This is a genomic window from Paracoccus tibetensis (assembly GCF_900102505.1).
GTDB classification, from domain to species: Bacteria; Pseudomonadota; Alphaproteobacteria; order Rhodobacterales; family Rhodobacteraceae; genus Paracoccus; species Paracoccus tibetensis.
In genome coordinates, this window is record NZ_FMVT01000012.1 from 54046 (window position 1) to 107757 (window position 53712).

45 protein-coding genes and 1 pseudogene (1 of these 46 only partly in view) are annotated in these 53712 nt (G+C 68.0%); 24 read left to right on the top strand and 22 right to left on the bottom strand.

Going from position 1 to position 53712, the window contains the following annotated elements; all coding sequences use genetic code 11:
* The 8 genes from tolB to folD form a co-directional block, all read left to right on the top strand.
* Positions 1 to 461: the final stretch of a Tol-Pal system beta propeller repeat protein TolB gene (tolB, locus tag BLP73_RS15625; RefSeq protein WP_090746785.1), read on the top strand. 871 nt of this gene lie to the left of the window's left edge; the window shows 461 of its 1332 coding nt (coding positions 872–1332); the start codon falls outside the window, past its left edge; its stop codon occupies positions 459 to 461.
* Positions 462 to 468: 7 nt separating this feature from the next.
* Positions 469 to 1002 (top strand): peptidoglycan-associated lipoprotein Pal, encoded by a 534-nt coding sequence (gene pal, locus BLP73_RS15630; RefSeq protein ID WP_090746788.1) that lies wholly within the window; start codon positions 469 to 471, stop codon positions 1000 to 1002.
* A complete protein-coding gene (locus tag BLP73_RS15635; protein ID WP_245686697.1) occupies positions 999 to 1925 on the top strand; it encodes a tetratricopeptide repeat protein in 927 nt (308 codons plus the stop codon). Before pal ends, BLP73_RS15635 begins: the two co-directional genes overlap by 4 nt.
* A gap of 10 nt (positions 1926 to 1935) precedes the next feature.
* On the top strand, positions 1936 to 3168 hold the full coding sequence (gene tilS / locus BLP73_RS15640; RefSeq protein WP_090746791.1) for a tRNA lysidine(34) synthetase TilS: 1233 nt from the start codon (positions 1936 to 1938) through the stop codon (positions 3166 to 3168).
* Between the two features lie 57 nt (positions 3169 to 3225).
* Positions 3226 to 5118 carry an ATP-dependent zinc metalloprotease FtsH gene (gene ftsH / locus BLP73_RS15645; RefSeq protein WP_090746794.1) on the top strand — a complete coding sequence of 631 codons (1893 nt, stop codon included), beginning with the start codon at positions 3226 to 3228 and terminating at the stop codon, positions 5116 to 5118.
* Positions 5119 to 5289: 171 nt separating this feature from the next.
* A complete protein-coding gene (locus BLP73_RS15650) occupies positions 5290 to 5736 on the top strand; it encodes a MarR family winged helix-turn-helix transcriptional regulator (protein WP_175453385.1) in 447 nt (148 codons plus the stop codon).
* A gap of 41 nt (positions 5737 to 5777) precedes the next feature.
* Positions 5778 to 6077 carry a chorismate mutase gene (locus BLP73_RS15655; protein ID WP_090746800.1) on the top strand — a complete coding sequence of 100 codons (300 nt, stop codon included), beginning with the start codon at positions 5778 to 5780 and terminating at the stop codon, positions 6075 to 6077.
* Entirely contained in the window at positions 6074 to 6949 is an 876-nt protein-coding gene (folD, locus tag BLP73_RS15660) for a bifunctional methylenetetrahydrofolate dehydrogenase/methenyltetrahydrofolate cyclohydrolase FolD (protein ID WP_090746803.1), read from the top strand. Before BLP73_RS15655 ends, folD begins: the two co-directional genes overlap by 4 nt.
* An 81-nt stretch (positions 6950 to 7030) precedes the next feature.
* Here folD and ruvB read toward each other — a convergent pair whose 3' ends face one another.
* The 5 genes from ruvB to dnaE all read right to left on the bottom strand — a co-directional run bounded on the left by ruvB (position 7031) and on the right by dnaE (position 13758).
* A complete protein-coding gene (gene ruvB, locus BLP73_RS15665; RefSeq protein ID WP_090746806.1) occupies positions 7031 to 8062 on the bottom strand; it encodes a Holliday junction branch migration DNA helicase RuvB in 1032 nt (343 codons plus the stop codon).
* A complete protein-coding gene (gene htpX, locus BLP73_RS15670; protein ID WP_090746809.1) occupies positions 8059 to 8970 on the bottom strand; it encodes a zinc metalloprotease HtpX in 912 nt (303 codons plus the stop codon). The genes ruvB and htpX overlap by 4 nt, the downstream gene beginning before the upstream one ends.
* Before the next feature lie 15 nt (positions 8971 to 8985).
* Positions 8986 to 9690: a Holliday junction branch migration protein RuvA gene (gene ruvA / locus BLP73_RS15675; protein WP_090746812.1), complete on the bottom strand. Its 705-nt coding sequence runs from the start codon at positions 9688 to 9690 to the stop codon at positions 8986 to 8988.
* The gene (ruvC, locus tag BLP73_RS15680) at positions 9687 to 10196 is read right to left on the bottom strand and encodes a crossover junction endodeoxyribonuclease RuvC (protein ID WP_090746815.1); all 510 of its coding nucleotides are present in this window, start codon (positions 10194 to 10196) and stop codon (positions 9687 to 9689) included. The genes ruvA and ruvC overlap by 4 nt, the downstream gene beginning before the upstream one ends.
* Before the next feature lie 91 nt (positions 10197 to 10287).
* Positions 10288 to 13758, bottom strand: coding sequence for a DNA polymerase III subunit alpha (dnaE, locus tag BLP73_RS15685; protein ID WP_090746819.1), 3471 nt, complete (start codon positions 13756 to 13758; stop codon positions 10288 to 10290).
* Positions 13759 to 13874: 116 nt separating this feature from the next.
* On the opposite strand from dnaE, the gene BLP73_RS15690 reads away from it, so the two are divergent.
* The 5 genes from BLP73_RS15690 (at position 13875) to BLP73_RS15710 (ending at position 19679) form a co-directional block, all read left to right on the top strand.
* The gene (locus BLP73_RS15690) at positions 13875 to 15392 is read left to right on the top strand and encodes an ABC transporter ATP-binding protein (protein ID WP_090746822.1); all 1518 of its coding nucleotides are present in this window, start codon (positions 13875 to 13877) and stop codon (positions 15390 to 15392) included.
* Positions 15389 to 16465 carry an ABC transporter permease gene (locus BLP73_RS15695; RefSeq protein ID WP_090746824.1) on the top strand — a complete coding sequence of 359 codons (1077 nt, stop codon included), beginning with the start codon at positions 15389 to 15391 and terminating at the stop codon, positions 16463 to 16465. Before BLP73_RS15690 ends, BLP73_RS15695 begins: the two co-directional genes overlap by 4 nt.
* The gene (locus BLP73_RS15700; protein WP_090746826.1) at positions 16462 to 17352 is read left to right on the top strand and encodes an ABC transporter permease; all 891 of its coding nucleotides are present in this window, start codon (positions 16462 to 16464) and stop codon (positions 17350 to 17352) included. The genes BLP73_RS15695 and BLP73_RS15700 overlap by 4 nt, the downstream gene beginning before the upstream one ends.
* Before the next feature lie 27 nt (positions 17353 to 17379).
* Positions 17380 to 18456, top strand: coding sequence for a BMP family ABC transporter substrate-binding protein (locus BLP73_RS15705; protein ID WP_090746829.1), 1077 nt, complete (start codon positions 17380 to 17382; stop codon positions 18454 to 18456).
* 104 nt (positions 18457 to 18560) lie between these two features.
* Positions 18561 to 19679, top strand: coding sequence for a vWA domain-containing protein (locus BLP73_RS15710; RefSeq protein WP_175453386.1), 1119 nt, complete (start codon positions 18561 to 18563; stop codon positions 19677 to 19679).
* On the opposite strand, the gene purU is transcribed toward BLP73_RS15710, so the two are convergent.
* From purU to ccmI, 4 genes are all read right to left on the bottom strand, one after another.
* The gene (gene purU / locus BLP73_RS15715) at positions 19676 to 20560 is read right to left on the bottom strand and encodes a formyltetrahydrofolate deformylase (RefSeq protein ID WP_090746834.1); all 885 of its coding nucleotides are present in this window, start codon (positions 20558 to 20560) and stop codon (positions 19676 to 19678) included. The genes BLP73_RS15710 and purU overlap by 4 nt on opposite strands.
* Before the next feature lie 128 nt (positions 20561 to 20688).
* Entirely contained in the window at positions 20689 to 21855 is a 1167-nt protein-coding gene (locus tag BLP73_RS15720; protein ID WP_090746837.1) for a M20 aminoacylase family protein, read from the bottom strand.
* A 204-nt stretch (positions 21856 to 22059) separates the two neighbouring features.
* On the bottom strand, positions 22060 to 22530 hold the full coding sequence (gene ruvX, locus BLP73_RS15725) for a Holliday junction resolvase RuvX (protein ID WP_090746839.1): 471 nt from the start codon (positions 22528 to 22530) through the stop codon (positions 22060 to 22062).
* On the bottom strand, positions 22527 to 23759 hold the full coding sequence (gene ccmI, locus BLP73_RS15730; RefSeq protein WP_090746842.1) for a c-type cytochrome biogenesis protein CcmI: 1233 nt from the start codon (positions 23757 to 23759) through the stop codon (positions 22527 to 22529). Before ccmI ends, ruvX begins: the two co-directional genes overlap by 4 nt.
* A 157-nt stretch (positions 23760 to 23916) precedes the next feature.
* Between ccmI and BLP73_RS15735 the strand changes: the two genes are divergently transcribed.
* From BLP73_RS15735 to BLP73_RS15750, 4 genes are read left to right on the top strand one after another with little or no spacing between them, the layout of a single operon-like run.
* On the top strand, positions 23917 to 24198 hold the full coding sequence (locus BLP73_RS15735; RefSeq protein WP_245686698.1) for a hypothetical protein: 282 nt from the start codon (positions 23917 to 23919) through the stop codon (positions 24196 to 24198).
* Between the two features lie 10 nt (positions 24199 to 24208).
* A complete protein-coding gene (locus BLP73_RS15740; protein WP_090746848.1) occupies positions 24209 to 24778 on the top strand; it encodes a DUF1523 family protein in 570 nt (189 codons plus the stop codon).
* A complete protein-coding gene (deoC, locus tag BLP73_RS15745; protein WP_090746851.1) occupies positions 24778 to 25716 on the top strand; it encodes a deoxyribose-phosphate aldolase in 939 nt (312 codons plus the stop codon). Before BLP73_RS15740 ends, deoC begins: the two co-directional genes overlap by 1 nt.
* Positions 25717 to 25724: 8 nt before the next feature.
* Entirely contained in the window at positions 25725 to 28031 is a 2307-nt protein-coding gene (locus BLP73_RS15750) for an aldehyde dehydrogenase family protein (protein WP_090746853.1), read from the top strand.
* A 91-nt stretch (positions 28032 to 28122) separates the two neighbouring features.
* On the opposite strand, the gene BLP73_RS15755 is transcribed toward BLP73_RS15750, so the two are convergent.
* From BLP73_RS15755 to BLP73_RS15765, 3 genes are all read right to left on the bottom strand, one after another.
* Positions 28123 to 29088 (bottom strand): ABC transporter permease, encoded by a 966-nt coding sequence (locus tag BLP73_RS15755; protein ID WP_090746856.1) that lies wholly within the window; start codon positions 29086 to 29088, stop codon positions 28123 to 28125.
* A complete protein-coding gene (locus BLP73_RS15760; protein ID WP_090746859.1) occupies positions 29081 to 30088 on the bottom strand; it encodes an ABC transporter permease in 1008 nt (335 codons plus the stop codon). The genes BLP73_RS15755 and BLP73_RS15760 overlap by 8 nt, the downstream gene beginning before the upstream one ends.
* 114 nt (positions 30089 to 30202) lie before the next feature.
* Entirely contained in the window at positions 30203 to 31906 is a 1704-nt protein-coding gene (locus tag BLP73_RS15765; RefSeq protein ID WP_090746862.1) for a peptide ABC transporter substrate-binding protein, read from the bottom strand.
* A 221-nt stretch (positions 31907 to 32127) separates the two neighbouring features.
* On the opposite strand from BLP73_RS15765, the gene BLP73_RS15770 reads away from it, so the two are divergent.
* Positions 32128 to 33960: an ABC transporter ATP-binding protein gene (locus BLP73_RS15770; protein ID WP_090746865.1), complete on the top strand. Its 1833-nt coding sequence runs from the start codon at positions 32128 to 32130 to the stop codon at positions 33958 to 33960.
* Here BLP73_RS15770 and BLP73_RS15775 read toward each other — a convergent pair.
* The 3 genes from BLP73_RS15775 to BLP73_RS15785 form a co-directional block, all read right to left on the bottom strand.
* A complete protein-coding gene (locus tag BLP73_RS15775; RefSeq protein ID WP_090746868.1) occupies positions 33957 to 34295 on the bottom strand; it encodes a hypothetical protein in 339 nt (112 codons plus the stop codon). The genes BLP73_RS15770 and BLP73_RS15775 overlap by 4 nt on opposite strands.
* Entirely contained in the window at positions 34295 to 35218 is a 924-nt protein-coding gene (locus BLP73_RS15780; RefSeq protein ID WP_090746871.1) for a DnaJ C-terminal domain-containing protein, read from the bottom strand. The genes BLP73_RS15775 and BLP73_RS15780 overlap by 1 nt, the downstream gene beginning before the upstream one ends.
* A gap of 119 nt (positions 35219 to 35337) precedes the next feature.
* Positions 35338 to 36396 carry an aldo/keto reductase gene (locus BLP73_RS15785; RefSeq protein WP_090746874.1) on the bottom strand — a complete coding sequence of 353 codons (1059 nt, stop codon included), beginning with the start codon at positions 36394 to 36396 and terminating at the stop codon, positions 35338 to 35340.
* Between the two features lie 289 nt (positions 36397 to 36685).
* On the opposite strand from BLP73_RS15785, the gene BLP73_RS15790 reads away from it, so the two are divergent.
* Positions 36686 to 37390: an autoinducer binding domain-containing protein gene (locus BLP73_RS15790; protein WP_245686707.1), complete on the top strand. Its 705-nt coding sequence runs from the start codon at positions 36686 to 36688 to the stop codon at positions 37388 to 37390.
* Here BLP73_RS15790 and BLP73_RS15795 read toward each other — a convergent pair.
* On the bottom strand, positions 37344 to 38834 hold the full coding sequence (locus BLP73_RS15795; RefSeq protein WP_090746928.1) for a phospholipase D-like domain-containing protein: 1491 nt from the start codon (positions 38832 to 38834) through the stop codon (positions 37344 to 37346). The genes BLP73_RS15790 and BLP73_RS15795 overlap by 47 nt on opposite strands.
* A gap of 105 nt (positions 38835 to 38939) precedes the next feature.
* Complete coding sequence (locus BLP73_RS15800; RefSeq protein ID WP_217630702.1) at positions 38940 to 39515, bottom strand: DNA-3-methyladenine glycosylase; 576 nt, start codon at positions 39513 to 39515, stop codon at positions 38940 to 38942.
* A gap of 357 nt (positions 39516 to 39872) precedes the next feature.
* On the opposite strand from BLP73_RS15800, the gene BLP73_RS15810 reads away from it, so the two are divergent.
* A complete protein-coding gene (locus BLP73_RS15810) occupies positions 39873 to 41294 on the top strand; it encodes a tyrosine-type recombinase/integrase (RefSeq protein WP_090746880.1) in 1422 nt (473 codons plus the stop codon).
* 307 nt (positions 41295 to 41601) lie between these two features.
* Here the strand turns inward: BLP73_RS15810 and BLP73_RS15815 are convergent, their stop codons facing one another.
* Complete coding sequence (locus BLP73_RS15815) at positions 41602 to 42690, bottom strand: aldo/keto reductase (protein WP_090746883.1); 1089 nt, start codon at positions 42688 to 42690, stop codon at positions 41602 to 41604.
* 100 nt (positions 42691 to 42790) lie between these two features.
* Between BLP73_RS15815 and BLP73_RS15820 the strand changes: the two genes are divergently transcribed.
* Positions 42791 to 43678 (top strand): LysR family transcriptional regulator, encoded by an 888-nt coding sequence (locus BLP73_RS15820; protein ID WP_090746886.1) that lies wholly within the window; start codon positions 42791 to 42793, stop codon positions 43676 to 43678.
* Positions 43679 to 43735: 57 nt separating this feature from the next.
* Here BLP73_RS15820 and BLP73_RS15825 read toward each other — a convergent pair whose 3' ends face one another.
* The 3 genes from BLP73_RS15825 to BLP73_RS15835 are packed head-to-tail and all read right to left on the bottom strand — an operon-like array spanning position 43736 to position 48025.
* Entirely contained in the window at positions 43736 to 44488 is a 753-nt protein-coding gene (locus BLP73_RS15825) for an SDR family oxidoreductase (RefSeq protein WP_090746889.1), read from the bottom strand.
* Complete coding sequence (locus BLP73_RS15830; RefSeq protein ID WP_090746892.1) at positions 44418 to 46958, bottom strand: S8 family peptidase; 2541 nt, start codon at positions 46956 to 46958, stop codon at positions 44418 to 44420. The genes BLP73_RS15825 and BLP73_RS15830 overlap by 71 nt, the downstream gene beginning before the upstream one ends.
* Before the next feature lie 53 nt (positions 46959 to 47011).
* Complete coding sequence (locus BLP73_RS15835) at positions 47012 to 48025, bottom strand: AAA family ATPase (protein WP_245686701.1); 1014 nt, start codon at positions 48023 to 48025, stop codon at positions 47012 to 47014.
* Between the two features lie 337 nt (positions 48026 to 48362).
* On the opposite strand from BLP73_RS15835, the pseudogene BLP73_RS15840 reads away from it, so the two are divergent.
* Positions 48363 to 49862 (top strand): annotated as a pseudogene (locus tag BLP73_RS15840) (IS1182 family transposase).
* Between the two features lie 809 nt (positions 49863 to 50671).
* The gene (locus BLP73_RS15845; protein ID WP_245686702.1) at positions 50672 to 51148 is read left to right on the top strand and encodes a DUF6653 family protein; all 477 of its coding nucleotides are present in this window, start codon (positions 50672 to 50674) and stop codon (positions 51146 to 51148) included.
* 53 nt (positions 51149 to 51201) lie between these two features.
* Here BLP73_RS15845 and BLP73_RS15850 read toward each other — a convergent pair whose 3' ends face one another.
* On the bottom strand, positions 51202 to 52104 hold the full coding sequence (locus tag BLP73_RS15850) for a DMT family transporter (RefSeq protein ID WP_425415700.1): 903 nt from the start codon (positions 52102 to 52104) through the stop codon (positions 51202 to 51204).
* A gap of 596 nt (positions 52105 to 52700) precedes the next feature.
* On the opposite strand from BLP73_RS15850, the gene BLP73_RS15855 reads away from it, so the two are divergent.
* The gene (locus BLP73_RS15855) at positions 52701 to 53636 is read left to right on the top strand and encodes a hypothetical protein (RefSeq protein WP_245686704.1); all 936 of its coding nucleotides are present in this window, start codon (positions 52701 to 52703) and stop codon (positions 53634 to 53636) included.
* Positions 53637 to 53712: the final 76 nt, after the last annotated feature.

A 53712-nucleotide genomic window follows, 5' to 3' on the forward strand; every position in this document is an offset into this window, starting at 1 on the left:
GTCCGCTGACGAACGCCCCATCGATCGAGACCTCGCCAAGCTTCAGCCCCGATGGCAGCCGCATCGTCTTCGAAAGCGACCGTTCGGGCAGCCCGCAGCTCTACATCATGGGCCTCGACGGGGGCGAGCCGTCGCGGATCAGCTTCGGGGACGGGCGCTACGGCACGCCGGCCTGGTCGCCCAAGGGCGACATGATCGCCTTCACCAAGCGCATCGGCGAACGCTTCCATATCGGCGTCATGCGCACCGACGGCTCGGGCGAGCGGACCCTGACGGAGTCGTTTCTTGACGAGGGTCCGACCTGGGCGCCCAATGGCCGCGTGGTCATGTTCACCCGCGTGACCCCCGGCGGAACCGGCGCGCCCCGCCTGCATTCGGTAGACATCACGGGGCGCAACATGCGACCGCTGAACCTGGATTTCGCCGCCTCGGACCCGTCCTGGGGCCCGCTGCTGCCATGAGGATGACATGACCCACGCCCTGACCAAGCCCGCCCTTCTGGCCTGCCTGCTGGGCCTTGCCGCCTGCGCCCAGCCTGCCCCGCCGCCGCCGGTGATCGATCCCTATGCTCAGACCGGCGCCGGCGCCGTCTACCAGGGCAACCTGCCCGGCGGCGTGCTGGGGGCCGAGGCGACCGCGCAGTATTTCCGCGGGCAGGTCGGCGACACCGTCCTCTTCGCCGCCGAGCAGACCGCGCTGACGCCCGAGGCCCGCAGCATTCTGACCCGGCAGGCGCAGTGGCTGAACCAGCACGCGAACTTCACCGCCGTGGTGCAAGGCCATGCCGAGGAAACGGGCACGCGCGAATACAACCTCGCGCTCGGTGCCCGCAGGGCGAGCGCGGTGCAGGAATACCTGGTCGCGCAGGGCGTCGCCCCCGGCCGCATCCGCACCCTCAGCTTCGGCAAGGAGCGCCCGGCCGAGACCTGCTCGGACGAAAGCTGCTACGCCCGCAACCGCCGCGCCGTCACCGTCGTCAGCGACAGCGGGGCCGGCCTGTGATCCGCAGCGCGGCCCTCGCTTCGCTGCTGGCGCTCGGCCTTGCCGGCCTTCCCGCGCCGCTGACGGCGCAGGAGCCGGCCGGCACCACCGTCGCGGACATGCGCGCGCAGCTGGCCGAGGTCCGCACGCAATTGCAGCAGCTTCGGGCCGAGCTGGTCGCATCGGGTCCGGCGGGCTTTCAGGCCGTCGGCGGCGATGCGGCCATCGACCGGATGAACGCGATGGAAGCGCGGCTGATGCAGCTGACCGACCAGGCCGAGCGGCTGCAGAACCGCATCAGCCGCATCGCGACGGACAGCGAGCGGCGCCTGTCGGATCTCGAGTTCCGGCTCTGCGAGATGGACGAGAGCTGCGATCTGAGCGCGCTGACCGTCCCCGCCCGCAGCGCCGACTCCGCGCCCGAACTGGCGCCCTCGGCCCCGGCCGTCGCCATTGACCCGCGCCCGGGCACCGCCGCCACCGCCGCCGAGCAGACCGATTTCGACGCCGCGCGTCAGGCGCTGGACGCTGGCGACAACCTGCGCGCGGCCGAGATGTTCGCCGCCGTGGCCGAGACCCATGCTGGCGGGCCGCTGACGGCCGAGGCGCTGTTCCTGCGCGGCACCGCGCTCGACCGGGCCGGCCAGCCGCGCCAGGCGGCCGCGGCCTGGCTCGAGGGCTTCTCGGCCGACCCTGACGGCCCCCGCGCCGGCGAGAGCCTTCTGGGCATCGCGGGCGTCATCGAGTCCCAGGGCGACGCCACTGCCGCCTGCCTCTATCTGTCCGAGATCGCCGCGCGCTTTCCCGGCACGCCCCCTGCCGCCGAGGCCGAGCAGCGCGTGATGCGCCTCGGCTGCGGGGTGAACGATCTCGGCGCGCTCGACCCGCTTCTGGACCCGAACCTCGACCCCGAGGCCGCGGCGGACCTGGCCGAGCACGATTGAGACCGCCGCGATGACCAGCCCCTCCGATCCCGTCGGCCGCATCCGCGCCGCGCTGGACCGGCTTGCGGGCGACATGCCCGCGCTCGGCCTTGCGGTCTCGGGCGGCGGGGATTCGGTGGCGCTGATGCAGGTGGCCGCGGAATGGGCGCAGGGCCGGCGCATCATGATCGCCACGGTGGATCACGGCCTGCGCGCAGGCAGCGCGGCCGAGGCGCAGCAGGTCGCGCGGCAGGCGCGGATGCTTGGGCTGCCGCACGCGATCCTGCTGTGGCGCCGGGACACCGAGGCCGGCAACCTGATGGCGCAGGCGCGGGACGCGCGGCTGCGGCTGCTGTCGGGCTGGGCCGTCCGCAACGAGCTTCCGGCCGTCGCGCTCGGCCATACCTCGGACGACATGGCCGAGACGCTGCTGATGCGCCTTGGCCGCGGGGCCGGCATCGACGGGCTGGCCGGCATGGCCCCCTGGCGCGACGCCTTCGGGATGCGCTGGCTGCGCCCCATGCTGGGGGTGGACCGGGCCGCGCTGCGCGCCTGGCTGACCGAGCGCGGCATCGACTGGATCGACGATCCCTCGAACGAGAACACCGACTTCGAGCGCGTACGCACCCGTCAGGCGATGGCCGCGCTCGGCCTCGATGCCGCGGCGCTGGCGGCCTCGGCCCGCCACTTGGCCGAGGCGCGCGACGCGCTGTCGGCCTATGCCCTGCACATCGCCCGCGATGCCGAGGCCGACCGCGGCAGCCTGGTGATCGACCGCTCGGCCCTGCGCGAGGCCCCGCCCGAGATCCGCCGCCGCCTTCTGGTCGCGGCCTGCCGGTGGGTCACCGGCGCCGACTACCCGCCGCGCCGCGCGACGCTGGTCCATGCGCTGGAGGCGGTGATGACCGGCGGGCGGGTGACGCTGGACGGAACGATGATCACCCATGACGGCGGCCGGCTGCGGATCGCGCGCGAGGCCGCCGCGGCGCAGCGCAGCCCGGCGACGACCGGCGTCATCTGGGACCGCCGCTGGCGAATCGAGGGGCTGCCCCACGCGACGCACATCGCGGCGGCCGGCCCCGAGGCGCTGTCGCGGCTGCGCTGGCGCGACAGCGGCCTCAGCCGCGACGAGGCCGCGGCAAGTCCTGGGATCTGGGGCGGAACCCGCCTTCTGGCCGCCCCGGTGCTGGAAGAGGCCCCCGGCCTGCGTGCCGAGCCGCTGCGCGACGCGGCAGATTTCCGCAGGCTCGTGAAGGCGCATTGAACCTTTGCCGAATATCCCTATTTTCAAGCCATATCTCACCCGCTGGAGGAGCCTCTTTTGGGCAACGCACGAAATCTCGCCTTCTGGGTCGTCCTGTTTCTGATGATCCTGGCGTTGTTCAACCTGTTCAGCGACGGCAGCGGGACGATGAACAGCCGCCAGATCAGTTACTCGGAGTTCCTGCAGCGTGTTCAGAACGACCAGGTCACGGCGGTCACCATCGACGGCGAGGATGTCGTGATCACCGGCACGGACGGGCAGCAATATGCCACCGTGCGTCCCCTGGGCGAAGACATCGCCGACCGGCTGGTCCAGCGCGGTGTCGACGTGCGCGTGGTCAAGCAGCAGAGCAGCGGCTTCGTGTCGATGCTGGGCGTCTGGCTGCCCTTCATCCTGCTGATCGGCGTCTGGATCTTCTTCATGAACCGGATGCAGGGCGGCGGCAAGGGCGGCGCGATGGGCTTTGGCAAGTCGCGCGCCAAGCTCCTGACCGAGAAATCGGGCCGCGTCACCTTCGACGATGTGGCCGGCATCGACGAGGCCAAGGAAGAGCTGGAAGAAATTGTCGAGTTTCTCCGCAACCCGCAGAAGTTCAGCCGCCTCGGCGGCAAGATCCCGAAAGGCGCGCTGCTGGTCGGCCCTCCGGGCACCGGCAAGACCCTTCTCGCCCGCGCCATCGCCGGCGAGGCAGGCGTGCCGTTCTTCACCATTTCGGGCTCGGACTTCGTCGAGATGTTCGTCGGCGTCGGCGCCAGCCGCGTCCGCGACATGTTCGAGCAAGCGAAGAAATCCGCCCCCTGCATCCTCTTCATCGACGAGATCGACGCGGTGGGCCGCGCCCGCGGCGTCGGCATCGGCGGCGGCAATGACGAGCGCGAGCAGACGCTGAACCAGCTGCTGGTCGAGATGGACGGGTTCGAGGCGAACGAAGGCATCATCATCGTCGCCGCGACCAACCGCAAGGACGTGCTGGACCCCGCCCTGCTGCGTCCCGGCCGCTTCGACCGCCAGATCCACGTCCCGAACCCCGACATCAAGGGCCGCGAGAAGATCCTGTCCGTCCATGCCCGCAAGGTGCCGGTCGGCCCCGATGTGGACCTGCGGATCATCGCCCGCGGCACGCCGGGCTTCTCGGGCGCGGACCTGATGAACCTCGTGAACGAGGCCGCGCTGATGGCCGCCCGCATCGGCCGGCGCTTCGTCAGCATGGAAGATTTCGAGAATGCCAAGGACAAGGTCATGCTGGGCGTCGAGCGCCGCAGCCTGGTCCTGACGCCCGAGCAGAAGGAAAAGACCGCCTATCACGAGGCCGGCCACGCCGTCGTGGGCCTGTCGCTGCCGAAATGCGACCCGGTCTACAAGGCCACGATCATCCCGCGCGGCGGCGCGCTCGGCATGGTGGTCAGCCTGCCCGAGATGGACCGTCTGAACTTCCACAAGGACGAGGCCAAGCAGAAGATCACGATGACCATGGCCGGCAAGGCCGCCGAGATCATCAAGTATGGCGAAGAGGGCGTCTCGAACGGCCCGGCCGGCGACATCATGCAGGCCAGCGCCCTGGCGCGTGCGATGGTGATGCGCTGGGGCATGTCCGACAAGGTCGGCGCGGTGGACTATGCCGAGGCGCACGAAGGCTACAACGGCAGCACCGGCGGCTTCTCGGTCTCGGCCGCGACCAAGGAACTGATCGAACAGGAAGTCCGCGAGCTGATCGAGGACGGCTATCAGGAAGCGCGCCGCATCCTGATCGAGAAGGAGGTCGAGTTCGAACGCCTCGCCAAGGGCCTTCTGGAATACGAGACCCTGACGGGCGAGGAGATCGGCAAGATCATCCGCGGCGATTCGCTGGACGGCGGCGACGACGACACACCGGCCAGCGTCATCCCCTCGGTCATCGCGATCCCGAAGGCCGGCAAGCCCGCACCGGGCGGCGATCCCGCCCCGGCCTGAGCAGCCCCTCAAAGCCTTCAAGAAGCCCCGGCCTACGCCGGGGCTTCTTCGTTTTCCGGCATCTCGCGGCGGGCGGCGCCTTGTCGCCACACCTTCCGCTGCCGGATTGGCCTGCGCCAATCTCTTTCACCAAGGGTTGCAAGGCTTTCGCGCGCTCACTAGATGCGGGACATGGACAGCCGCCAGAACATGTTCGACAAGATGCTGTGCTTCGACATCTACGCGGCCAATCTGGCATTTGGGCGCCTCTACAAGCCGATGCTCGACCAGCTGAGCCTCACCTATCCGCAGCTTCTGGTCCTCCTCTGCCTCTGGGCCGAGGATGGCCGCAGCGTCGGCGGTCTCGGCCTCGCCCTCAGCCTCGACAGCAGCACCTTGACGCCAATGCTGAAGCGGCTCGAGACGCAGGGCCTCCTGGTCCGCAAGCGCGACCATGAGGACGAGCGGCGGGTGATCGTCTCGCTCACGGACAAGGGGCGGGCGCTGCAGGCCCCGGCGGCCGACGTCCTGCACTGCACCGCGCGCAGCGTCGGCTTTGACGAGGACGAGCGCGCACTCCTGCACGAGATGCTGCTGCGCCTGCGCCAGAACCTCATGGCGGCGACCGCGGCGGGCTAGGCCCTTGCGATCGGGCGCTTTCCCGTGCAATGGCTCGCGCCATGAAGCCGATCGACCAGATCCCCGACATGCCCGCGCTCCGCGTCGAGATCGACGCCCTGGACCGCCAGATCATCCTGCTGCTCGCCCGCCGCCGCGACCTCATCGCCAGGGCCGCGCAGATCAAGGCCGGCAACGGCTGGCCCGCCCGCATCGACGCCCGCGTCGAGGAAGTCATCGCGAACGCGCGCCGACATGCCGCCGCGGAAGGACTGGACCCGGAGCTGATCGGCGCGATCTGGCGCCAGCTGGTCGAGGCGGCCATCGCGCAGGAAGAACGTCACCTGAAGGAGCAGGAATGAGCGCCGAGATCATCGACGGCAAGGCCTCCGCGGCCCGCCTGCGCGCCCGCATCGCCGAGGACGTGCGGGCGCTTGCCGCACGGGGCATCACGCCGGGCCTTGCCGTGGTGCTGGTCGGCGAGGACCCGGCCAGCGAGGTCTATGTCCGCTCCAAGGGCCGGATGACGCGCGAGGTCGGCATGACCTCCTTCGAGCATCGCCTGCCCGCCGACACGCCCGAGGACGCGCTTCTGGCGCTCATCGCGCAGCTGAACGCGGACCCGGCCGTCAACGGCATCCTCGTCCAGCTGCCCCTGCCCCGCCACATGGACGAGGCCGCGGTCATCAACGCCATCGCGCCGGAGAAGGACGTGGACGGCTTCCACGTGATCAATGCCGGCCGCCTCGCCACCGGGCAGACGGCGATGGTCCCCTGCACCCCGCTCGGCTGCCTGATGCTGCTCAGGGACCGCCTCGGCCCGCTCGCCGGCAAGCGCGCGGTGGTCATCGGCCGCAGCAACATCGTCGGCAAGCCGATGGCGCAGCTTCTGCTGCGCGACAGCGCCACTGTCACCATCGCCCATTCCCGCACGGCGGACCTGCCCGCCCTCTGCCGCGAGGCCGAGATCCTGATCGCCGCCGTCGGCCGCCCCTTTTTCGTGCAGGGCGACTGGATCCGCCCCGGCGCGACGGTGATCGATGTCGGCATCAACCGCACGGAAGACGGCCTCGTCGGCGATGTCGATTTCGTCGCCGCGCGCCAGCGCGCCGGCGCCATCACCCCGGTCCCCGGAGGTGTCGGCCCGATGACCATCGCGTGCCTTCTGGCCAACACCCTCACGGCCGCGGCCAGAACCCACGGCCTGCCCGACCCCGAGGGCCTCACCCTCTAGCCCATCTTCTGTGTGCAAATATCCCGGGGGAGGCGCCGCAGGCGCCCGGGGGCAGCGCCCCCGTCCCGCGCCGCCGCAAGCTCAGCCCTCGAACAGCATGCCCTGCGAGGGTTGCACCGGCGCCTCCAGCCCCAGATGCCGCCAGGCCCGCTGCGCAAGCTGCCGCCCGCGCGGGGTCCGCGCGATCAGCCCCTGCTGCAAGAGGTAAGGCTCGATCACCTCCTCGATCGCATCGCGGCTCTCCGACAGCGCCGCCGCCAGCGTCTCGACCCCGACCGGCCCGCCGCCGTAATGCTCGGCCATCAGCGACAGATACCGCCGGTCCGCGCCGTCGAGCCCCAGATCGTCCACCCCGAGCCGCGTCAGCGCCATGTCGGCAAGCGCCCGCGTCAGCCGCCCGTCGCCCTCCACCAGCGCGAAATCCACCACCCGCCGCAAGAGCCGCCCCGCGATCCGCGGCGTGCCGCGCGAGCGGCGGGCGATCTCCCACGTCCCCTCCGGCTCGGCTGCGATCCCCATCAGCCGCGCGCCGCGCTGCACGATCAGGTCCAGCTCGGCGATCTCGTAGAACTGCAGCCGGGTCGGGATGCCGAAGCGGTCGCGCAGCGGCGTCGTCAGCAGCCCGAGCCGCGTCGTCGCCCCGACCAGGGTAAAGGGTTGCAGCTCGATCCTGACGGTGCGCGCGGCCGGCCCCTCGCCGATCACCAGGTCCAGCTCGAAATCCTCCATCGCCGGATAGAGCACCTCCTCCACCGCCGGGTTCATCCGGTGGATCTCGTCGATGAACAGCACGTCCCGCGCCTCGAGATTGGTCAGGATCGCCGCCAGGTCCCCGGCCCGCGCGATCACCGGCCCCGAGGTCATCCGGAAGTTCACGCCCAACTCGCGCGCCATGATCTGCGCCAGCGTGGTCTTGCCGAGGCCGGGCGGGCCGTAGAACAGCGTGTGGTCCATCGCTTTGCCGCGCATCTTCGCGCTTTCGATGAAGACCCGCAGGTTGGCCCGCGCCTCGGCCTGGCCGACGAATTCCGACAGGCCCTGAGGGCGCAGTGCGCGGTCCTCGGCCTCGTCCTCCATCTTGGCGCCGCGCAGCACCGGGTCGGGCTGGCTCATCCGCGGCCCCAGGGGGTGCGCGGCCCGCCGCTGCGGGGAATGCGGCTGGCTGCCGTGGGCTGGACCGGGGCCGCACGCCCCTCCAGCGCCATCAGGCGGGCGATCCGCTCCTCGGTCGGCGGATGGGTGGCGAAGAGCCGGTCGGCCCGCAGCGCATGGAGGGGGTTGATGATGAACATGGCCGCGGCCGCCGGGTTCTTCTCGGCGGGCACGTTGACGGTGCGCCCCGCAGCCGCGCTGATCCGCTGCAGCGCCGAGGCGAGCGCGCGCGGCTGCCCGCAGATCGCGGCGCCGGTCGCATCCGCCTCGTATTCCCGCGCCCGGCTGATCGCCATCTGCACCATCGCCGCCGCCATCGGCGCCAGGATCATGGCGACGATGGCGCCGATCCCGCCCCCGCGCCCGTCGCGGCCTCCGGTAAAGAGCATCATGTTCCCCATCATCGCGATGGCGCCCGCCATGGTCGCGGTGACGGTCATGGTCAGCGTGTCGCGATGCTTGATATGGGCCAGCTCATGGGCGATCACGCCCGCCATCTCTTCCCGGCTCAGCACCCGCGTCAGCCCCTGCGTCACCGCCACCGCGGCGTTCTCGGGATTGCGCCCGGTCGCGAAGGCGTTCGGCTGCTCGGTCGGCAGCAGATACAGCTTCGGCATCGGCAGATCCGCCCGCCGCGCCAGCTCGGCCGTCATGGCATAAAGATCGCCGCCCTGTGCCGGGCTTAACTCGACCGCGCCCTGCTGGCGCAGCACCATCTTGTCGCTGTTCCAATAGGCGAAGAAGTTCATGCCCCCCGCGATCACGAAGGCCATGATCATGCCGCCCGAGCCGCCCATCATCCAGCCAAGCCCCATGACCAGCGCCGTCAGCGCGGCCATCAGCATGAAGACCTTGACGTTCCCTTCCATCCGATCCGCCTCCGCTCAGTCCTTTGGCGCCAAAAGCCGCAGCGCCGCGCGGATCAACGCGGGCGTCGCCGCCCCCGGTTCCGCCGCCTGCGCCTCGGCCACGGCGCCCGCCGCCTCCGAGGCACCATAGCCCAGATTCCCGAGGGCCGACAGCGCATCGGCCATGGCCTGATGCGCCCCGGCCTGGGCCTGGCGGGCCGCGGCGCCCCGCGCCGGGGCCGCGGTGGCGGCGGGCTCGATGCCCGCCTCCTCCGCAACCTCGCCGCCCGCGGCAACGTCCCCCGCATCGACGGTCAGCGCCCCGCCGAGCGCCATGACCGAGGGCGCCTTGTCCTTCAGCTCCAGCACCACCCTTTGCGCGAGCTTCGGCCCGACCCCGTTCGCCTTCCTGACCGAGGACCAGTCGCCAAGCGCGATCGCCCGCCCCAGCCCCTCGGGGCCAAGCGTGCCGAGGATCGCCAGCGACACCTTCGCGCCCACGCCCTGCACCGAAGTCAGCAGCCGGTGCCACTCCTTCTCCAGCATGGTCGGAAAGCCGAAAAGCTGCAGCAGGTCCTCGCGGACCAGCAGCTCGGTGTAAAGCGCCGCCGCCTGCCCCACCGGAGGCAGCCCCGCCGCCGTCCGCTCGCTCACATGGACGATGTAGCCCACTCCGCGCACGTCGATGAGCACGTGATCGCGCGCCCGGTGCAGGATCACCCCGGCGATGCGCCCGATCATGCCGCACCCGATCGGCTTGGTGCGATCCGCAGCGTCCGCCCCTGAAGGTGCCGCGCATGGCAGATGGCGATGGCGAGGGCATCGGCCGCGTCCGGGCTGTCGAAGCGCACGCCCGGCAGCTGCACCCGCACCATGTGCTGCACCTGCTCCTTGGCCGCGTGCCCGACGCCCACCACCGTCTTCTTCACCGCGTTCGGCGCGTATTCGCCGACCGCGATCCCCGCCTCGGCCGGCGCCAGCAGCGCGATGCCGCGCGCCTGGCCCAGCTTCAGCGTGCCGGTGGCGTCCTTGTTGACGAAGGTCTGCTCGACCGCCGCCGCGTCAGGCGCATGGGCCGTGATGACCGCGCAGAGCCCCCGGAACAGCGTCGACAGCCGCGCGCCCAGATCGTCCGCGCCGTCCGAATGGATCACACCGTTCGCGATATGGCGCAGGCGCGGGCCGTCCATCTCGATCACGCCCCAGCCCATGTTCCTGAGGCCGGGATCGATGCCCAAGACCTTCATGCTGCCCCCTTTTTTTCGACGTCTAGCACGAAGCGGGAACATCTGGCTAGGTGGAGGGCGAAGATGGGTATTTGGGCAACGAAGAAGCCCGTCATTCCTCGATCACGTCCAGCACGCCCGGCACGGCGCGCAGGGCCTGGCGGGCGGGGGTCGTCAGGGGGGCGTCGTTGGCGACCTCGATCTCGATGATCTCGTCCTCGTGGCGCAGGCGCAGGCGGATCGGGCCGCGGGCGCGCGAGGGGGCGGAGATCTCGGCGGTGACGCGGGTCAGCACCTCGGCGAGGCGCGGGATCGTGTCGGCGCCCTGGATCTCGACCGCGAGGCAGCCGGCGCCGGCATCGGCGACGAAATCCTCGAGCAGCGCGACCGAGTTCGCCAGCATCTTCACCTGCTCGCCCGAGGGCTCGACCTTGACCTGCAGGACCACGTTCTGCCCCGGCTCCAGCTTGTCGCGGCAGGCGGTCAGCAGGTCCGAGAAGCAGGTGACCTCGTAAAGGCCGGTCGGATCGGACAGGCTGACGAAGGCATAGGCCGTGCCCTTGGCCGACTTCCGCTCCATCCGCGCGGCCACCGTGCCGGCGATCTGGGCGACCATCGGACCGCCTTCCGCGTCGCGGGTGATGTCGGCGAGCGTCTGCACCTTCTTGCGGCGCAGCGCCGTCTGGTAGTCGTCCAGCGGATGGCCCGAGAGGTAGAAGCCGATCGCCTTATGCTCCTCGCCCAGTTTTTCGGTCGGCAGCCAGACCTGCGCCAGCGGGGCGCGCGGCGGCGGCAGGTCCTCGCCTCCGCCGAAGAGCGAGGTCTGGGAGGAGGCCGCCTGTTCCTGCACCGCTGCCGACCAGGCGCAGAGGGCGTCGAGCGACTTCATCACCCGCGCGCGGTTGTCGTCCAGCACGTCGAAGGCGCCGGCGCGGGCGAGCATCTCCAGCGGGCGCTTGCCCACGCGCTTCATGTCGACGCGGCGGGCGAAGTCGTGGATGTCCTTGAACGGCCGGTCCCCCCGCGCGTCATGGATCAGCTTCATCGCCTCGATCCCCACGCCCTTCAGCGCGCCGAGCGCGTAGTGGATGCGCCCCTGCCCCACGGTGAAGGTCGGGGCCGAGCGGTTGACGCAGGGCGGCACGATCTCGATCCCCATCCGGTCGCATTCGCGTTTGTAGACCGCCAGCTTGTCGGTGAGGTGGATGTCGCAGTTCATCACCGCAGCCATGAACTCGACCGGGTGGTTGGCCTTGAGCCAGGCGGTCTGGTAGCTGACCACCGCATAGGCCGCCGCGTGCGACTTGTTGAAGCCGTAGTTCGCGAATTTCTCCAGCAGGTCGAAGACCTCGCCGGCCTTTTTCTCCGGCACGCCGTTCGCGACGCTGCCCTTCACGAATTTCGGCCGCTCCTTGGCCATCTCGGCCGCGATCTTCTTGCCCATCGCGCGGCGCAGAAGGTCGGCACCGCCGAGCGAGTAGCCCGCCATGACCTGCGCGATCTGCATCACCTGTTCCTGATAAACAATGATGCCCTGCGTTTCGGCCAGGATGTGGTCAATGCTGGGGTGGATCGATTCCAGCTCGCGCAGCCCGTTCTTGACCTCGCAATAGGTCGGGATGTTCTCCATCGGGCCGGGGCGGTAGAGTGCGACCAGCGCCACAATGTCCTCGATGCAGGTCGGGCGCATGCGGCGCAGCGCGTCCATCATGCCCGAGCTTTCGACCTGGAACACCGCCACCGTGCGGGCGCTGGCGAACAGATCGTAGCTGGCCTTGTCGTCCAGAGGGATGAGGTTGATCTCGTTCTCGGTCCCCGGCGTCGGCTGATACAGCTGGCGCCCGTCGGCGGCGACATGCAGCGGGCGGCCCTGCCCGTTGATGAGGTCCACCGCGTTCTGGATCACCGTCAGGGTCTTCAGGCCGAGGAAGTCGAACTTCACCAGCCCGGCCTGCTCGACCCATTTCATGTTGAACTGCGTCGCCGGCATGTCCGAGCCCGGATCGCGGTAGAGCGGCACCAGCTGGTCCAGCGGCCGGTCCCCGATCACCACTCCGGCGGCGTGGGTGGAGGCGTTGCGGTAGAGGCCTTCCAGTTGTTCGGCATAGTCCAGAAGGCGCTTCACGACCTCCTCCCGCGCGGCCTCGCGCAGGCGCGGCTCGTCGGCGCGGGCCTTGGCGATGCTGACGGGCTTCACGCCCTCCACCGGGATCATCTTGGACAGGCGGTCCACCTGCCCGAAGGGCAGTTGCAGGACACGGCCCACGTCGCGGACGGCGGCCTTGGAGAGGAGCGCGCCGAAGGTGATGATCTGGCCGACGCGGTCCTTGCCGTATTTCTCCTGCACGTAGCGGATCACCTCCTCGCGGCGGTCCATGCAGAAGTCGATGTCGAAGTCGGGCATGCTGACCCGCTCGGGGTTCAGGAACCGCTCGAAGAGCAGCGAATAGCGCAGCGGGTCGAGGTCGGTGATGGTCAGCGCATAGGCGACGAGCGAGCCCGCGCCCGAGCCGCGGCCGGGGCCGACGGGGATGCCTTGGCTCTTGGCCCAGTGGATGAAGTCGGCGACGATCAGGAAGTAGCCGGGAAAGCCCATCTGCTCGATGATGCCCAGCTCGAAGTCGAGGCGCTGGTGGTATTCCTCCACGCTCACGGCATGGGGGATGACGGCCAGCCGCGCCTCGAGGCCCTCGCGCGCCTGGCGGCGCAGCTCGGCCACCTCGTCATCGGCGAAGCGCGGCAGGATCGGGGCATGCTTGGCGACCGCGAAGGCGCAGCGGCGGGCGATCTCGACCGTGTTCTGCGTGGCTTCGGGCAGATCGGCAAACAGGACCGCCATCTCCTCGGCGGTCTTGAAGTAGTGCTGCGGGGTCAGGCGGCGGCGGGGCTGGGGCTGGTCGACATAGGCCTTCTCGGCGATGCAGATCAGGGCGTCATGCGCCTCGTACATCTGCGCCTTGGGGAAGTAGACGTCGTTCGTCGCGACCAGCGGCAGGTCCTTGGCGTAGGCCAGATCGATCAGCCCGCCCTCGGAGGCCGCCTCGGCCAGCATCAGCCGTCCGTCCTCGCCGAGGTGGCGCTGCAGCTCGATATAGAGCCGCGTCGGGAAGGCTGCGGCCAGCCGGTCCACCAAGGCTGCGGCTTTTTCGGTCTGCGCCGCGGCGACCAGCTGACCCACGGGGCCGGTCGCGCCGCCGGTGAGGCAGATCAGCCCCTCGGCATGGGCGCACAGCTCGTCCAGCGTCACATGCGGCAGCGCCCCGCCCTCGCGCAGGTAGAGGCAGGAGGACAGCTTCATCAGGTTCATCCACCCGGCCTTGTCCTGCACCAGAAGCACCACCGGCCCCGTCGCCTCGGCCGCCAGCGTCAGGGTGCAGCCGATGATGGGTTGCACGCCCTTGTCCTTGGCCTTCACGCTGAATTCGAGGGCGGCGAACATGTTGTTCGTGTCGGTCAGCGCCACCGCCGGCATGCCCGCATCGGCGGCAAGGCCCGGCAATTTGCCTACGGGAATGGCACCTTCCAGAAGCGAATGCTCGGAATGTGTGCGAAGGTGGATGAAACGGGGGGAATCTGCGGCCATGATGAAGTGACTATCGCAGCGCGGGCGAACAGCGCAATTGCCGAAGGGCCATGCGTGGCGATAAGCAGGTTTGACCGCGCAGTCAGGAACGGCCGGACAAGAATGACGAGGGACGAGTGACGGCAGACGTGTTCCGGGCGACAGGCATCGGAAAATCCTATCCCGGCGTGCGCGCCAATGACGATGTGTCCTTCTCCGTGGCGCCGGGCGAGATCCATGCCCTGCTGGGCGAGAACGGCGCGGGCAAGTCGACGCTGGTCAAGATGATCTACGGCCTCGTGCGGCCCGATCAGGGGCAGATGTTCCTGTCGGGCGCGCCCCATGCGCCCCATGACCCCCGCGCCGCGCGGGCGGCGGGCGTCGCGATGGTGTTCCAGCATTTCAGCCTCTTCGACGCGCTGACCGTGGCCGAGAACGTCGCCTTGGGGATGGAGAACCCGCCGCCCCGGCGCGAGCTGTCCGCCCGCATCGCGCAGGTCAGCCGCGACTTCGGCCTGCCGCTGAACCCCGCCCGCCGCGTCGTCACCCTGTCGGCGGGCGAGCGGCAGCGGGTCGAGATCATCCGCTGCCTGCTGCAGGACCCGCGCCTTCTGATCATGGACGAGCCGACGAGCGTCCTGACCCCGCAGGAGGCCGAGCTGCTCTTCGCGACCCTCCGCAAGCTGGCGGGACAGGGGACGGCGATCCTCTATATCAGCCACAAGCTGGACGAGATCCGCGGCCATTGCGACCGCGCCACCATCCTGCGCCACGGCCGCGTGGTGGACAGCTGCGACCCCCGCGCCCATTCGGCGCGCGAGTTGGCGGCGATGATGGTCGGCGGCACGATGCGCCAGATCGACCGCTCGGGCCGGCAGGCGGGCGAGGTTATGCTGGAGGTGGCGGGCCTCAGCCTGCCCGCCCCCACCCGCGAAGGCACCGCGCTGAAGGACGTGACCCTGACCCTGCGCGCGGGCGAGATCCTCGGGATCGGCGGGGTGGCGGGCAACGGGCAGGAAGAGCTTCTGGCAGCCCTCTCGGGAGAGGCGCGCAGCGCGCCGGGCCGCATCCTCCTCGAGGGGCGCGATCTGTCGGCCTCCGGCCCCGATGCGCGGCGCCGGGCGGGGCTGCTGGCCGCGCCCGAGGACCGGCTCGGCCATGCCGCCGTTCCGGATTTCAGCCTGACCGAGAACACGCTGCTGACCGCCGGGCCGCGCAAGGGCCTTGTGCGGCGCGGCATGATCGACCACCGCGGCGCCCGGCGCTTCGCCGAGGAGGTGATCGCAGCCTTCGACGTCCGCACGCCCGGCCCCGGCACCGCAGCCAAGGCGCTGTCGGGCGGGAACCTGCAGAAATTCGTCATCGGGCGCGAGGTGATGCAGGCCCCGCGCGTGTTGATCGTCAACCAGCCCACGTGGGGCGTCGATGCCGGGGCTGCGGCCGCCGTGCGCCAGTCGCTTCTGGACCTCGCCCGGCAGGGCGCCGGCGTCATCGTCATCTCGCAGGATCTGGACGAACTCTTGGAACTCTCCGACCGCTTCTCGGCCCTCAACGAAGGCCGCCTGTCCCCGCCCGTGCCGACCGAGGGGCTGACGCTGGACCGGATCGGCCTGATGCTGGGTGGCGCCCACGGAATGGAAGAGGCACGGATATGATCCAGCTCGTCCCCCGCAGCGGCAATGCGCCGCTCTGGCAGATCGCGACCCCGGTGCTGGCGGTGCTGGCGACGATGCTTGTCGGCGGGCTCATCTTCGGGCTGATGGGCTACGACCCGGTCGCGGCGATCCGCACGATCTTCTGGGACCCGCTGTTCGGACCTGCCTCGGGCTATTCGCGCCCGCAGCTTCTGGTGAAGGCGGCGCCGCTGATCCTGATCGCCTCGGGCCTCGCCATCGGCTTTCGCGCCGGCATCTGGAATATCGGGGCCGAGGGGCAATACATCATCGGCGCCATCACCGGCGCCGCCGTCGCGCTGGCCCTCTATCCGCTCGAGGCGTGGTGGCTGTTCCCGCTGATGGTCGCCGCCGGCATGGCCGGGGGATGGGCCTGGGGCATGATCCCGGCGCTGCTGCGGAACTGGTTCGGCGCCTCGGAAATCCTCGTCTCGCTGATGCTGGTCTATGTTGCGCAGCGCGTCGCGGCCTGGATGGCCTTCGGCCCGATGCGCAACCCGCAGGGCATGGGCTTTCCCGGCTCGCGGAACCTGCAGCAATACCCCTCGGCCGCCAACCCCGAGCTGATCGCCGGCACCGGCGCGCATTGGGGCGTGGTGGCGGCCGCCTTCGCGGTCCTGGCGACCTGGCTGCTGATGAGCCGCCACATCCGCGGCTTTCACATCCGCGCCGCGGGCACCGCGCCGCGCGCCGCGCGCTTCGCCGGCGTGAACCCCGCGACGCTGGTCGCCTTCTGCCTCGGCCTGTCCGGCGCATTGGCCGGGGCGGCCGGCCTCTTCGAGGTCGCGGGCCCGGCGGGCCAGATCACCGACCGGATCGGCGTCGGCTACGGCTTCACGGCCATCATCGTCGCCTTCCTCGGCCGGCTGCATCCGGTGGGCATCCTGCTGGCCGGCCTTCTGCTGGCGCTGACCTATATCGGCGGCGAGCTGGCGCAGCTGACCATGGGGCTCCCGGCCGCGACGGTGCAGGTCTTCCAAGGGATGCTGCTCTTCTTCCTCCTCGGCTTCGATTTGCTGACCCGCTTCCAGATCCGGCGGAGGATCACGGCATGATGATCGATCCGTTGTCCGTCTTCCTCGTCCTGCTGGGCGCGGCCACGCCGATCCTTTTTGCCGCCTTGGGCGAGCTGGTGGCCGAGCGGGCGGGCGTTCTGAACCTCGGCGTCGAGGGGATGATGATCACCGGCGCGCTGGCCGGTTTTGCCGCCGCCTATGCCAGCGGCAACCCCTTCCTTGGCTTTGCCACGGCCGCCGTGGCGGGGGCCGCGATCTCGCTGCTGTTCGCGGCGTTGACGCAGGTGTTCTTGTCGAACCAGGTCGCCTCGGGCCTCGCGCTGACGCTGTTCGGCCTCGGCCTCGCCGCGATGCTGGGCAAGCCCTTCGAGGGGGTGCGCGCGCCCGTGATGCCCGCCGGCCCCCTGCGGATCAACTGGATCGTCTGGCTGGGCCTCGTGATGGTCCCGGCGATCTGGTGGTTCCTGAACCGCACCCGGCGCGGGCTGATCCTGCGCGCGGTCGGCGAGAACCACGACGCCGCCCACGCGCTTGGCTACAACGTCCGCCTGACGCGGCTGGCGGCCATCGCCTTCGGCGGAGCCATGGCAGGAATCGGCGGGGCCTTCATCTCGATCGCGACGGTTCTGCAATGGACGGAAGGGATGACCGCCGGCGCCGGCTGGATCGCGCTGGCCATCGTGGTCTTCTCGAACTGGACCGCGCCGGGCGTACTGGCAGGGGCGTGGCTCTTCGGCGGCGTCACCGTCCTTCAGCTGCGCCTTCAGGCGGCGGGTGTCGCGGTGCCGGTGCAGCTGCTGTCGATGGCGCCCTACCTCGCCACCATCATCGTGCTGGTCGCCATGTCGGCCCGGCAGAAGTTCAGCCGCCGGGCGGGGGGCGCCGCCCCCGGCTCGCTCGGCACCAATTTCCACGCGCTGCGCTGACGCAGCCGATCAACAGAGAGGGACCACATGAACCGCAGACACCTGATGGCCAGCGCAGCCGCGCTGATGACGGCGCTCGCCGCCCCCGCCTACGCCCAGGACGAGCCGCTGAAGGTCGGCTTCATCTATGTCGGCCCGATCGGCGATGGCGGCTGGACCTATCAGCACGACCAGGGCCGTCTGGCGATCGAGGAGGAGTTCGGCGACCGCGTCGAGACGACCTATATCGAAAGCGTGCCCGAGGGCGCCGATGCCGAGCGTGCGCTGACCCAGCTGGCGCTGGCCGGCAACCAGCTGATCTTCGCGACCTCGTTCGGGTTCATGGACCCGGTCATCAACGTGGCGCAGCGCTTTCCCGACGTGAAGTTCGAGCATGCGACCGGCTACAAGACCGCCGAGAACGTCGCGACCTATGACGCGCGCTTCTACGAGGGTCGCGCCGTGATCGGCACCATCGCCGGCCACATGACGGAATCGAACCGCATCGGCTATATCGGCTCCTTCCCGATCCCCGAGGTGATCCAGGGCATCAACTCGTCCTTCATCCACGCCCGCAAGGTGAACCCGGATGTCGAGATGCGCATCGTGTGGGCCTATAGCTGGTTCGACCCGGCGAAAGAGGCCGAGGCCGCTAACGCCCTGCTGGCCGAGGGCGTCGACGTGATCCTCCAGCACACCGACTCGACCGCGCCGCTCGCGCAGGCCGAGGCGGCGGGGGCCATCGGCTTCGGCCAGGCCAGCGACATGGCGCAGTACAAGCCCAGCCCGCGTGTCGCCTCGATCATCGACGAATGGTCGCCCTATTACATCAAGCGCGTGCAGGCGATGCTGGACGGCACTTGGGAAAGCGGCTCCAGCTGGGCCGGGATCGGCGACGGCGAGGTGGTGATCGGCGAGATCACCGACGCCGTCCCCGCCGAGGTGAAGGCCGAGGCCGAGGCGCTGCGCGACGCCATCGGTTCGGGTGAGTACCACCCCTTCACCGGCCCGCTGAACAAGGCCGACGGCACCGTCTGGCTGGCCGAGGGCGAGGTCGCGACCGACGAGATGCTGCAGTCGATGGACTTCTTCGTCGAGGGCATCACCGCCCAGATCCCGCAGTAAGCACAACCGGGGCGGGCGGATTGCCGCCCGTCCCCACCCCGCCGGTGGCCATGCCGCGTCCCGCGCCCGATACTGCGGCCAACGCCCGCACCGGAGACCCGCCGATGAAGCCGTTCCTCCTGACCGCTGCCCTTCTGGCGGCCCTCCCCGCCCTTGCACAGACCGAGGTCGAGACGACCGAGGCGCTTCTGGACCGCTATCTGGCGGAAAAGGGAGGAGACATCTCCGCCTGTTTCGCCGAGATGCCGCAGATGCGTGGTATGGACGATCCCGAAGGTTTCCGCGCCGCCGAAGCTCCGGCCGAGGTGCCGCCGCGGCGGCTGGTCCTGGCCTTCGACGCGTCGGGATCGATGGCCGCGCGTCTTGGCGGCGGCACGCGGATGGAGGCGGCGCGGCAGGCGGTTGACGGGATGCTGGACGGGATGCCCGAGGATGTCGATCTGGGCCTCGTCGCCTTCGGCCATCAGGGCACCAATGACGACGCCGGACGGGCGGCCAGCTGCGCTGGCGTCGAGACGCTGATCGAGACCGGCAGCGCCGGCGACCTGCGCGCCCGCGTGGGAGAGCTGGAGCCGGCCGGCTGGACGCCGCTGGCCGACGCGCTGCGGCAGGCCGGAACGCAGCTTGCCGCGTCGGAGACGCCCGGCGAGCAGGTCGTCTACGTCGTCTCGGATGGCGAGGAGACCTGCGGCGGCGATCCTGTGGCCGAGGCCCGCGCCCTGCACGAGGGTGAGATCCGCGCCGTCATCCACATTCTCGGCTTCGACCTGCCGGCAGGCGAGCGCGCGCAGCTTCAGGCCGTGGCGGAGGCCGGCGGCGGCGTCTTCACCGAGATTCGCAGCGAGAGCGACCTCGCCCGCCGCATCGACGAGCTGCGCCGCCGGAACGCGAATGCCGGCCAGCTGCTGCGGGTGCAGAACCAGGCCGCGGGCACCAGCCTTCGCAACGCGAACCAAGCCGCGGGCGCGCTGCTGAAGCTGGACAACTGCATCGCCGGCCGCGCGCTGCGCGAGCAGAACTGGCTCAGGGCCTGGGGCCGCGAGGCGGGGCTGAGCGAGGATCAGCTGCAGGCGGTGCGGGACGCGCTGACAAAGGGCCATGACGCCTACCGCACCGAGGCCGCCGCGATCCGCGAGAGCCTGGAGGCCGAGCGGGACGCGGCGAACGATACCATCCGCCAGCAACGCGAGGGCGCCGAGGCCGCGTTCGAGGCGGTGCGCTAGCCCATCCGCTCGCTTGCATAGCTGCCCGGCGACGGCGGGAAGACCACCGTCTTGCTGCCATTCAGGAACACCCGCCCGTGGATATGGGCGTGGACGGCGCGGGCCAGCACCTGCGCCTCGACATCGCGGCCGAGGCTGACATAGTCGCCGGGGCTTTGCGCATGGGTCACGCGGACCGTGTCCTGCTCGATGATCGGGCCCTCGTCGAGGTCGGCGGTGACGTAGTGGCTGGTCGCCCCGATCAGCTTCACGCCGCGCTCATAGGCCTGCTTGTAGGGGTTCGCGCCCTTGAAGCTGGGCAGGAAGCTGTGGTGGATGTTGATGATGCGGCCGGACATGGTCTTGCACATCTGGTCCGACAGGACCTGCATGTAGCGGGCCAGCACGACCAGCTCGGCGCCCGACTCCTCGATGACCTGCATCTGCCGGGCCTCGGCCTCGGGCTTGTTCTCGGGGGTGACGCGGATCATGTGGAAGGGGATGTCGTGGTTCACGACGACCTTCTGGTAGTCGTGATGGTTCGAGACGACCCCCACGATGTCGATGGGCAGCGCCCCGATGCGCCAGCGGTAGAGCAGGTCGTTGAGGCAGTGCCCGAAGCGGCTGACCATGATCAGCACCTTCTTCTTGACCGACTGGTCGGTCACCTCGACCTCCATCCCGAAGCGCGCGGCGATGGGGGCGAGGCCCGCGCGCAGGCTCTCCAGCGTCGCGTCCTCTTCGGACAGGAAGCTGACGCGCATGAAGAAGCGGCCGGTCTCGCTGTCGTCGAACTGGGCGCTGTCCGTGATGTTGCAGCCGGCCTCGGCGAGGAAGCTGGACAGGGCCGCAACGATGCCGCGGGTCGAGGCGCATGTGACGCGCAGGGTGTAGGTCTTCATGTGCCGTTCAGGTCCCTTCTTGCCGTGGCGCGAGGGGCCTGCCCCCGCACCGAGGCCATTTCGGACGATTGCCCGGGAATGACAATCGCGTTTGCGACGGGGCGCATGCGCCCCGCGACATCCGCTGTTCAGGCGGCGGGCATCCGCGCCTCGATCATCCCGGCATACCAGCTGGAGCCGGCGGGGATCGCCTCGTCGTTGAAGTTGTAGGCGGGGTGGTGGACCATCGCGGTGTCGCCGTTGCCGACCCAGATATAGGCGCCCGGACGCTCGTTCAGCATGTAGCTGAAATCCTCGCCGCCCATCATCGGCTCCATGTCGGTCTTCACGCCGCCCGAGATCGTCTCGGCCACCTCGGCCGCCCAGTCCGTCGCCTGCGGGTCGTTCATCGTGACCGGATAGCCGCGCTGGTAGTCGACCTTGGCCACGGCGCCCATCGCGGCGGCGATGTTGGTGGCGACGCGGGTGATCCCCTCTTCCAGCTGGTCGCGCACGCCCGGATCAAGGCTGCGGGCGGTTCCCTTCAGCTTCACGACCTGCGGGATGACGTTATGCGCGGTGGAATCGGTCGAGACGACGCAGACCGAGATCACGGCGTTCTTCAGCGGGTCGATATTGCGCGAGACGACCGACTGCATGGCGACGATGATCTGCGCAGCGGTCAGGGTCGTGTCGATGCATTCATGCGGCTTGGCGGCGTGCCCGCCCTTGCCCGTCACGGTGATGTCGAACTGGTCGGCGGCGGCCATCATCGGGCCCGGCTTGATCGCGAAGCTGCCGACCGGCATGCCCGGCATGTTGTGCATGCCGTAGAATTCCTGAATGCCGAAGCGGTCCACCAGCCCGTCCTCGACCATGGCGAGGCCGCCGCCGCCGCCCTCCTCCGCCGGCTGGAAGATCACCACGGCGGTGCCGTCGAAATTTCGCGTTTCGGCCAAGTATTTCGCCGCGCCCAGCAGCATGGCGGTGTGGCCGTCATGGCCGCAGGCATGCATCTTGCCGGGGCTCTTCGAGGCGTAGGGCGCACCCGTCTGCTCGGTGATCGGCAGCGCATCCATGTCGGCGCGCAGGCCGACGACGCGCCCGGCGCTGTCCGTCTTGCCGCGGATCACGCCCACGACGCCCGTCCTGCCGATCCCCTCGACCACCTCGTCGCAGCCGAACGAGGCCAGCAACTCGGCGACGCGGCCGGCAGTGCGGTGGACGTCGTAGAGCAGCTCGGGATGTTCGTGGAAGTCGCGGCGCCAGGCGGTGATCTCGGGCAGAAGTTCGGCGAAACGGTTCTTGACGGGCATGATGGTCTCCTTCGCCAGGCAGTTTCGCCCGCCGCTGCACGTTCTGCAAGAGGTCCGGCACCCGCCGCCGCGCCCCCGCCTCGCGATTGTGCAGGACCAGCCCCTGCCGCGCAACACGAAGGCCGCGCCAGGCGCCGCGCCCGCCCCATCTTCTGTGCCCAAAGATCCTCAGGGGGTCCGGGGGGCAGAATGCCCCCGGCTTCCTCACCCGCCCAGATACCGCAGCCGGTCCAGCGCGCCCTGCAGGATATAGCCGGCCGCGACCTGGTCGATCACCTCGGCCCGGCGCCTGCGCGACGTGTCCGCCTCCAGCAGCGCCCGCTCGGCCGCCACGGTGGACAGGCGCTCGTCCCAGAAGCCGATGGGCAGCTCGGTCAGGCGCGAGAGGTTGCGGGCGAAGGCGCGGGTGGACTGGGCGCGCGGCCCCTCGCTGCCATCCATGTTGCGCGGCAGGCCAAGGATCAGCCCCACCAGCGCCCGCTCGCGCGCCAAGGCCAGCAGCGCCTCGGCATCCAGCGTGAACTTCTGCCGCCGGATCACCGTCAAGGGCGAGGCGACCTGCCGCAGCCCGTCGCTGACCGCGACCCCGATGGTCTTCGTGCCGAGATCGAGCCCCGCCACGGCCCCGACCTTCGGCAGGGCGGCGGCCATGGCCTCCATCTCCTCGAGGATCATTGCAGCAGCCCCGCCGCGCGGGCGGCCTCGGTGACCGGGGCCAGCGCCTCGTCGCTGCCGGCAAAGCGCACCTGCGCCTCGTCCCAGATGGCGCGGGCCTGGGCGTCGCGGCCGAGGACCGACAGCGCCCGGATCAGGCGGGCCCATTCCTCGGGGCTGCCGCCCTGGCTGGCTAGCCGCTGCTGGAGGCCGCTGACCATGCTCTCGATCATCGCGGCGCGGTCGTCCTCGGGCAGCGCCTCGGCGGCCTCCAGCGCGTCGGCATCCGGGCCGGGCAGCGCGCCGGCCGGCGGCTCGGCGGCGGTGAAGCCCGTCTCGCCGGCCAGCCAGGCCAGCTCGTCGATGGCGCCCCGGATCGAGGGGATCCACGGCGCCTCGGCCGGTCCCTCCTCCAGAAGGCGACGCCACAGCGGGAAGGCGCGGTCGGGACGGCCGTTCTGGATCTGAAGGACGCCCAGAAGGTAGCGCGCCTGCGGCAGCTCGGGATCGGCCTGCAGGGCCCGGACCAGGACCTGCTCGGCCTCGGGGGTGATGATCCCCCCGGCAGCGTCGATCATCAGCGAGGCGAGGCGCATCAGGTCGTCGGCATTCGGGCTGTCCCCGTCCAGCGCCACCAGCCGCTCGGCCGCGTCCCGCGCCGCCGGAAGGTTGCCGAGACGCATCTCGTTCGTGACCAGAAGCTCCAGCCCGCGGCGGTCCTCCGGGTTGCGCGCGACGGCCTCGCGCAGCTGGCGCATCAGCGCGACATAGTCGGGGTCCAGCTCCGCCTCGTCCGGCGCAGCGCGAGCGGGCGCGGCGGCCTCGGCCTCGGCCTGGCTGGGACGGGCGCGATAGGCCGCGTCGGCGGCGGCGAACCGCTCGGCGATGGGCATGTCGGGCGCGCCCGGCACCCCCTCGCGCCAGTAGAGCGCGAAGGCGCCGGCCAGCAGCGCCACCAGCACCGCGCTGGCCACCCACGCGCCGCCATGCGTGCCCGTAGGTGCCGCGGCCGACAGGCGCTTGTCCGCATCCAGCACCTTGCGGCCGATCTCGGCGCGCAGGCGCTGCGCGTCCTCGGCGCCGATGACGCCGCGCTCCAGGTCGCGGTCCACCTCGCGCAGCTGGTCGCGATAGACGCCGAGATCGTAGGCCGCGACCGGCCGGTCCGCCGCCCCCCGGCCCCGCCAGGCCGGCAGCAGGATGACCAGGCCGACGATCAGGGTCAGGGCCGCGCTGAGTATCCAGAACATCTCAATCCTCCGATGCCGCCCCCTTACCTGCAAATGCCGCCGATCGAAAGCGCCCCCTTGCCGCACGCGGCCCGTGACGCGACGCGACGGCTGGCCGCTGCCGCGGCCCGCTGCTAGGCTCGCCCTCGGGTCTTGACCGACAGGAGGCAGGAACATCGTGGGCGCGCTGATCCGGCTTGTGCTGTTCCTCCTCGTGGCCGAGTTGGTGTTCTTCGTGCTGCTGCGGCTCTACCTGCGCTCGTTGCGTCTCGAGCGGCTCGAGCGTCAGTGGGACGCCCGCCACCCCGACGCGGCGGGCGACACGGCCGCGCGCCGCGCCTTCGTGGCCCGCGCCATGACGGGCTTCGAGCGCAGCCTGAAGGCCCGGCTGGCATGGCTGGTCTTCGTCTTGCCGACGGCGGCGGTCCTCGCCATCGTGGTTCTGGTCAACTGGCGCTAGGAGCTGCCTGATGTATTACGCCCGCGTCGTCATGGGGGTGCTGTTCGGCATCTTCGTCTTCGCCCTTCTCGATTATGCCCTGCCCTCGCGCGAGACTGTGCGGATCACCAACACCTACAACCGGCTGACGGCGATCCCGCCCTCGGCCTCGATCTTCTGGGCCTCGGACAGCACCGGCACGGTCGAGAACGCGCAAGGCCAGCGCGACGTGCGCTTCATCGACACGGTGCGCCCCAACGGCCGCGTCCGCGTCTATCGCAACGAGGACACGGGCTGGGTCTGGCCGCCCTATTTCAAGTATGACAGCGCCAACCTGCAGGCCATGGCCACGAACCTGCAAAGCCCGGCGGGCGCGCCGGTCTGGGTCAATGTCAGCGCCTATGGCTGGCGGATGCCGTGGCTCTCGACCTACCCCAACATGATCTCGGTCCGCGTGGTCGAAGGGCCGAACGAGCGGCCGGTCAATTGGCCTGCCATGCTGATCTGCGCGGTGATGCTGGCGCTTCTGGCGCTGCTCTGGCGCATGTGGGCGCAGTTCCGCCAGCGCGGGCAGGTGCGGCTCAATCGATGGAGGACGTGATGGCCAATCCTGGCACCGCCCTGCGGACGGAGGTCTTCGAGACCCTGCACATCAACACCCCCGCGACCGAGCGGCGCGCGGCGACGCTAGCCGCCCGGCGCTCGCTGAAGAAGGACCATCAGGCCGCCTGGCTGCTGAACGCGGTGCGCTGCATCGACCTGACGACGCTGGCGGGCGACGACACCGAGGACCGCGTGGCGCGCCTTTGCGCCAAGGCCCGCCAGCCCATCGCGCCCGATCTGCTGGAGGCGGTGGGCGTCACGGGCCTGACGACCGGCGCGGTCTGCGTCTACCCGACGATGGTGGCGGCGGCCAAGCGCGCCTTGGCGGGCACCGCCATCCCCGTCGCTTCGGTCGCCACGGGCTTTCCCGCCGGGCTGATGCCGCTGGACCTGCGCCTCGCCGAAATCCGCTACGCCGTGGATCAGGGCGCGGACGAGATCGACATCGTCATCACCCGCGCCCATGTGCTGCGCGCCGAATGGACCGCGCTTTACGACGAGCTGCGGGCCATGCGCGAGGCCTGCGGCGGCGCGAAGATGAAGGCGATTCTGGCGACCGGGGACCTGAAGTCGCTGGAGAACGTCGCCCGCGCGAGCCATGTCGCGATGCAGGCGGGCAGCGACTGGATCAAGACCTCGACCGGTAAGGAGGGGGTGAACGCGACCCTTCCCGTTAGCCTCGTCATGTGCCGCGCCATCCGCGACTACCACGTGCAGACCGGCCACAAGGTCGGCTTCAAGCCGGCCGGTGGCCTCAAGACCGCCAAGGACGCCATCGCCTGGCAGGTCCTCATGGCCGAGGAGCTGGGCCGCGACTGGCTGCGCCCCGACCTCTTCCGCATCGGCGCCTCCAGCCTGCTCGGCGACATCGAGCGCCAGATCAGCCACCACGTGACGGGCCGCTATGCGAGCGCCCATCGCCTTTCACTAGCCTGAGGGACGGAATGAGCCGCGTGAGCGAGATCATGGAAAGCATGGAATACGGCCCCGGGATCGAGGACAGCAGCGCCGCCCGCGGCTGGCTGGCCGAGCGCGGCGCCTTTGGCCATTTTATCGCTGGCGCCTTCACCGCGCCGGGAACGACCTTCACCACCCGCGATCCTTCGACCGGCGAGGCGCTGGCCGAGGTGACGCAGGGGACCGTCGACGACATCGCCGCCGCCGTGGCCGCCGCGAGGAAGGCGCAGCCGGGCTGGGCCGCGCTTGGCGGTCATGGGCGCGCGCGCTTCCTCTACGCACTGGCGCGGCACGTCCAGAAGCGCGAGCGGCTGCTGGCGGTCCTCGAGACGCTGGACAACGGCAAGCCCATCCGCGAGTCGAAGGACATCGACGTGCCGCTGCTCGCCCGCCACTTCTACCACCACGCGGGCTGGGCCGAGCTGATGGAGAGCCAGTTTCCCGGCATGTCGCCCCTGGGCGTCGTGGGCCAGATCATCCCGTGGAACTTCCCCCTGCTGATGCTGGCTTGGAAGGTGGCGCCCGCCCTCGCCGCCGGCAACACGGTGGTGCTGAAGCCCGCCGAATATACCGCCCTGACGGCGCTGGCCTTTGCCGAGATCTGCCGCGAGGTCGGCCTGCCGGCGGGCGTCGTCAACATCGTCACCGGCGACGGCGCGACCGGCGCGGCGCTGGTGGAAGCCGAGGTGGACAAGATCGCCTTCACCGGCTCGACCGAGGTCGGCCGCCTCATCGCGGAAATGCTTTCCGGCACCGGCCGCAAGCTGACGCTGGAACTGGGCGGCAAGTCGCCCTTCATCGTCATGCCCGACGCTGACCTCGACGCCGCGGTCGAGGGCGTCGTGGACAGCATCTGGTTCAACCAGGGCCAGGTCTGCTGCGCCGGCTCGCGCATCCTCGTGGCCGAGGCGGTGGCGGGCCGGTTCGAGGCGCTGCTGAAGGCCCGCATGGCGCGCCTTCGCGTCGGCGCGCCCTTGGACAAGTCCACCGACGTGGGCGCCATCGTCGATCCGGTGCAGAAGGACCGCATCCTCTCGATCTGCCGCGCCGCCGTGGACGCGGGCGCCGAGCTGGTCGGCGGGCAGGCGCAGGAGGGCTGCTTCATCGCCCCGGGCTACCTGCGCGGCGTCGCGCCGACCAATCCCGGCATGAGCCAGGAGATCTTCGGCCCCATCGCGACCCTCTCGACCTTCCGCACCGCGGACGAGGCTATCGAGCTGGCGAACAACACGCGCTACGGGCTGGCCGCCTCGATATGGTCGGAGAGCGCGACGGTGGCGACGGACCTTGCCGCGCGGGTGAAAGTGGGGGTGGTCTGGATCAACTGCGCCAACCTCTTCGACGCGGCGGCGCCCTTCGGCGGCTACCGCGAGAGCGGCTATGGCCGCGAGGGCGGGCGCGCCGGGATGCTGGACTACCTGGCGGATGCCGCGCCCGAGGCGCCAGCGGCCGCGGCCCCTGCGCGGCAGGTGGCGGCGCCGGCGATCGACCGGACGATGAAGCTCTATCTCGGCGGGGCGCAGAAGCGGCCGGACGGCGGGGCGATGTATGCGGTCCCCGGCGGGCTCGCCCCCGTGGCGGGGCGCAAGGACGTGCGCAACGCGGTCGAGGCGGCGGCCAAGGCAGGCAAATGGGCCGCGATGGGCGGTCATGCGCGCGCGCAGGTGCTGTATTACCTGGCCGAGAACCTGGCCGCCCGCGCCGGCGACCTGGCGGCGCGCGTGGGCCCGGCCGAGGCCGAGGCGGCCGTCGCCATCGCCTTCCACTTCGCGGCCTGGGCCGACAAGTTCGACGGCGCGAACGTGCAGGCGAAGCCCGGCCACCTGGTCAACGTCATCCCCGAGCCCTTCGGCGTGATCGGCCTGCGCTGCCCGGACGCGCAGCCGCTTGCAGGGCTTCTGTCGCTGGCGCTGCCGGCGCTGGCCATGGGCAACGCGGTCGTCGCCGTCGCGGCCGAGGCGGACCCGCTGGTGCTGGCGGACCTGGTCCAGGTGCTGGAGACCTCGGACCTGCCGGGCGGGGCGCTGAACATCCTCACCGGCCCGGCGGACGATCTGGCGGCGCATCTTGCGGCGCATGAGGAGGTGGCCGCCTTCTGGACGGCGGGCGGCGCAGGGGCGGCGATCGACCTGGCCGCGGCGGGCAGCCTGAAGCCGGTCTGGCATGTCCCGCCGCGCGACTGGAGCGCCCCCGTGGCGCAGGGCGAGGTCTTCCTGCGCCGCGCGGTGCAGATGAAGACCGTCTGGCTGCCCTATGGCGCGCTACCCGCGGGCGCGGGGGGCGGCGCCTATTGACGGAAGAAGGGGGCGCTCGCGCCCCCTCTTGGCCTTCGGCCAATTCACCCCCTGAGGCTATTTGCGCACAGAAGATGGGGCGGGCGCGCCCTCACCTGCCGCGGATGCGCGGGTCCATCGCGTCGCGCAGCCCGTCGCCGATGTAGTTGACGCAGAGCACGGTCAGCGAGATCAGGACGCCGGGGAAGATGACGCGCCACGGGTAGAGCACCATCTGGTCGACCGCGTCGAAGAGCAGCCGGCCCCAGGTCGGGAAATCCGGCGGAAAGCCGAGGCCGAGGAAGCTGAGCGCGCTTTCGGTGATGATCGCCGTGGCGATGCCGAGCGTCGCCGCCACCATGATGGGCGAGAGGACGTTCGGCAGGATGTGGCGCAGGATCATGCGGTGGGACGGGGTGCCGATGGAGCGGGCGGCGAGGATGAACTCGCGCTCCTTCAGGCCCAGGACCTCGCCGCGAACGATCCGGGCGGCCTGCATCCAGCTGGTCGCGCCGATGGCGGTCACGATCAGCAGGAAGATCCCGAAGGCCGAGCCGAAGTTCTGCGACAGCGGCTCGCGGAAGAGGGTCACCATCAGCAGAAGGAGCGGCAGCAGCGGCAGCGCGAGGAACAGCTCGGTCATGCGCATGAGCGGCGCGTCGAGGCGGCGGAAGAAGCCTGAGAGGATGCCGATCAGGCTGCCGAGCAGGATCGCGATGATCATCGCCGTCAGCCCGACGGCGATCGAGACCTGCCCTCCCGCCATCAGCCGCGCCAGCAGGTCGCGGCCCAGCTGGTCGGTGCCGAGCGGATGGGCGAGGGAAAAGCCCTGGTTGCGGGCGCGGATGTCCACATAGGTCGGGTCGATCCGCCAGAGGAGCGGGCCGACCGAGACGAAGAGGATGACGCTGACGAAGAGCACCAGCGCCACCATCGCGCCGCGATGCCGGCGGAACTGGCGCCAGACGTCGGACCACTGGCTGCGGGTAACCACTGCCTCGGGGGCGGTGATGGCCGGGGCGCCGGCGGCGGGGGTGGCGGCCGTCGCGGCGGCAGGGTCGAAGGGGGCCTTAGTCATAGCGGATCCTCGGGTCCAGCACCCCGTAGAGGATGTCGGCGATCAGGGTGAAGACGACGATGAGGATGGCGAAGATGAAGGTCAGCGTCAGCACCATCGGGATGTCGTTGCCGTGGATGGCCGAGATCAGCAGCTGGCCGAGCCCGTTCACCTTGAACACCTGCTCGGTGATGATGGCGCCGCCGAAGACTGCCGGCAGGCCGAGCGCGATCACGGTGACCACCGGGATCAGGCTGTTCCTGAGGACGTGCTTCAGCACCACCTTGCGCTCCGGCAGGCCCTTCGCCCGCGCCGTGCGGACATAGTCCTGCCCCAGGTTGTCCAGCATGGACGAGCGCATGAAGCGGCTTATCTGCGCCGCGTTGTAGAGCGCCAGCACCGTCACCGGCATGACCATCTGCCGCGCCTGCGCGAGGAAGCTGTCCCAGTCCCGCACCACCAGCGTCGTGTCGTAGACCGAGGGAAACCATTGCAGGTTCACCCCGAAGACGATGATCAGAACCACCCCGGTGAAGAAGGTCGGCATGGAAAAGCCGATCATCGAGATGAAGGTGCCGATCTGGTCGAACCAGCTGTACTGGCGATAGGCCGACAGGATGCCGATCGGGACCGCGATCAGGATGCCGACCACGTAGGACATGCCGACAACCGTCAGCGTCTGCGGGATGCGCTGCGCGATCACGTCGAAGACCGGGCTACGCGACTGGAAGCTGATGATGCGCTGCTGGCCCTGCGCGAAATCGGTGCCGAAGCTGCGGTCGAGGAAGTAGAGCGGCTCGACCCAGAAGAACTGCTTGAGCCACAGCAGGTAGCGCACGGGCCAGGGCTCGCCGAGGCCGAGGGCGGCGCGCATCCGCTCGCGCACCTCAGGCGGTACGGTCAGGGGCACGTCGGCCAAGGGATCGCCGGGCGAGGCTTCCAGAAGCAGGAAGATCACCAGCGAGATGAACAGCAGCGTCGGGATCGCCAGCGCGAGCCGGCGGATGGTGAAGGTCAGCATGGCGCCTCGGTCGGAAAATCAGGTGTCGATCCGTCCCCCCGTCGCGGCGCCGCGCGCAGGCGGCGGCGGGAAGGAGGGGCCCCGCCCCGGCGCGTGGCCGGGGCGGGGCGTGGCTCACTCCTGGACGCGATACCAGTCGGCGGTGTTCCAGATCTCGCTGTCCCAGGCATTCAGCTGCACGCCGCCGAGCGTGTTGGAATGCGCCGAGGCTGTGCCGCGGTAGACCAGCGGGATGATGGCGTTGCTGTCCTTCGTCAGCTTGTCGTTCATGCGGCGGCCCAGCTCCGAGGCTTCGGCTTCATCGGACACGCTGCCGAGTTCGGCGACCAGCCGGTCGTATTCCTCGTCGCAGAAGCGGCTGATGTTCTCGCCCTGCCACTGGTTCGCGGGCGAGGGCGCCTTGTTGCAGGTCCATTTCGACAGGTAGGGCGTCGGGTTCACGCCGTCGAAGTTGTCGGCATACATCTGCACGTCGGCGTAGAACTTCTGCAGCGTGTCGGGCGAGCCCGCGTCCGAGCCGAAGAACACCGAGGCGTCGACGGCCTTCAGCTCGGTCTCGATCCCGATCTCGGACCACCACTGCTTGATCAGCGCTTGGAAGTCCTGGCGCACGGCGTTGACGGAGGTCTGGTAGAGCATGCGCAGTTCGACCCCGTCCTTGGCGCGGATGCCGTTCGGCCCGCGCTCCCAGCCCGCCTCGTCCAGCAGGGCGTTGGCGCCCTCGATGTCCTGCTGCAGGCAGTCCGTGTTGTCCGAGGCCCAGGCCTCGGGCGCGGGGACGTAATTGCAGGTTGGCTGGCCGGCGGGGCCATAGCCGATCTCGACCAGCAGCTCGCGGTCGATGGCCATCGACAGAGCCTGCCGCACGGCCGGATCGGTCAGGAAGGGATGCGGGTGCTGGGCCGTCGAGCGCTCGCCCTCGGGGTGGCTGGAGGACGGGTCGGTCAGGTTGACATGGATGCGTTCCACAAGGCTGCCGAAGGCGGCGCTGACCTGGCCGCGGCCGGCGGCCTCCATCCCGGCGATGACGTCGGGGGCGAGCTGGGTGTTCCAGGCATAGTCGAACTCGCCCGTCTCGAGGACCGAGCGCGCCGCGCCGGCCGCGTCGCCGCCGCCCTTGACCAGCACCGTCGCGAAGGCGGGCTTATCGGGGTCGCGGTATTCCGGGTTCGCCTCGAGGCTGATCGTGTCGTTGGTCAGGAACTGGGTGACGCGGAAGCCGCCCGTGCCCACCGGCATGAAGTTCTGGTCGGTGCAGGTCGGCGCGTCCGCGCCAAGGCAGTTCTCGAACTGCGCCCGCTGGATGATCGGCGACTGCGAGCCGACGAAGGTCGTGAACGGGTCCGAGCGCGGGCCGGTGAAGGTGATGCGGACGGTGTTGTCGTCCACCGCCTCGACCGACTGCACACCCTCGAACTTGGCCAGCTGCGAGCAGCCGCCCTCGGGATGCATGCAGTATTCGGCGCTGAAGACCACGTCATCGGCGGTGAAGTCGGTGCCGTCCGACCACTTCACGTCCTCGCGCAGCTTCCAGGTGACCGAGGTCATGTCCTCGGAGATGCCGCCATTCTCCAGCGACGGGATCTCGGCGGCGAGGCGCGGGTAGAGATTGCCGTCCGGGTCGTAGCCGGCCAGCGGCTCCAGCGTCAGGGAGGAGGCGATCATCTCCTTGGTGCCGCCCGACAGGTAGGGGTTCATCGTCGAGGGGGCCTGCCAGAGGATCATGTTCAACTGGCCATCGCTGCCCCGCTCGGCAAAGGCGGCAGGGGCCATCGCCAGCGTTGCGGCGGCGCCCATCAACACGGTTTTCAGCTTCATTCCACTCTCCTGTTGGGTGCGGGGCCCGCGGGCCGCCCACGCCGTCCGGCCTTCGGACCGGTTCTGTTGATCGTTCCGTCCCTGCGGAACCGGGCTCATCATCGGGCGAAGCCCAAAGCAAAAGCAAGATGATTTGCGGGTCCGCGCCGCGGGCGTTTCGGCTTTGACTTTCGTTTGGGCGGGGCTAGCCTTTCCTCTTGGACCTGGAAGGACGCCGCGCCATGCTTGACGACAAACCCCTCGTTTCCATCGAAAAGCTGCGCGTCGAGTTCGAGACGAACGACGGCGTGGTGGTGGGGGTCAAGGATGTCAGCTTCACCATCAGGCCCGGCGAATGCGTCTGCGTGGTGGGCGAGTCCGGCTCGGGCAAGTCGGTCAGCTCGCTCTCGCTGATGCGTCTGGTCGAGTTCGGCGGCGGCACCATCGCCGGCGGCAGGCTGATGTTCGAGACGGACAAGGGCAAGGTCATCGACCTGGCCACCCAGTCCGGCGCCGCGATGCGCGACATCCGCGGCAACCAGATCGGCATGATCTTCCAAGAGCCGATGACCGCGCTGAACCCGGTCTTCACCGTCGGCGACCAGCTGACCGAGGGGCTGATCGAGCATCGCGGCCTGAAGAAGTCCGAGGCCCGCGCCCGGGCGCTGGAGATCCTGCGCCAGGTCCGCATCCCCGAGCCCGAGCGCCGGCTGGACCAGTATCCGCACGAGCTGTCGGGCGGCATGCGCCAGCGCGTCGTCATCGCCATCGCGATGGCCTGCGAGCCGCGGCTCTTGATCTGCGACGAGCCGACGACCGCGCTGGACGTGACGATCCAGGCGGAAATCCTGGCGCTGATCGACCGGCTGAAGCGCGAGAAGCAGATTGCCGTTCTTTTCATCACCCATGACATGGCCGTGGTCGCGCAGATGGCGGACCGCGTCGTCGTCATGTATCGCGGCGACAAGGTCGAGGAAGGCCCGGTCACTCAGATCTTCGAGACCCCGCAGCGGGACTACACCAAGATGCTGCTCGCCGCCGTGCCCCGGCTCGGCGAGATGACCGGCAAGCCCGCGCCCGAGCGCCTGCGCCTGATGGGCGACGGCAGCCACGGCGCGCCCGAGCCGATCGTGGTGGCCGACCCGAAGCCGCTGCTGACGGTCCAGAACCTGACCACGCGCTTTCCGGTCAAGGGCGGCATCCTGCGCCGGACGGTGGCGCGCGTCCACGCGGTCGAGGATGTCAGCTTCACCCTGAACGGCGGCGAGACGCTGTCGCTGGTGGGGGAATCCGGCTGCGGCAAGTCCACCACCGGCCGCTCGATCCTGCGGCTGGTCGAGCCGGCGTCGGGGACGGTCGATCTTGCCGGCACCGACATCATCGGGCTGTCGCCGTCGGGCCTCAGGAAGGCGCGGCGGGACATGCAGATGATCTTCCAGGACCCGTTCGCCAGCCTCGATCCGCACATGAAGCTCTACGACCAGGTGGCAGAGCCGCTGCTGAACTACGGCATCGGCAGCCGCTCCGAGCGGCAGGACCGCATCGCCGCCCTCTTCGACCGCGTCGAGCTGCCGCGCAGCTTCATGCGCCGCTACCCGCACGAGATGTCGGGCGGCCAGCGCCAGCGCATCGCCATCGCCCGCGCGCTGGCCCTGAACCCCAAGCTGATCGTGGCGGACGAGGCGGTCTCGGCCCTTGACGTGTCGGTGCAGGCGCAGGTGCTGAACCTGCTGATGGAGCTGCAGCAGGACCTCGGCATCTCGATGCTGTTCATCAGCCATGACATGGCCGTGGTCGAGCGGGTCAGCCACCATGTCGCGGTCATGTATCTGGGCCGCATCGTCGAGATCGGCACGCGCGCCCAGGTCTTCGAGAACCCGCAGCACAGCTACACGCGCCAGCTGATGGCCGCCGTGCCTGTCGCCGATCCGCGCCAGAAGAAGATCAGCGAGGACCTGAAGTTCAAGCCCATCCCCTCGCCCATCCATCCGGTGGATTATCAGGCCACGCCCTCGATCTACCGCGAGGTCGCGCCGGGGCATCGGGTCCTGGTGGACCCGGTGACCCATTCCTAGCGGCGCAGCGCCTCGGCCAGCCGGGCGCGCAGGCGCGCGCGGACCTCGGGCGGCTCGCCCGCCAGCGCCGTCATCAGCGCGCGCAGATCGGCGCGCAAGGTGCCGGCCTCGTCGATGAGCGACAGGACCAGGGCGGCCGTGTCCTCGGGGCTTTCGCTGATGGCCTCGAGATCGCACGCGAGTTGCAGCCGCGCCAGGTCCGCCTCGCGGAAGCGCGGTCCCTCGGCCGTGTCGACAGGCTCCACGACATGGGCGGCCAGAAGCACCTCCAGCCGCGCCTCGTCCAGCTCGGCGATCTCGGTCAGCGTCTCGTGCCGGGAATAGAGGCGGATCATCAGACCATCCCCTTCCTCGGGTCGTAGCCGTGGCTCGCCCGCCAGGTCTCGAGGAAGGCGGCCAGTTCGTCATCCACCTTGGGCGGCATGGCCACGCGCAGCTCGACATGCTGATCGCCGCCGTTGATGCCGCGCCCGCGCAGCCGCAGCTTGGTGCCGCTGCTGGCGCCCTTGGGGATGTTCAGCGCCACCGGGCCGTCGATGGTCGGAGCCTGGACTTTGCCCCCCAGCACCGCCTCGTCCAGTGTGATCGGCAGCACCAGGTGGATGTCGTCGCCCTCGCGCCGGAAATGCGGATGCGGCGTGACCGACACTTCGAGATAGGCATCCCCCGGGCCACCCTTGCCGCGGCCCGGCCCGCCCTTGCCGCGCAGGCGGATCACCTGCCCGTCGCGCACGCCCTTCGGCACGGCGACATCCAGCGAGGCGCCGTCCGGCAGCGTGATCCGGGTGCGGCCGCCCTGCGCGGCGGTCATGAAATCGACCGTCAGGGCGAAGCGCAGGTCCTCGCCCTTCTGGTCGCGCGCGGCGCCGGCCGTGCCGCCGCCGAAGCCGAAGCCGCCGAACCCGCGGCCGCTCGTCCGCTGGCCGAAGAGGTCCGAGAAGACGTCCGACAGGTCGGGGTCGCCCTCGAAGCCGTGGCTGCGGGCATAGGGATTGCCCGCGGCCTCGGCATGGGGGCGGTAATGGCGGCGCATCCGCTCCTGCCCCTGCGCGTCGATCTCGCCCGCGTCGAAGCGGCGGCGCTGCTCGGGGTCCTTCAGAAGGTCATAGGCCGCCGATGCCGCCTTGAAGCGGGCAGCGGCGGCAGGGTCCGGGTTCAGGTCCGGGTGGTCCGTTTTGACGATGCGCCGATAGGCCTTCTTGATCTCGTCGGCGCTGGCCGTCCGGCCGACGCCCAGGGCGTCATAGGGGTCTGCCATGCTCTACCTCATCGAAATGCCGTGTTGCTAGCAAGATAGACGCCGCCAGAGCCGCATCAAGTCGGGGCCGCATCAAGTCGGGGCCGCATCAAGTCGGGGCCGCATCAAGCGGGTCCGCATCAATAGGGCAGCGGATGGCGCTTGTGCAGCTTGTCGATCCCGCGCAGCAGCTCCTCGGGCAGCTCGCGTCCGAGACCTGCGATCAGGTGCCGCAGCTGCGCCAGCGTCGTGGCCCCGATGATCGGCACGACCTTGAAGGGCCGCGTCAGCTGCCAGGCGATCGCCATGTGCACCACGTCCCAGCCATGCTCGGCCGCAAGCGCGCCATAGGCGGCCGCCGCCTCGACCCCCTGCGCCGTCTTGCGCCCGCCAAGATTGCCGGGCCCGCCCGAGGCCTTGTCCACCGCCGCACGGCTTCCCTCGGGGACCGCGCCGCCGGAATACTTGCCCGTCAGCAGCCCCGCCGCCAGCGGCGAATAGGACAGCAGCGTGACATCCTCGTTCACCGCCACCTCGGCCAGGTCCGTGTCAAAGAGGCGGTAGAGCGGCGAGTACTCGTTCTGGATCGCCGCCATGCGCGGCCCGCCCGTCCGGTCCGCGACATCGCACCAGCGCGTCAGCCCCCAGGCCGTCTCGTTCGACAGGCCGACTGCGCGCAGCTTGCCGGCCGCGACCGCCTCGGCCATCGCGCCCAGCACATCCTCCATATGCGCCAGCGTCGCCGCCTTGTCCTGCCCCGACGGGTCGTATCGCCAGTTCTGCCGGAAGGCGTAGGAGCCGCGCACCGGCCAGTGCAGCTGGTAGAGATCGATCCGGTCGGTCTGAAGCCGCGTCAGCGAGGCGTCGATGGCCGCGCGCACGATCTTGCCGTCAAAGGGCGCGCCGTCCCGCACCATCTGGCTCGGGCCGGTGATCTTGGTGGCGATCTCGACGGCGTCGCGGTTCCCGGTGCGCGCCAGCCAGGTGCCGATGATCTCTTCCGAGCCACCGACCGTCTCGCGCCGGACGGGGTTCACGGGATACATCTCGGCGCAGTCCATGAAGGTCATCCCGACCTCGAGCGCGGCGTCCATCTGGGCATGGGCCTCGGCCTCGTCCGTCTGGTTGCCGAAGGTCATGGTGCCGAGGCAGATCTCGCTGACCTCGACATCGCTGCCGCCCAAAGTGACGCGTTTCATCCGCTGGCTCCTGCTGCGCTGTTGCGGCGGCAGGCTAGCGCCCTGACGGTCAGGCGCAAGGGCGTCGGCGCCCCCTTTGCAGGGGGCGCCTGTCCGGCTGAAATGATTACCTGCTTAAATGGTGAACGGCCTGGACACCGTGCACGCGTAGGCAGACCCCACGCCCTCGGCCATAGACCCATAGGTCTATGTTGCCCCTGCGCCACGGGCGAGGCATTCTGTCGATGCCGCGCAGACGATATTTTGCGGCACAAAGCTATTTCGAACGACAGGATGACCGCCCGTGCTGATGGAAGAGATCGAGAACCGACTTGCGGCGCTGGCCCCGCGGGGCGTCATGTGCGCCTTCCACCTGCGCTACTCGCGGCCGATGCGCCACCTGATGACCTATCCCTCGGACTGGATCGACACCTACACGCGCGAGAACCTCATCGCCTGCGATCCCGTCGCGATCTGGGGCATCCGGCATACCGGCGCGATGCGCTGGTCCGCGCTCGAGGGCCGCGTGCCCGATCCGCTGGACGTCTTCGCGAAGGGCCGCGCGCATGGGCTTGCCTTCGGCGCCGTGGTCGCCTGCGGCCCGCCGCAGTCGCGCACCGTCTGCGGCTTCGGACGCGATGACCGGGACTATACCGATGCCGAACTGGCGCGGCTGGAGGCGCTGGTCGTCAAGGCCCATGACCTGCTGGAGCAGCGCCACACGCTGCGTCCCATCCTCCTGTCGGCGCTGGAGGCCATCGGCTGCGGCATGACCTATGATCAGGCCGCGGCGCATCTGGGCATCTCGCGGACGGCGCTGCGCTACCGCCTGCGGACGGCGCAAGAGGCGCTTGGCGCGGCGGACACGCAGGACGCGATCCGCCGGGCGGTGGATGCGGGACTTCTGAGCAGCAACAGCTTCACCGGCATCTCGCGCGGGCTGCCGACGGGGCCGGCCGCCCCGGAGGTCAGCGGCCGGCCTTCCGAAGGCGACGCGGCCAGCGCCAGCCCTTGAAGAGACTGCGGCGGCTGAGCGGCTCGAAGATCCGGTCCGGCCCGTTGGGATCGAGGATCTCGTTGTCGGCCAGCCACTGCTCCAGCCCCGACAGCTCGGGCAGTTCATAGGGCTTCAGCGTCCGCCCCTGCCCCGGCGCGCGGCGCAGCCGCTCGATGGCGCCGATCAGCCCGTGCTCGGCGATGGCGGCGGCGACCTCGTCCTCGCGGCAGCCCAGATGCTCGGCCAGCAGATCGTCGCGCAGCTGCGAGATCTGCGCGCGCAGGCCCGTGTCGCCCTCGCGCTCGGCCGGCAGCAGCACGTCGCATTCGGTGTCCAGCCGCATCGAGCGGTTGTTCATGTTGGACGAGCCGACGCGCAGGAAGCGGTCGTCGACGACCATGATCTTGGCATGAACGTAGATCGGCGCGCCTCCGGCCGTCATCGGGTGATAGACGCGGAAGCGGCCGTGCCGGTCGATGCGGCGCAGCGCCTCGATCAGCCGGGCACGGGCCGTGTCCATCGCCAGGGGCTCCAGCCAGCCCTGCGCGCCGGTGGGGTTGATGATGACGATCTCTGGCGGGTCTTCGCCCGTCAGCCGCGCGGCGATGGCCTGCGCGATCTTGCGCGAGGCGAAATACTGGCTCTCGGCATAGATCGTCTTCCGGGCGCCGGCGATCAGGTCGAGATAGAGCTGCTCGATCTCATGCGCGGTCTCGACCTCGGGAATGTCGGGCCGGGTGCGCGAGACGGCGACGCGGACCGTGCGGAAGGCGGGCGTCAGCCCCTCGGGCCAGAGGCTCGCGCCGGGCGGGACCGGCTCCAGCCGCTCGCCGCAGGCCACCTGCCAGCGGTCGCGGGCCAGGTCCCCGAGGATTCGCGCGGCCTGCCCGTCGCAGGCCACGGTCGCGTCATGCCAGGGCTGCTGCGGCTGGCCGTCCGGCCCGAGGCGGCGCGGGTCGTCGTCCAGATGCTCGCGCCGGTCCCACCGGCCGGCGGTGATGTCGATTCCGCCGCAGAAGGCGAGCGCGTCGTCGATCACCACGATCTTCTGGTGGTGCGAGCTGGTCAGCGGGTGCTTGGCATCCAGCTTCAGCGTGATGCGGGGATGCGCCTTCCAGCGCATGATGGTCCACCAGGTGCGCCCGCGCAGCATCGCCAGGAACGCGCCGGTGTCCCACCTCAGCAGGCGGATGTGCAGCCCTTTCCTCTGGCGGGCCAGCCACAGCACGAAGTCGCCCAGCTTCTCGGGCCCGGCATCGCCATCGGCCGGATCGCCCAGCCTGATGCGCGCATCGAAGTCCCAACCGATCATCACGATGCTGCGGCGGGCGTTCAGCATCGCGCGGCGCAGGGCGGTAAAATAGGCGTCGGCGTCGATGATGACGGCCAGCCGCTCGGCCTCGCCCACGCGCCAGCAATTCGCGCCGGGGCGCACCAACGCCTCTTCCGCAGCGTCCCTCATCATTCACCCGTCACTCAAGATGTCCCCGCGCCCGACCACTACGCCGCAGACGGCGCAGGCTTGGCAAGAGGCAACACGCGGCGGGCAGGCTCTGTTCCCGCGCCCTCATCCGCCGGCGCGGCTTTCCTGCTGCCCCCGCGGGAAAGGCCGGCTGAGCCCGCTTGCGCCGGCCAGTCCGAAACGCCAGGGCAGGCCCTGCGCGCGGCTGATGCCGATCCGCGGGCCGACGAGCAGCGGGGGCTCAGCCTGCGCCAGCGTGATGGCGAGGTCCGGCCCGTCCAGCGAGGCGCCGTCATCTTCGGCCCGGATCGCCAGCGCCTGCGCCAGCCGGCCGGGGCCGTTGCACAAAAGCGCGCTGCCGCCGCGCCGCTGCCGCATCAGCGCCAGCCCCTCGGTCGGCGCGATGGCCCGGATCAGAGCCGCCTCGCCCGGCCGGCCCACCACGTTGAGGCACAGATGGATGCCGTAGGAGCGATAGACATAGGCATGTCCCGCCGGGCCGAACATCGCGCCGTTACGCGCCGTCGGCCCCCGGAAGCTGTGCGAGGCCGGATCGTCCCGCGCATAAGCCTCGGTTTCGATGATGATGCCGCCCACGCCGCGGACATGAAGCAGCGCGCCGATCAGCCGCCGCGCCAGCGCAACGGCATCGAGGTCCGCGATCGCCGCCGAAAGGCTCACGGGGCCAGCCACGGGGGGTCAGGGTTTTTCATGGTCACGCTGAGTCCTCGGCCATCGCGATGGACCAAGGCACATGCACGGGCCGATGCCTGAGGAATGGGAGAAAATGGTAGCGGAGGAGGGACTTGAACCCCCGACACGCGGATTATGATTCCGCGATACGCCGCATCTCCAACGTTCAAAAATGCCAGTATACGCACTTTAAAGGGCGTTTTTTCTATTTAAAAACAATAACAAGATAGTCTTTTATTCTTTTTCTATCGCGCAGCCTTAACCAAGTTGCATAACCGCAACCGCTCGATTTGTGCCACCGTTGTGCCACCATCGTCATGCCCTTACGTGTCCTTGGGGCATAGGATGGGAGGCTTTGCATTGGCGAAAACTACACTTACCGAGAATTTCATCAGGAACATGCGGCCGGATCGGAGGACCGAGGTCTTGGATACGGAAGCTGGCTTGATGCTGCGCGCATACCCGTCAGGACGTAAGATCTTTGCGTTCCGAATGCGGGGCAAGGACGGACGGATCCAGAACGCCATCGTTGGAGAGTATCCCGATGTCAGACTTTCGGCTGCGCGGCTGAAAGCCTCGGCCCTGCGCCAGCAAGTGCGAAATGGCGGCGATGTCACGGCCGCGGCACAAAAAGTAGCACTTGCCAACGATGAGGCAGCAGAACGGGAAATTCCGACCTTCGAGGATCTCATAAAAGAATATTCAAACGCGATGGCCGGCAAGCTCAGGATCTGGGAGAAGACGAAACGCGGTTTTGCGTCGGAGGCTGAGAAACGGATCAAGGCCGTCTTTGGCAACAGGTTGTCAACCCGGGTGACCGAGCTAACCTTGCTCGACTTCTCAGCCGACATGTCTCGCTACCAGCCGCTTTCTGGGAAGGATACCGCGAGCGGTCAAGTTTCACGAGCACGTGCATATCTTTCGCCTGTCCTTGATTGGGCTGCAAATCGGCGAAAGTTCAGCAAGGTTGGTTCAGGGCGCTTGCCGTCGCTTTCCGTGGTAGACCTAACACAAACGCACGACCCCGCGTCGGACGACGATAAAATCACCGGTAGACGGGACCGATCACTGAGTCAGGCTGAGATGGAAACTCTGCTGCCTCTTCTCGTATGGCCCGCTCCTGCGTCCCTCGCGATGCATACCAGACCCGAGAATGACGTTAGGCCGATCGCCTTGAGGTTCCTGCTGCTCACCGGAGCGCGGCTGGACGAGATGGTGAAAATGCGATGGCGGGATTTTAAGGAAGACGAGGGCGATTGGCACAAACCTCGTGTGAAGACCGTTCGCGGAAAGCCACGGCAACAGACGCTTCCCTTGTCCTACGCAGCGATCAAATTGCTGCGTAGCCTGCCAAACTTTGAACGCCGCCGCCCCAATGATTTGGTATTCCATAACTCGAAGGGGAAAGAGCTTGGGAACTGGGATCGAATTACCAAGGCGCTGCAGCGCGAAAGTGGGACGCAAGCTTGGCACCGTCATGACCTACGAAGAACTGCAGCCACGATCATGGATGCACTGGATGTCTCTGCGCGCGTCATCGATAAAATTCTGGCCCATAAGGCCGGGTCTAAAGATGAAACCGTAAGCCGGGCGCTGGAAAACTATTTGGCATCAATGTTCAAGTTAGATTTCATTGAGGATCCGCAGCGTGAAGCCTTAGATAAACTATCGGATGCCTATGCCTTTATCGAGGATCCGAAGGCCTTTAAAAGAGGTCGTGCCCCCGCATCATCCAGATATCGGGCGTCTATCGACACGGCCATGTGAGGACGGGAAGTTCGGGTTACCTGTGTGCTGTTCAACTCCTCCTCGGCCACACGAAGATGGGCAGCACCGTTCGCTCGGGGTGGATATTGAGGATGCACTGTCGCTGTCGGAGGCAATAGACCTGTAGCCATGCTTTCGGCCGGGGCTTCAGTCCCGGTCGGCCGAAAGCCGCCGGTCATGCTATTGTTGGCCCTGTAATGCAGCCTTCTAAAGTTGGACGGTGGTGCAACGCGCAGCGACATCTTCATGCTATATCCGCAGTGTGAGAAACGGCCAAAGCAGCTCCGCGGCTGGTCACCGCCTCCTTCTACGGCTTCACGGACTGCCCGCCGAAGATCACCTCGCGCGGGAGTTGGAAGATGAAGTAGGGGTTGAGCGCCGGCAGAGCGCTGGCTTGCTCCAGCCGGGCCTGCTGTTCCGGCGACAACGTCACCTGCAGCGCCTCGATATTGGCCGTGACCTGCTCCGGCCGGCTGGCGCCCATCAGCAGCGTGCCGACGCCCGGCCGCGACAGGACCCAGGCCAGCGCCGCCTGCGCCATCGGCACGCCCAGCCCGTCCGCCACTTCGCGCAGGACGTCCACGATCCCGAAGTTGCGTTCGGTGAACAGCATGCCGCCATAGGGGTTGTCGCCGCTCAGCCGGTCGCTCCTGCCCGCTTCGGCATCCATGGCGCGGTCCGGAACCGCCGAGGCACGGCCGGCCTCGGCCAGCATCTCGCGGCCGTATTTGCCGGTCAGCAGGCCGCCGGCCAGAGGGCTCCAGGGCATGATCCCCAGGCCGAAATGTGCGGCCATCGGCGCGAGGTCCAGTTCGACCCCGCGATCGATCAGCGACCAGGCGTTTTGCAACCCGATGGGCCCCGGCAGACCTTGCGCCGCAGCCAGCGTGGCGATGGTGGCGACATACCAAGCCGGTGTGTTCGAGAACCCGTAATAGAGGATCTCGCCGCGCGCGACCGCGGCGGCCAGCGTCCGCAGCACCTCTTCCGGCGGGGTCGTCCGGTCCCAGACATGCATCCAGTAAAGGTCGATCCGGTCCGTCCCGAGGCGCCGCAGCGAACCCTCGATCCCGAGACGGATGTTGATCGCCCCGTTCCCGCCATGCAGCGGATGGCCCTGCGACCGGGCGAAGCCGGACTTGGTGGACAGCACCAGCCGGTCCCTCAGTCCGCTGTCCGTCACGAACTGCCCCAGCATCCGCTCGCTCTCGCCGCCGCTATAGACGTCGGCCGTGTCGATGACGTTGCCGCCGGCCGCCACATAGGCGTCGAAGATGCCCCGCGCCTCGGCAAGATCGCTCCCCCATCGGCCGGCGCCGAAGGTCATCGTGCCAAGTGTCAGTGGACTGACGATCAGGCCGGAGCGGCCGAAGCTGCGGTAATCGGTCATCTGCATGGGTCATGCTCCTCACTGCGGTGATGCGGTGAACCTAAAGCCGCGCGGCGCGCCGCATTAGCCGCTTTCCGTGGCATGAGCCTGTGAGTATTCTTCACAGATGATGCGGCAAAACCTCAACGATCTGGCAGCCTTCGCGGTCATCGCCCGGACGCGCAGCTTCACGGCGGCGGCGGCGGAACTGGGCGTGTCGCCCTCGGCCCTCAGCCATGCGATGCGGGCGCTGGAGGAACGGCTCGACCTGCGACTTCTGGCGCGGACCACCCGCTCGGTCGCGCCGACCGAGGCGGGCATGGCGCTGCTCGGCCGCCTCGCCCCGGCGCTGGCGCAAATTGATGAGGGGCTGGAGGCGCTGGCGGACTGGCGTGATGCGCCGGCAGGGACGGTGCGGGTAACGACCTTTCACTGGATCGCCGCGACGCTGCTGGCGCGCAAGCTGCCGGGGTTTCTGTGCCGACATCCCGGCATCACCGTCGAGGTGAACGTGGATGACGGCCTGCGCGACATCGTCGCCCTGGGCTTCGACGCCGGCATCAGGCTGGGCGAGAGCGTTGAGCGCGACATGATCGCCGTCCGCATCGGCCCGCCCCTGCGCACGTTGGTCGTGGCGACGCCGGCTTATTGGGCGGCCCATGGTCGGCCCATGCATCCGCGGGATCTGCTTGCCCATCCCTGCATCACCTACCGCAACCTCGGCAGCGGGACGCTGATGCCGTGGGAGTTCGAGAAGGACGGCCGGGAGCTTCGTATTCAGGTGCGGGGGCCGCTGGTCTGCAACTCGGCCGATCTCGCGCTTGCCGCGGTGCGGGCAGGCTGTGGCGTCGGCTGGACGATGGCAGAGGATGTCACGCAGGACGTCGCCGCCGGCCGGCTGGAGCAGGTCCTGGACGAGTGGTCCCAGCCTTATCCCGGCGCGTTCCTCTATCACCCGAGCCGCCGACAGGTGCCGCCGCCGTTAAAGGCGCTGATCTCGCACCTCCGGGAATAGCGAGCCGGGGCTGCACGCCGCGGGGCCGGCACGGTCGCGCCGACCCCGGAGACCCGATCAGATCGCCTGCCCGCCCGAGACCTCGATCCGCTGCCCCGTGACCCACCGGTTGTCGCCCGAGAGCAGGCTCGCCACCATCGGGCCGATGTCGTCAGGGACGCCCACGCGGCCCAAGGCCGTCATGCCGGCATAGAGCGCATTCACCTCGGCGTTGTCCCGCACGATGCCGCCGCCGAAATCGGTCTCGATGGCGCCCGGTGCCACCGTGTTCACGGCGATGCCACGGGGCCCAAACTCCTTTGCGAGGTAGCGTGTCAGCACCTCGATCGTCCCCTTGGCTGCGGCATAGGCCGAGAAACCCTCGGCCGAAAGCCGGGTGAGGCCGGACGAGAAATTCACGATCCGCCCGCCATTCGCGATATACGGCAGCAGGGCCTGCGTCAGGAAGTAGACGCCTTTGACATGCACGTCGAAGAGCCCGTCGAACTGCGCCTTGGTGGTCTCGGCGAAGGGCGTGAACTCGCCATGCCCGGCGTTGTTCACCAGATGATCGAAGCTGTCACGGCCCCAGACATCGAGCAGGCGGCGCTGCAGAGTGCTGGCGAAGGCCGAAAACCCAGGCAGCTCTGACACGTCCAGCCTCATCGCGACGGCCTCGCGGCCACGCATATACGGGGCACTAGAGGAACAAGGGGAACAGAACATCGAAGAGCAATGCAACTCATGGCCAAGCGTATGGTTACAGAGTGACGCTCGCGGCGATCTTGGCAGCAACGATGGCGCTGATTTCAGAGTGCATATCGACAGCATAGTCGGGAGCGGAGATGGAAATTACCAGCGCATAGCGCCCCTTGTCGTTGAACCGCTTCTGCCCGGGATGGGTCTTCCACCAGCCGGTGACAGGATAGACTCCTATGGCGTCATGTGAGGAAAGGTCGATAGCTTTCCCGCGCCAGAGGTCGCAATGCAAGGACCCGGCCTGAACTGCGGCAGGGCCGACAAGCCAGTATTTTCCTTCCTGCTGTGATACGGCCTCATCCTTCTCCTGCCGACCTGACACTCGGCGTTTGAACTGCTCCTTTGTTTCAAGCCGCCTTTTCATCGCGAATCGGAGACCAAAGGAGCGATAGGTTTCGGGACGCGTTGCCGCGCGGCCTGACAGGTTTGGTTCGATGAAGTAGGAAAGCGTCACTTTCATGGTGACAATTCCGTTCTCAATCTTTTCAAGCACGCCTTTTGGCCAAGGCAGGTCATAAACGTGCATTTCGTTGAAAACTGGTCCGCCGCTCTCACCGATCACAAAGGGCTGAATCGGGGCCTGTGCGATCAGCGTCACGTCATTACCTGCCGAGCTTATGGCGCGTTGAAGATCGGGAACACCGTATCCGACTTCTCGCAGGATCGCTTGCTTCGCGGCTTTATTCCCGGTCTTCCAATGCTGTCCGGTGCCGATCAGCCGCTTGCGGATGGGCTCGGGCCAGTGCGCAGAATCAACGGTCAGTGCCCGGTGCGTCTCGGGCCAAAGGTCAGGCAAGGCCGCTTGCAGCGTGCCAATGAAGTGTCCCGCCATCCCTGCCGCCGCGCTGGTGGCCCAGAACGGCACAAGCGGCTCGTGCATGACACTGGAGCCTGGAGCGAGAAGGGAAACCGATGGCTCCCATCCGCAATCCCCGGACGGATCGGCAATCATGTTGCCTGCCTCGAACAGCACTTCGGGCTTGATCGGGGTAAGGTCGGGCGACAGCGCCTGCGATCCCAAGCTAAACGGGCTGCGGTGGTTTGCGGGCACAACCGGCTTCAAGCCGGGCGGGTTCGTAGGCGGGGTCTCCTTACGAGTGAAGCCGCCTATAGAGAGAGAGTTCCAGCTTTGCGACGGGTCTTCGAGAGGATGCGAAAGCCGCACATGGTCGAGCTTTCCTCCCGGCATGTTGCCGGTTGCCACCACCATCAGCCTTTTGGGTCGTTCGGCCGCCGGGACTCCGTCCGCCTGATCACCGGGCATCGAACCCGAAGCGATCTGATCCAACGCGCCGCTCCAACTGGACGGCCTCTCGGGTGGAAAGTCACAGGCCGAGTTCGCGAGGCAGAAAGCACGGCGCACGTTCGGCCTCTCTGCCTCCACCAACGCAACCGCGCCTTCGGTCACGACCCCATAGCTCGGAGGCCTGGTTTTTGGGAAACCCCGTGGCGGAAGCAGCTTCATTGACTCGATGGCATGGGTAAGCTGCACCTGCCGCGCGTCGTTCATCAGGGGTTCAAGATCACCATAGAGTGCCAGTCCGGCGAGGGGAGTGCCGTGCCCTCCATTCGGATAGTGGTCGTCCGCCCCCCATGCCGCATCATAGGCCCAAGCCCCATGCAGGGCAGGCGCGATTAGCGGATGCTGTGCTGCGATGCCGGTATCCAATACGCAGACCGCGTTGGCATTCTGCGGCGGTGGGTCGATGCGCTTGGCGAGATTTGCGGTCCAATCATGCGGCCCAATGCCCTTCGCTCCCCGGTCGAGAAACGGTTCAATCGTCCCGATCGCCTTCCTGATCTCTGTAACTGCTCCCGGGATACGCCCGACGAATCCGGCAATTCCCTCGGCCGAGGCATGAACGAAAAGCACCGTGGTGTCGGGAAAGAGGAGTCGGTCTTCGTGAACCTCTAGCGCCGCGAGCCGCGCCGCAGCAGCAACCCCTTCGGCGATTTTGCCGTCATGCCGGACCCAAAGCTCCCACCACAGTGGTTCGACGGACACAAAATCGACATTGCCGACAAAAAGGGAATTGGCATCGGCTGCACGGATGGTCTCGATTTTCTCGAACCTGTCTACATCCGGGCGGAGTTGATTGCCTTGCGGTTGACCGTAGGAGCTAATGCGTCCCTTCAAGGAAGTGCGGGCATCATCCGGCACAAAGAGTAGCGCACTTTCCGTCCGGTCGTCGCGCCGCTCCGACCGCAGAACAACCACGTCCTGCGCGGGGAACTCCAACCCTTTCGGCAACTTCACGGCTTGGGCGCGGCTACCCTGTGGCGGGGGCGCGGTGCCGACTTCGACGACGGCACCGGCCTTCAGCCCCTCCACTGGCAGGCGAGTATCCTGTCCGGCAACGGGAATATCCCCCAGGGCTGCGGTCAGTTGATCGAGAAGATCCTTAGAATGCGCCGCATAATCATCCCGAAGCGGCTTGGGGTCTATTTTTCGCCGTGGATACGAATAGGCTATCCCAACCCGAAACACATCAAATGAGATATGCAAGTGCTTTCGCGCACCAAAATCGCTCTGCTCCGCCATCAGACCCTGCTCTGCAATTCCATAGGCTAGTCACTCACGCTCTGATGGCAAAGCTACAGACCGGAGCCCTTCCGAAACTTGCCTTTGAACGTCTGGCGATCATGCAGGGCCGCGCCCAGGACGTCAGCCGAAATCTTTGTCGCACCGTCGATAATTGCGTCTTTCACCACGGAATCCGCGGCCCGGACCAGTTCTCCCGGGCTCAATCCCGCAAGCGTCGAAGCCAAACCGGACCATGACCGGGTGTTCAACTTGAACTTGCCGAGCCGCTTTTCGATGATCTTGCGCGCGGCCAACGGATCAGGCAGCAGATACTCGACAACTTCATCAAAACGCCGCGCCAGCGCTTCGTCCAGAATTTCTGCGTGGTTTGTCGCAGCCAGCACAAGGCTATCCGTGGAGTTCGGCTCCTCCATGAAGGAGAGCACAGAGTTCAGCACCCGTCGGATTTCGCCCACGTCATTCGGATCGCCCCGGCGCGCGCCAATAGCGTCGAACTCGTCAAGAAGATAGACGCCCCGGGTCTGCGCGATTTGATCGAAAAGAACACGCATCTTTGCGGCCGTCTCGCCGAAATAGCGGCTGAACAGGGACTCAAGCCGCACGGTGAACAAGGGCAGCCGGAGCTCCCCGGCAAGCGCCGAAGCTGTCATAGTCTTGCCCGTCCCCGGCGGCCCGACAAGAAGTAGATGGGTGGCGGGCTTTTGCCCGAAGTCCCGAAGTGTGGCACGTTCCTGCTGCTGCCTCACCACACGCGCCAGACGGTTTCTCACATCATCCGCCAGCACCATGCTCGCGAAGGTAGTCTTGGGATAAGTGCTTTCGACAAGCCCTTGAAGCTCGGCACGCGGCCGGGCCATCGGGATCGGGATCTGCCCGCCCGCCGGAGTGCCAAGGCGGCGCTGGTCGCGGGCCTTCTGCACAAGGCGCTTCAGCTTCTCCGCATCATCGGGTTTCCCCTCACGGGCCTGCTGTGCAGCGATCTGCAATGCCACCGAAAAGAACTGATCTTCGTCGCCCTCAATGTGCGAATTGAGAAGGGCGAGAATCTGCCGTGTCGTCATCATGCTCGCCCCCCTCATCAGTGTCGCCGGAATCACAATGCACCCGAGCCTGCGGGCGGGTCACCATTGGACAAACTCTCTACCCGAGACGTGGATTCTGCGCCACGAAAAAGGCATCTCTATGTCGTCCCGTCCCATCCGAACGGCGTGATGGCAACATAACGCCCGTAAACCGGGCGACCGGGTCTTCACGCCCTGCTACGTCAGAACCGCAAACCCTGACGGCCGCTATGTCGAATGCCCCCGCGCAGCATGGACGAAGCTCGACCAGCAGCTTTGGGCCGGCCTGTGTCAAAACCTGGCGATGTGCTATGCTTTCCTGACGTCGGGAGGGCAGTCCATGACCGGTTTTGTCGAAGGTGTGCAACGATGCCAGACGTCGCTATTCCCGGATCGGCTCGACAACTGGATCGGTGAGGATAACCTTGTCCGCGTCGTTGATCTGTTTGTCGATGAGCTTGATCTGTCTGGCCTCGGGTTCAACCGCGCCATGGCTGCAAGGACGGGGCGGCCGGATTATCGTCCGGCCACGCTGCTGAAGCTCTTCGTCTACGGCTATCTGAACCGCATCCCATCCAGCCGGCGGCTCGAGCGCGAGGCCGGGCGGAATGTCGAGGTGATGTGACTGACAGGACGCCTGGCGCCCGACCACAAGACCATCGCGGAGTTCCGGCGCGCGAACGGCGGTGCCATCCGCAAGACCTGTGCGCAGTTCGTGGAGCTATGCCGCCGGATCGGCGTGCTGAAGGACGACTGCGTTGCCATCGAAGGAGGCAAGTTCAAGGCGGTGAACAATGAAGCCGCGAACGCCACCGGTCCGAGAGAGTGGCCAAATGACAGGAACTTCACCAAGGGCAAGATCGCCAGCCGGCTGGCTCATCTGGAGGCCGACGTCGAACGCTACATCGACGAGATGGTGCGCATCGACCGTCAGGAGGAAGGCGAGGCGCGGGCCGAGCGCGTGCAGCACCTCGGCCGTCGCGACAGTCGCATCCGGCAGGAGATCGCCAGGCTGAAGGTGATGGACAAGGCTTTGGCCGATGCGCCGGACGGCCAGATCTACCTAACGGACCCGGACGCCCGCGCCATGGCGACCAGCGCCCGGCACAGCGGCATGGTGGGCTACAACGTCCAGAGCGCGGTTGACACCGAGACCCACCTGATCGTCGCGCACGAGGTCACCAACGAGGGCTTCGACCGCGACCGGCTCAGCCCGATGGCGGTCGCGGCCAAGGAGGCGTTACGGCGCGATGAGCTGCACGCCATTGCCAACAAGGGCTATTTCAGCGGCCACGAGATCCTGGCCTGCTTTGATGCCGGCATCACCACGAACGTGCCGCGCCCGGCTACCTCGGGCAATGCTGCCAAAGGGATGTATGTGAAGGCCGACTTCACCTACGACGCCAATCGCGATGTCTACATCTGCCCTGCCGGCGAGGAGTTGACCTACCGCAGCACCAGCGACGAGCGCGGCGTTCAGGTGCGGCGCTACTGGGTGATCGGATGTTAGAGTTGCCCGCTCCACAGCCGATGCACCACCGGCAGCGAGCGAAGGATCACCCGATGGGAGCACGAGGATCTGGTCGAGGGCGCCAGGCAGAGGCTCGGCCGCGATCCCGATCCGATGACCCTGCGCCGCTGCACCGCTGCACCGCTGCACCGCTGCACCGTCGAGCATCCCTTCGGCACGATCAAGGCCTGGATGGGCGCCGCCCATTTTCTGACGCGGCGGCTCAGGAACGTGCGCAGCGAGATGGCGCTGCAGGCGCTGGCCTACAACATCAAGCGGATGGTGGTGCTGATCGGCATCCGGCGGCTGATGCAGGCGATTCAGACCTGATTGCCGCTCCGTAGCCCCTTGCTGTGCCGCCCGGACGCTCACACTAGACTTCCGGCTCGGACGTCCGGGGCAGTAGCCAGAACAGGACGGCAATACTCCAACTACTCGGAAGCGCCTTGCCCCACCGACGCGCTGGTGGGGTTTTGACACAGGCTCTGCCGTCTGCTCACGCTGCACCTGCATTAGCCCAGGCCGGCGCGAATGTCGCACGTGGGCTCTTCATGCCGGGCTGCCGCTCCTCGCGGCAGGAACGGTGCAAGTTACCCTCTGACCCGCGCACTCGGCCCATAGCGGCCGGACGACCCTTCCCCGACGCTGCAGTGCGGCTTCCCAAAGCGGACGTCGGAGCTGGTCGCAGCGAGATAGACCGGCCGCAGGCGGTGCGGCGTGTGGCTGCTTTGGTGGAAACCGAGGTGCGGGCGCTCGCCATGGTCACGATCGGGCCGGCACGCGTCATCGGCCGCGCCCTACGGTAATGCCCGGCGCACCTGCTGAGCTGACGCTCTACGACCAACCGCGCGGACGGCGCGGCTCTCGACGACAACCTCCTGCAGCTGACAGCCGAGATATGCCGGGTGTCGGTGTCGAGCCATGTGAAGGCAAAGGTTGGCAGGCTCCCGGCTCTCCCGTGCGGGGGCGCAGTTCCAACACCACGCGCGAGACCGGCCATCCGGCGTTGGCATTGTGTCGCGCAGTTCAAGCTGGCAGCCCGTCTGATCAGCATGCCAAGGTGGTGCAGGGACTACGGAGACATGTGAGGTGGCGTCATGTTCCATGCTCTTGCAAGGGGCGCGCAGCGGCTCATGACAATGGACGATGCGGTCTGGGCGCGCCACGCCAACCCGCTCAGCGGGTGGTCCCGCGTGTTGATCCTGCCGTTGCTTGCGATGGCCGTGTGGAGCCGGCTCTGGATCGGCTGGTGGGCGATCATTCTGGTTGGCGCGGTGCTGATCTGGACGTGGCTGAACCCGGGCCTGTTCCCGGCGACTGCGTCTGTCGACAACTGGATGTCAAAAGGCGTTTTGGGCGAGCGAGTCTGGCTGTCATGGCAGGGCGATCCCCGGCTTGCCCATCACGCGCCGATCATCCGTGCATTGACGCTCACCTCCCTCGGCGGGCTCGGCCTGCTGCTGGCCGGCCTGGCGGTGCTGAGCGTGCCGCTGACCACAACTGGCCTTGCCGCCGCAATGCTGTCGAAGCTCTGGATTCTGGACAGGATGGTCTGGATCTATTCCGACGCTGGTTTCCCGGAGGGGTTTGACCGAGATACGACCGCACGCGGCTGAGCTGCCAACATTGCTCCGCTCGCCCTGTCCCTCGGCTCAGGCAAGTGCCGAAGCTAGATGCCCGCCCGGAGGCTCGCCTTCTGCCCGCGCCACAGGATGAAGAGGCCCGACAGCACGATCAGCCCTGACCCCACCAGCATCCCGAGCGTCAGCGTCTCGCCGAAGACTGCGATCCCCAAAGCCGCCCCGAACAGCAGCCGGGTGTAGCGGAACGGCGTGACGGCCGACACATCCCCCGTCCGCATCGCCTTCATCAAACAGGAATAGGCACCGATGCCGATGAGGATGACTGCGACCAGAAGCAGAGCCGCGCGAGCATCCGGCCACCGGAACGATGCGCCCTGCCAGGCGGAGAACAGCAGCCCCGCAGCCGCCAGCGCAAGAAAGCCGTAGAGGCCAAGGATCGCGGTGCTCAGGCTGCGGGGCGCGGCGCGGCTGGCAAGATCACGCCCTGCAAAGCCCAGCATACCCACCAGCGCCAGAAGCGACAGTGCCGAGAAGCCCTCCGTTCCCGGCCTCAGGATGATCATGACGCCGAGAAGGCCGAGGCAGATGGCCGTCCACCGCCTCCAGCCCACGCGCTCGCCAAAGATCAATGCGGCCGAAGCCACCACGACCAATGGCGTCGCCTGCAGGATTACCGTCGCGGTGGAAAGCGGGATCAGCGCCAGAGCCAGCACGTAGAACAGCCGCCCCGTGATCTCGAACAGCACGCGAAGTCGCATGGCGGGCGCGAACACGTCGGGCGTGACAAGCGCGTCCCCCTGCCGCAGGGCGATGGCCACGAAGATGGCCGCGCCGCCAAGGCCGAAGAGAGTGAGGATCTGCCCCACGGGAAGAAGATCCGAAACGGCTTTCACCAGCGCGTCCTCGACCGCGAAGGCCGCCATCGCCGCGATCATCCAGGCGGCACCGACGATGTTGCGGCGATGAGCGGGGTCAGTCGTCATAGCCATGTTCCCCATCGCCGCTGCAGAGCCAGCGCATATGCCACCCTGCTGGCATGCGCAAACCTCTAGGAGCAGCGCCTGAGACGGCCGGATGTGCTAGCTGCGAGGTGCCAAGCGCGGCACATGTGCCGCTTGGCAACCACGAGTTCCGCGCCCGTCCGTTAGGTTGGCTACCGACCAAAGCTTTGGCCCGAGAAGGACGGCAGTGATATATCGCGCCTCCGGCGGCCACTCCGCGCTGGCCTGGGTGGCACTTCAGCAGCTTCGCTACCCCCCTACGCGCACCACCGGCGATAGAAACCGGCTGTGGCGGGGTGCCGGTCAGACGTATGCTGGCGCACGCTCCCCTGCCTCCCTCAACCGGCCAATTGTTGATGATCTGGCTTTGGATGCGCGACGAGGGACCTGCACTGACGGAGCAAAGCCGGCCCTGAGCGAACTTTCATGCTTGCGGCTATGAATGACTGGTCCAGCGCAAAAGTGGACCGTCAGAACGTGGAGAAGACCCTAAAAGAGCGACCGCGCGAACATCACGCTTCGGCAACCTTTAGTTGCCTACGGCGCACAATATTTGGTATCGGTAAAGAAACCTCCCCCAGCATATGGCGGCCACGTTGCTTATTCGTCCTCGTCTTACAGATTATCATGGAGTTCACGCGGCGCAGGCCGATCTCGACTTCGCGATTCCATTTCTGGACGAGGACATTCCCCTATACCTCGACCCCTTCATGCTGTGGCGGTCGCCCTCTCAGCAGGATCAGGCGCTACACACAGGCCTGATCAATGCATTCAATCATCTTGGAGTTCTCGTCGAGCAAGGCAAAGAAGCGCAGGCAATCGAGACACTGATCATTGCATCCGAGTGCGACGAGGTCGGCCTGGGCACATCCCTGACCCGCAAGGGAAAGCGGATCGGCGCGGATAAGGCACGCGAGATCATTGACCTGTTCAAAGCGATACCGCGCTATCGGAAGAGCGGATTCCGACATTTCGAGGAGATTCAGTTCTTCATCGAAGGAATATCGAAGGACCGCATTTCCGATATTGGCTGCAATTTCCTGAAATCATTTCTGATCGACTTCACGATTGAGCAGTGCCAAAAACTTGGCGTTCCGACTCAAGATTGCGCCGTCGAGCATGTATATGACGCTCGCTTGGGTATGTTTAGACGGGAGGTGGGCGTGCCATTGCCCGTGAATCCTGAAAATGGCTCGCCGATCATCTTTGTGCCAAAGCGGTGGCTGCGGTTTGCCCCGTGGATTAGCTACGACGATTACTTTGAAAAGCACTGCCCGCAGGACGAGATTTCGCACAAGCCTGAGGAACTGACACGGGTTAAGGTTCTAAGCTATAACCGGCAAAACTACGGCGTCATTGATCACTATATCCAGTCAAAAGAACGCACGGCAGACGATTGCGCGAACGATCCACTGTTCTCACAAATCCCCGTCACTTCGGCGAAGCGGGTCTTTGCGGAGATAAAGAAGCTGCCGACGGGGAAAATAAACGGCGCAGATGCTAGGCTCCAGACTCATTGATCGTCAAAGCCAGAAGATGACGGTTGCGGCGAGGGCGACGGCGGAGAGGAAGGTTTTCGCACATCTGTCGTAGCGG

Bases quoted from the DNA above. Each gene is read 5' to 3' on its own strand.
- pal (WP_090746788.1), top strand. From the start codon at position 469: ATGACCCACGCCCTGACCAAGCCCGCCCTTCTGGCCTGCCTGCTGGGC.
- tilS (WP_090746791.1), top strand. From the start codon at position 1,936: ATGACCAGCCCCTCCGATCCCGTCGGCCGCATCCGCGCCGCGCTGGAC.
- BLP73_RS15650 (WP_175453385.1), top strand. From the start codon at position 5,290: ATGGACAGCCGCCAGAACATGTTCGACAAGATGCTGTGCTTCGACATC.
- BLP73_RS15655 (WP_090746800.1), top strand. From the start codon at position 5,778: ATGAAGCCGATCGACCAGATCCCCGACATGCCCGCGCTCCGCGTCGAG.
- folD (WP_090746803.1), top strand. From the start codon at position 6,074: ATGAGCGCCGAGATCATCGACGGCAAGGCCTCCGCGGCCCGCCTGCGC.
- ruvB (WP_090746806.1), bottom strand. From the start codon at position 8,062: ATGAGCCAGCCCGACCCGGTGCTGCGCGGCGCCAAGATGGAGGACGAG.
- htpX (WP_090746809.1), bottom strand. From the start codon at position 8,970: ATGGAAGGGAACGTCAAGGTCTTCATGCTGATGGCCGCGCTGACGGCG.
- ruvA (WP_090746812.1), bottom strand. From the start codon at position 9,690: ATGATCGGGCGCATCGCCGGGGTGATCCTGCACCGGGCGCGCGATCAC.
- ruvC (WP_090746815.1), bottom strand. From the start codon at position 10,196: ATGAAGGTCTTGGGCATCGATCCCGGCCTCAGGAACATGGGCTGGGGC.
- dnaE (WP_090746819.1), bottom strand. From the start codon at position 13,758: ATGGCCGCAGATTCCCCCCGTTTCATCCACCTTCGCACACATTCCGAG.
- BLP73_RS15695 (WP_090746824.1), top strand. From the start codon at position 15,389: ATGATCCAGCTCGTCCCCCGCAGCGGCAATGCGCCGCTCTGGCAGATC.
- BLP73_RS15700 (WP_090746826.1), top strand. From the start codon at position 16,462: ATGATGATCGATCCGTTGTCCGTCTTCCTCGTCCTGCTGGGCGCGGCC.
- BLP73_RS15705 (WP_090746829.1), top strand. From the start codon at position 17,380: ATGAACCGCAGACACCTGATGGCCAGCGCAGCCGCGCTGATGACGGCG.
- BLP73_RS15710 (WP_175453386.1), top strand. From the start codon at position 18,561: ATGAAGCCGTTCCTCCTGACCGCTGCCCTTCTGGCGGCCCTCCCCGCC.
- purU (WP_090746834.1), bottom strand. From the start codon at position 20,560: ATGAAGACCTACACCCTGCGCGTCACATGCGCCTCGACCCGCGGCATC.
- BLP73_RS15720 (WP_090746837.1), bottom strand. From the start codon at position 21,855: ATGCCCGTCAAGAACCGTTTCGCCGAACTTCTGCCCGAGATCACCGCC.
- ruvX (WP_090746839.1), bottom strand. From the start codon at position 22,530: ATGATCCTCGAGGAGATGGAGGCCATGGCCGCCGCCCTGCCGAAGGTC.
- ccmI (WP_090746842.1), bottom strand. From the start codon at position 23,759: ATGTTCTGGATACTCAGCGCGGCCCTGACCCTGATCGTCGGCCTGGTC.
- BLP73_RS15740 (WP_090746848.1), top strand. From the start codon at position 24,209: ATGTATTACGCCCGCGTCGTCATGGGGGTGCTGTTCGGCATCTTCGTC.
- deoC (WP_090746851.1), top strand. From the start codon at position 24,778: ATGGCCAATCCTGGCACCGCCCTGCGGACGGAGGTCTTCGAGACCCTG.
- BLP73_RS15750 (WP_090746853.1), top strand. From the start codon at position 25,725: ATGAGCCGCGTGAGCGAGATCATGGAAAGCATGGAATACGGCCCCGGG.
- BLP73_RS15755 (WP_090746856.1), bottom strand. From the start codon at position 29,088: ATGACTAAGGCCCCCTTCGACCCTGCCGCCGCGACGGCCGCCACCCCC.
- BLP73_RS15760 (WP_090746859.1), bottom strand. From the start codon at position 30,088: ATGCTGACCTTCACCATCCGCCGGCTCGCGCTGGCGATCCCGACGCTG.
- BLP73_RS15765 (WP_090746862.1), bottom strand. From the start codon at position 31,906: ATGAAGCTGAAAACCGTGTTGATGGGCGCCGCCGCAACGCTGGCGATG.
- BLP73_RS15770 (WP_090746865.1), top strand. From the start codon at position 32,128: ATGCTTGACGACAAACCCCTCGTTTCCATCGAAAAGCTGCGCGTCGAG.
- BLP73_RS15775 (WP_090746868.1), bottom strand. From the start codon at position 34,295: ATGATCCGCCTCTATTCCCGGCACGAGACGCTGACCGAGATCGCCGAG.
- BLP73_RS15780 (WP_090746871.1), bottom strand. From the start codon at position 35,218: ATGGCAGACCCCTATGACGCCCTGGGCGTCGGCCGGACGGCCAGCGCC.
- BLP73_RS15785 (WP_090746874.1), bottom strand. From the start codon at position 36,396: ATGAAACGCGTCACTTTGGGCGGCAGCGATGTCGAGGTCAGCGAGATC.
- BLP73_RS15790 (WP_245686707.1), top strand. From the start codon at position 36,686: ATGGAAGAGATCGAGAACCGACTTGCGGCGCTGGCCCCGCGGGGCGTC.
- BLP73_RS15795 (WP_090746928.1), bottom strand. From the start codon at position 38,834: ATGAGGGACGCTGCGGAAGAGGCGTTGGTGCGCCCCGGCGCGAATTGC.
- BLP73_RS15810 (WP_090746880.1), top strand. From the start codon at position 39,873: ATGGGAGGCTTTGCATTGGCGAAAACTACACTTACCGAGAATTTCATC.
- BLP73_RS15815 (WP_090746883.1), bottom strand. From the start codon at position 42,690: ATGCAGATGACCGATTACCGCAGCTTCGGCCGCTCCGGCCTGATCGTC.
- BLP73_RS15820 (WP_090746886.1), top strand. From the start codon at position 42,791: ATGATGCGGCAAAACCTCAACGATCTGGCAGCCTTCGCGGTCATCGCC.
- BLP73_RS15825 (WP_090746889.1), bottom strand. From the start codon at position 44,488: ATGCTGTCGATATGCACTCTGAAATCAGCGCCATCGTTGCTGCCAAGA.
- BLP73_RS15830 (WP_090746892.1), bottom strand. From the start codon at position 46,958: ATGGCGGAGCAGAGCGATTTTGGTGCGCGAAAGCACTTGCATATCTCA.
- BLP73_RS15835 (WP_245686701.1), bottom strand. From the start codon at position 48,025: ATGATGACGACACGGCAGATTCTCGCCCTTCTCAATTCGCACATTGAG.
- BLP73_RS15845 (WP_245686702.1), top strand. From the start codon at position 50,672: ATGGACGATGCGGTCTGGGCGCGCCACGCCAACCCGCTCAGCGGGTGG.
- BLP73_RS15850 (WP_425415700.1), bottom strand. From the start codon at position 52,104: ATGGCTATGACGACTGACCCCGCTCATCGCCGCAACATCGTCGGTGCC.
- BLP73_RS15855 (WP_245686704.1), top strand. From the start codon at position 52,701: ATGGCGGCCACGTTGCTTATTCGTCCTCGTCTTACAGATTATCATGGA.